The 57,671-nt window shown below is 59.5% G+C and carries 37 protein-coding genes and 2 pseudogenes (1 of these 39 running past the window's edge); 10 read left to right on the plus strand and 29 right to left on the minus strand.

The window, feature by feature from the left end:
- Positions 1 to 443 precede the first annotated feature (443 nt).
- The 4 genes from ACW9IR_RS12105 to ACW9IR_RS12120 all read right to left on the minus strand — a co-directional run bounded on the left by ACW9IR_RS12105 (position 444) and on the right by ACW9IR_RS12120 (position 6,952).
- Positions 444 to 980: a hypothetical protein gene (locus ACW9IR_RS12105; RefSeq protein ID WP_016983364.1), complete on the minus strand. Its 537-nt coding sequence runs from the start codon at positions 978 to 980 to the stop codon at positions 444 to 446.
- A 79-nt stretch (positions 981 to 1,059) separates the two neighbouring features.
- Positions 1,060 to 2,979: a PAS domain S-box protein gene (locus ACW9IR_RS12110; RefSeq protein ID WP_457463368.1), complete on the minus strand. Its 1,920-nt coding sequence runs from the start codon at positions 2,977 to 2,979 to the stop codon at positions 1,060 to 1,062.
- A gap of 5 nt (positions 2,980 to 2,984) precedes the next feature.
- Positions 2,985 to 5,303: a helicase C-terminal domain-containing protein gene (locus ACW9IR_RS12115; RefSeq protein WP_457463370.1), complete on the minus strand. Its 2,319-nt coding sequence runs from the start codon at positions 5,301 to 5,303 to the stop codon at positions 2,985 to 2,987.
- Positions 5,300 to 6,952: a VRR-NUC domain-containing protein gene (locus ACW9IR_RS12120; protein WP_457463372.1), complete on the minus strand. Its 1,653-nt coding sequence runs from the start codon at positions 6,950 to 6,952 to the stop codon at positions 5,300 to 5,302. Before ACW9IR_RS12120 ends, ACW9IR_RS12115 begins: the two co-directional genes overlap by 4 nt.
- A gap of 195 nt (positions 6,953 to 7,147) precedes the next feature.
- Between ACW9IR_RS12120 and ACW9IR_RS12125 the strand changes: the two genes are divergently transcribed.
- Positions 7,148 to 7,372: a YgdI/YgdR family lipoprotein gene (locus ACW9IR_RS12125; protein WP_095120841.1), complete on the plus strand. Its 225-nt coding sequence runs from the start codon at positions 7,148 to 7,150 to the stop codon at positions 7,370 to 7,372.
- 127 nt (positions 7,373 to 7,499) lie between these two features.
- Here the strand turns inward: ACW9IR_RS12125 and ACW9IR_RS12130 are convergent, their stop codons facing one another.
- From ACW9IR_RS12130 to ACW9IR_RS12195, 14 genes are all read right to left on the minus strand, one after another.
- Complete coding sequence (locus ACW9IR_RS12130) at positions 7,500 to 7,874, minus strand: hypothetical protein (RefSeq protein WP_457463375.1); 375 nt, start codon at positions 7,872 to 7,874, stop codon at positions 7,500 to 7,502.
- A gap of 241 nt (positions 7,875 to 8,115) precedes the next feature.
- On the minus strand, positions 8,116 to 9,969 hold the full coding sequence (locus tag ACW9IR_RS12135; protein WP_110719286.1) for a polyurethane esterase: 1,854 nt from the start codon (positions 9,967 to 9,969) through the stop codon (positions 8,116 to 8,118).
- A gap of 196 nt (positions 9,970 to 10,165) precedes the next feature.
- On the minus strand, positions 10,166 to 11,854 hold the full coding sequence (locus tag ACW9IR_RS12140) for a polyurethane esterase (RefSeq protein ID WP_457463377.1): 1,689 nt from the start codon (positions 11,852 to 11,854) through the stop codon (positions 10,166 to 10,168).
- Positions 11,855 to 11,911: 57 nt separating this feature from the next.
- A complete protein-coding gene (locus ACW9IR_RS12145; protein ID WP_457463379.1) occupies positions 11,912 to 14,989 on the minus strand; it encodes an autotransporter domain-containing protein in 3,078 nt (1,025 codons plus the stop codon).
- Between the two features lie 178 nt (positions 14,990 to 15,167).
- Complete coding sequence (gene eprS / locus ACW9IR_RS12150) at positions 15,168 to 18,119, minus strand: autotransporter serine peptidase EprS (RefSeq protein ID WP_457463381.1); 2,952 nt, start codon at positions 18,117 to 18,119, stop codon at positions 15,168 to 15,170.
- Positions 18,120 to 18,427: 308 nt separating this feature from the next.
- Entirely contained in the window at positions 18,428 to 19,798 is a 1,371-nt protein-coding gene (locus tag ACW9IR_RS12155) for a TolC family outer membrane protein (RefSeq protein ID WP_102901797.1), read from the minus strand.
- A gap of 2 nt (positions 19,799 to 19,800) precedes the next feature.
- Positions 19,801 to 21,150 carry an HlyD family type I secretion periplasmic adaptor subunit gene (locus tag ACW9IR_RS12160; protein WP_034154169.1) on the minus strand — a complete coding sequence of 450 codons (1,350 nt, stop codon included), beginning with the start codon at positions 21,148 to 21,150 and terminating at the stop codon, positions 19,801 to 19,803.
- Positions 21,147 to 22,922: a type I secretion system permease/ATPase gene (locus tag ACW9IR_RS12165; protein WP_110719259.1), complete on the minus strand. Its 1,776-nt coding sequence runs from the start codon at positions 22,920 to 22,922 to the stop codon at positions 21,147 to 21,149. Before ACW9IR_RS12165 ends, ACW9IR_RS12160 begins: the two co-directional genes overlap by 4 nt.
- 208 nt (positions 22,923 to 23,130) lie before the next feature.
- Complete coding sequence (locus ACW9IR_RS12170) at positions 23,131 to 23,553, minus strand: AprI/Inh family metalloprotease inhibitor (RefSeq protein ID WP_180988155.1); 423 nt, start codon at positions 23,551 to 23,553, stop codon at positions 23,131 to 23,133.
- A gap of 93 nt (positions 23,554 to 23,646) precedes the next feature.
- Positions 23,647 to 25,092: a serralysin family metalloprotease gene (locus tag ACW9IR_RS12175; protein ID WP_102901800.1), complete on the minus strand. Its 1,446-nt coding sequence runs from the start codon at positions 25,090 to 25,092 to the stop codon at positions 23,647 to 23,649.
- Positions 25,093 to 25,558: 466 nt separating this feature from the next.
- Positions 25,559 to 26,644, minus strand: coding sequence for a polyamine ABC transporter substrate-binding protein (locus tag ACW9IR_RS12180; protein WP_095120851.1), 1,086 nt, complete (start codon positions 26,642 to 26,644; stop codon positions 25,559 to 25,561).
- A 59-nt stretch (positions 26,645 to 26,703) separates the two neighbouring features.
- On the minus strand, positions 26,704 to 27,048 hold the full coding sequence (locus tag ACW9IR_RS12185) for a cupin domain-containing protein (RefSeq protein ID WP_102901801.1): 345 nt from the start codon (positions 27,046 to 27,048) through the stop codon (positions 26,704 to 26,706).
- A 30-nt stretch (positions 27,049 to 27,078) separates the two neighbouring features.
- Positions 27,079 to 28,485, minus strand: a complete 1,407-nt coding sequence (locus tag ACW9IR_RS12190) for an NAD(P)/FAD-dependent oxidoreductase (protein WP_457463384.1) — start codon at positions 28,483 to 28,485, stop codon at positions 27,079 to 27,081.
- A 52-nt stretch (positions 28,486 to 28,537) separates the two neighbouring features.
- The gene (locus ACW9IR_RS12195; protein WP_457463386.1) at positions 28,538 to 29,353 is read right to left on the minus strand and encodes a helix-turn-helix domain-containing protein; all 816 of its coding nucleotides are present in this window, start codon (positions 29,351 to 29,353) and stop codon (positions 28,538 to 28,540) included.
- A gap of 263 nt (positions 29,354 to 29,616) precedes the next feature.
- On the opposite strand from ACW9IR_RS12195, the gene ACW9IR_RS12200 reads away from it, so the two are divergent.
- Positions 29,617 to 29,889 carry a DUF1652 domain-containing protein gene (locus tag ACW9IR_RS12200; protein WP_025109621.1) on the plus strand — a complete coding sequence of 91 codons (273 nt, stop codon included), beginning with the start codon at positions 29,617 to 29,619 and terminating at the stop codon, positions 29,887 to 29,889.
- A 51-nt stretch (positions 29,890 to 29,940) separates the two neighbouring features.
- Here ACW9IR_RS12200 and ACW9IR_RS12205 read toward each other — a convergent pair whose 3' ends face one another.
- Entirely contained in the window at positions 29,941 to 32,415 is a 2,475-nt protein-coding gene (locus ACW9IR_RS12205; protein ID WP_457463389.1) for a UvrD-helicase domain-containing protein, read from the minus strand.
- Positions 32,416 to 32,692: 277 nt separating this feature from the next.
- Here ACW9IR_RS12205 and ACW9IR_RS12210 point away from each other — a divergent pair, with 277 nt between their 5' ends.
- Positions 32,693 to 33,388: a pirin family protein gene (locus ACW9IR_RS12210; RefSeq protein WP_457463391.1), complete on the plus strand. Its 696-nt coding sequence runs from the start codon at positions 32,693 to 32,695 to the stop codon at positions 33,386 to 33,388.
- 71 nt (positions 33,389 to 33,459) lie between these two features.
- Here the strand turns inward: ACW9IR_RS12210 and pgm are convergent, their stop codons facing one another.
- The 4 genes from pgm to ACW9IR_RS12230 all read right to left on the minus strand — a co-directional run bounded on the left by pgm (position 33,460) and on the right by ACW9IR_RS12230 (position 39,694).
- Entirely contained in the window at positions 33,460 to 35,106 is a 1,647-nt protein-coding gene (pgm, locus tag ACW9IR_RS12215) for a phosphoglucomutase (alpha-D-glucose-1,6-bisphosphate-dependent) (RefSeq protein ID WP_457463393.1), read from the minus strand.
- 105 nt (positions 35,107 to 35,211) lie between these two features.
- The gene (locus tag ACW9IR_RS12220; protein ID WP_457463395.1) at positions 35,212 to 36,609 is read right to left on the minus strand and encodes an aminotransferase-like domain-containing protein; all 1,398 of its coding nucleotides are present in this window, start codon (positions 36,607 to 36,609) and stop codon (positions 35,212 to 35,214) included.
- A 49-nt stretch (positions 36,610 to 36,658) separates the two neighbouring features.
- The gene (locus ACW9IR_RS12225; protein ID WP_095120860.1) at positions 36,659 to 38,125 is read right to left on the minus strand and encodes a hypothetical protein; all 1,467 of its coding nucleotides are present in this window, start codon (positions 38,123 to 38,125) and stop codon (positions 36,659 to 36,661) included.
- A gap of 546 nt (positions 38,126 to 38,671) precedes the next feature.
- On the minus strand, positions 38,672 to 39,694 hold the full coding sequence (locus ACW9IR_RS12230) for a zinc-dependent alcohol dehydrogenase family protein (protein WP_016983050.1): 1,023 nt from the start codon (positions 39,692 to 39,694) through the stop codon (positions 38,672 to 38,674).
- Between the two features lie 269 nt (positions 39,695 to 39,963).
- Between ACW9IR_RS12230 and ACW9IR_RS12235 the strand changes: the two genes are divergently transcribed.
- Complete coding sequence (locus ACW9IR_RS12235) at positions 39,964 to 40,878, plus strand: LysR family transcriptional regulator (RefSeq protein WP_007914920.1); 915 nt, start codon at positions 39,964 to 39,966, stop codon at positions 40,876 to 40,878.
- A 127-nt stretch (positions 40,879 to 41,005) separates the two neighbouring features.
- Here the strand turns inward: ACW9IR_RS12235 and ACW9IR_RS12240 are convergent.
- From ACW9IR_RS12240 to ACW9IR_RS12250, 3 genes and pseudogenes are all read right to left on the minus strand, one after another.
- Positions 41,006 to 41,521 (minus strand): annotated as a pseudogene (locus ACW9IR_RS12240) (methyl-accepting chemotaxis protein); the annotation flags it as partial.
- A gap of 348 nt (positions 41,522 to 41,869) precedes the next feature.
- Positions 41,870 to 42,949: pseudogene (locus ACW9IR_RS12245) on the minus strand (HAMP domain-containing protein); the annotation flags it as partial.
- Positions 42,950 to 43,365: 416 nt separating this feature from the next.
- Positions 43,366 to 44,616, minus strand: a complete 1,251-nt coding sequence (locus ACW9IR_RS12250) for an MFS transporter (RefSeq protein ID WP_457463398.1) — start codon at positions 44,614 to 44,616, stop codon at positions 43,366 to 43,368.
- Positions 44,617 to 44,718: 102 nt separating this feature from the next.
- Between ACW9IR_RS12250 and ACW9IR_RS12255 the strand changes: the two genes are divergently transcribed.
- From ACW9IR_RS12255 to ACW9IR_RS12280, 6 genes are all read left to right on the plus strand, one after another.
- The gene (locus ACW9IR_RS12255) at positions 44,719 to 45,687 is read left to right on the plus strand and encodes an AraC family transcriptional regulator (protein WP_457463410.1); all 969 of its coding nucleotides are present in this window, start codon (positions 44,719 to 44,721) and stop codon (positions 45,685 to 45,687) included.
- An 82-nt stretch (positions 45,688 to 45,769) separates the two neighbouring features.
- On the plus strand, positions 45,770 to 46,285 hold the full coding sequence (locus ACW9IR_RS12260) for a hypothetical protein (protein ID WP_457463400.1): 516 nt from the start codon (positions 45,770 to 45,772) through the stop codon (positions 46,283 to 46,285).
- Positions 46,286 to 46,529: 244 nt separating this feature from the next.
- Positions 46,530 to 48,269: a dipeptidase gene (locus ACW9IR_RS12265; protein ID WP_457463402.1), complete on the plus strand. Its 1,740-nt coding sequence runs from the start codon at positions 46,530 to 46,532 to the stop codon at positions 48,267 to 48,269.
- 272 nt (positions 48,270 to 48,541) lie between these two features.
- Positions 48,542 to 49,795 carry a multidrug efflux RND transporter periplasmic adaptor subunit MexE gene (mexE, locus tag ACW9IR_RS12270; protein ID WP_095120869.1) on the plus strand — a complete coding sequence of 418 codons (1,254 nt, stop codon included), beginning with the start codon at positions 48,542 to 48,544 and terminating at the stop codon, positions 49,793 to 49,795.
- 15 nt (positions 49,796 to 49,810) lie between these two features.
- Positions 49,811 to 52,990: an efflux RND transporter permease subunit gene (locus ACW9IR_RS12275; RefSeq protein WP_077573019.1), complete on the plus strand. Its 3,180-nt coding sequence runs from the start codon at positions 49,811 to 49,813 to the stop codon at positions 52,988 to 52,990.
- Complete coding sequence (locus tag ACW9IR_RS12280) at positions 52,987 to 54,408, plus strand: efflux transporter outer membrane subunit (RefSeq protein WP_102901819.1); 1,422 nt, start codon at positions 52,987 to 52,989, stop codon at positions 54,406 to 54,408. Before ACW9IR_RS12275 ends, ACW9IR_RS12280 begins: the two co-directional genes overlap by 4 nt.
- A 197-nt stretch (positions 54,409 to 54,605) precedes the next feature.
- Here ACW9IR_RS12280 and ACW9IR_RS12285 read toward each other — a convergent pair whose 3' ends face one another.
- The 3 genes in view from ACW9IR_RS12285 to ACW9IR_RS12295 are tightly spaced (at most 4 nt apart) and all read right to left on the minus strand, a layout consistent with a single transcriptional unit that may run on beyond the window.
- Positions 54,606 to 55,571, minus strand: a complete 966-nt coding sequence (locus tag ACW9IR_RS12285) for a biotin/lipoyl-binding protein (protein WP_150729862.1) — start codon at positions 55,569 to 55,571, stop codon at positions 54,606 to 54,608.
- A gap of 4 nt (positions 55,572 to 55,575) precedes the next feature.
- Positions 55,576 to 55,776, minus strand: a complete 201-nt coding sequence (locus tag ACW9IR_RS12290) for a DUF1656 domain-containing protein (RefSeq protein ID WP_095120872.1) — start codon at positions 55,774 to 55,776, stop codon at positions 55,576 to 55,578.
- On the minus strand, positions 55,766 to 57,671 hold the 3' portion of the coding sequence (locus ACW9IR_RS12295; RefSeq protein ID WP_457463405.1) for an FUSC family protein. The gene runs 230 nt beyond the window's last position; 1,906 of the gene's 2,136 nt are visible here — the last part of the coding sequence; its start codon lies off the right edge, out of view; the stop codon is at positions 55,766 to 55,768. Before ACW9IR_RS12295 ends, ACW9IR_RS12290 begins: the two co-directional genes overlap by 11 nt.

Raw genomic sequence — 57,671 nt, forward strand, 5'->3', positions numbered from 1 at the left:
CCCGGTCTCAAACGTAAAGGATGTACCCGGTCTTTACCCACCCTAGCCCTCTCCCGGAGGGAGAGGGAACCGACCGCGGTGAATGGTTGAGGTACGCCGACCTGAGATGCCGGGTTGAACGCAGATTTTGACCAGCGCAAAGATCGGCTATCTTCCGAGTGAACCCTGACAGCCCCTCACCCTAGCCCTCTCCCGGAGGGAGAGGGAACTGACCGAGTTGAATGGTCGGGATACGCCGACCTGAGATACCGAGTCGATCGCAGACTTTGACTGAGATACCGAGTCGAACGCAGATTTTGAACTGCACGAAGATCTGCTCCCTTCCCCCTCGCCCCCCTTGGGGGAGAGGGCTGGGGTGAGGGGGATCGATCTGAATGGCAACACAAAATCCACGCGAATGAAAAAGCCCGGCTAAAAGAACCGGGCTTTTGCGTGAAGACCAATCACCCCCCCGGATTGGTCACCTGAATAAACACCGCATAACTCCCCAACAACACCCAGAACGTCGCAAAGATCCACGGCGTGCGTACCGAAAACAGCAGCGACTTTCTATACCCCTTGTGGCTCGACTCCATCTCACTGAACAACGGCGATTCGTCATACGCCAAGCCCATCAGCGGCTCGCTGTGCAGCAAGTGGCTCTGCTTGAAATGCCAGTGATCGATGATGTCGTACGCCGCGCGAATCCCCGGCCAGGCATTCAGCGAGCTGAGCAACCCGAGCAGCGCCAGAAACGGCGGCACCACCAGCGTGAACAACTTGCCCCACTCCGGGTTGAGATTGGCCATGCACGAGGCAAAGGCAATCACCAGAAACGACTGCGCCGCCAGATAGGCATCGGTGCGGTTGGCGAGGATGCTGGTTTCGTACTGGATCTCCCGGCGATAGAAATCCAGCCGTTCCTTGGGTGAGCCGAACATCTTGGCGTCATGTTCGGTCAGGGTTTCTTCAGCGGTGGGCTCAGTCAGTATGCGAGACAAAAGATGCACGCTCCAGGAGTGGGGGGAAACGTTTAGAAGTCCCCGTTGGCGCGCAAGTTCAGCCGGATTGACCGGCGCCTCACTTCATCGATTGAGCAATGATTGCCACCAGATTCATCTGCGTGAACGGCTTGGGCAGCCGTGGCAGTTGCGCGGCAAAACCCTCCAGACGTTCGGCGTAACCGGTGGCCAGGATAATCGGCAGATCCGGTTTCAGCACACGCACCGCATGGGCCAGTTGCGCGCCACTCATCTGCGGCATGGCCATGTCGGTAATCATCAGGTCGATGACCTCGCCCTGATCAAACAACGCCAGCGCCTGCGCACCGGACGTCGCACTGACCACGCGATGGCCAAGGTCTTCAAGCAGCAGGCTGGTGCTGGTCAACACCAGCGAGTCGTCATCCACCACCAGTACGCTGAGTCGTGGCACCGTCACTGGCTCGGCGGGCGGATGCAGCGGCTTGCTGGTCGTGCCCTCGACGGCCACCGGAATCCACAGTTCAGCCGTGGTGCCTTGGGCCTTTTCGCTCTTGAGGACGAAACGCCCGCCCAGTTGCTCCATGAAGCCGTGGACCATCGACAAGCCCAGCCCGGTGCCCTTGCCCAACCCTTTGGTGGTGAAAAACGGATCTCTGGCCGACGCCAGCGTGTGCTCATCCATGCCCTCCCCGGTATCGATCACACTGAGGCAGACGTAACGCCCCGCCGGCAGATCAGAATGCCCCAGTTCGAGCACCACTTGCGGTTCAGCGGTGATGCTCACCGCGCCACCGTCGGGCATGGCGTCGCGGGCGTTGGTTGCCAGGTTGAGCAAGGCCAGTTCCAGCTGATTGGTGTCCGCCAGCACCGGCTCCAGATCTGCAGGAAACCGCGTATCGATGCGAATGCCCGGCCCCAGCGAACTGCGCAGCAACCCGGTGATGCCCTGAACCAGTTGCGCAATATCCACCGACTCGGTTTTCAATTCCTGACGGCGGGCAAAGGCCAGCATGCGCTGGGTCAGTGACACACCACGCAATGCACCTTGGGTGGCGTTTTCCAGCAGGCGGCTGACTTTCGCATCGTCGCCCATGCGTTTTTGCACGATCTCCAGATTGCCGAGAATCACCGTCAAAAGGTTATTGAAGTCATGGGCGATGCCGCCGCTGAGTTGCCCGATGGCCTGCATCTTCTGCGCCTGGAACAGCGCTTCCCGGGTTTTCTCCAGCGCTTGCTGTGCCTGGTGGGTCTCGGTGATATCGCGGGTGATCTTGGCAAAACCGAGCAACGTGCCGGTGTCGCCACGAATCGCATCGACTACCACGTGAGCGAGAAACCGCGTGCCGTCCTTGCGCATGCGCCAGCTCTTGTTTTCGAAGCGGCCCTCGCGGGTGGCGATTTCCAGCGCCCGTTGCGGTTCGCCGAGTTCGCGGTCTTCGGGGGTATAGAAGATCGAAAAATGCTGACCGATGATTTCTTCCGGCAGATAACCCTTGATGCGCTGGGCGCCCTGGTTCCAGTTGCTGACCCGGCCTTCGGGGCTGAGCATGTAGATCGCATAGTCGGTGACGCCCTGCACCAGCAAACGGAATTGCTGTTCGCTTTGCTTGAGAGTTTCCTCGGCCATTTTGCGGTCGGTCAGGTCGCGGGTGATCTTGGCGAAACCGAGCAACTTGCCGCTGGGATCAATGATCGGATCGATCACCACGTGCGACCAGAAATTGGTGCCGTCCTTGCGCACCCGCCAGCCCTCGCCTTCGAAGCGCCCTTCACGGATCGCGGTATCGAGCGCCCGTTGCGGCAGGCCGGCGGCGCGGTCGTCAGCGGTATAGAAACGCGAGAAATGCTCGCCGAGGATTTCCGCTTCTTCGTAGCCCTTGAAGCGTTTGGCGCCGGAGTTCCAACTGGTGATGATGCCGTCGGGATCGATCATGTAGATCGCATAGTCGACCACCGCATCGATCAGCAGACGAAAACGCATCTCTTCGATCGCCGCGGTCTTGTTTTTCTCGCTCATCACACTCACCAGCCATTGTCATGATCGGAAGTATGCGGCAATCCGGCGAATTGGGAAGCGGCCGACTCATGATTGATTGCCCACCAACGCGGCAGCAGCTGTTTGATCCGGCTCTCGGCAAAGCGATCGTCAATCAGCATCACTACGCCGCGATCCTCGCGGGTACGGATGACTCGCCCGGCGGCCTGCACCACTTTCTGCACGCCGGGGTACAGATAGGTGTAGTCGTAACCGGCACCGAAGATCGCCGCCATGCGGTGTTTGAGCTGTTCGTTGACCGGATTGAACTGCGCCAGCCCCAGCGTCGCAATGAACGCGCCGATCAGCCGCGCACCGGGCAAATCGATGCCTTCGCCGAACGCACCGCCCAACACGGCAAAGCCGATGCCTTGGCTGTGCGCGGTGAACTGATCGAGGAAAGCCTGCCGTGCGCCTTCGAGCATCCCCCGCGATTGCTGCCAGAGGGTGATGTGCGGATGGCGCTCGGCGAGTAACGACGCCACTTGTTGCAGGTAATCGAAGCTGCTGAAAAACGCCAGATAGTTGCCCGGACGCTCGCTGAACTGCCGCGCGATCAATTCGACGATCGGCTCCAGCGAAGCCTGACGATGATTGAAGCGTGTCGAAATGCGGCTGACGATCTGCACCTGCAACTGCTCGGCGCAAAATGGCGATTCGACGTCGATCCACACGGTGTCGGCGGGCGTGCCGAGCAAATCGGCGTAATAGTGGCGCGGGCTGAGGGTGGCAGAGAACAGCACGCTGCTGCGCGCCGCTTTCAGACGCGGGCCGATGAACGCGGCCGGCACCACATTGCGCAGGCACAATTGCGACAGCGGCTTTTTGCGGTCGAGGTCGCGCTTGCTGATGTCGAACAGGTAATGCTCATCATACAGCTCCGCCACCCGGGCGAACTGCAGCAAGTCGAAGTAGAAATTCTGCAAGGCGCTGTCGAGGCATTGCGGATGGTCATTGAGGTAATCGCCAATCGCGGCGCAACACAGCGAAATCGCTTGCAGGAGTTTTTCCGGCGCCTTGTCGTACGCCTGATAGGCCGCCAGTTGCGGCGCATGCAGCGCGTTCCATTCACGGTTGATCCGTTGCAGGGAGTTTTTCAGCGCGGCGGGCGCGGTTTTGCGCACGCTGCCCAGAGTGAACTGATCAAGACTGGCGCTGTACATCTGCCGGCCCCGTTCGACGAGGTTATGCGCCTCGTCCGCCAACACTGCGACTTTCCATTGGTTGAGCTGGGCGAGACCGAAGAGCATGGCGCTGAAGTCGAAGTAATAGTTGTAGTCGGCGATCACCACGTCGACCCAACGGGCCATCTCCTGACTGAGGTAATACGGGCACACCGCGTGTTGCGCGGCGACCTCGCGAATGGCCGCTTGATCGAGCAGGCGGATTCGACTGGCCGCTTCCCGCGCGGCCGGCAGGCGATCATAAAAGCCCTGGGCCAACGGACAGGATTCGCCGTGGCAGGCTTTGTCCGGGTGTTCGCAGGCCTTGTCGCGGGCAACCATTTCCAACACCCGCAGGGGCAAGGCTGGCGATTGGTCGAACAACACCTGACTGGCATCCAGCGCCAGTTTGCGCCCCGGTGTCTTGGCGGTGAGGAAGAACACCTTGTCCAGTTGCTGCGGCGCAAGAGCCTTGAGCATCGGGAACAGCGTGCCAAGGGTTTTGCCGATGCCGGTCGGCGCCTGGGCCATCAGGCAGCGGCCGGTGCTGACAGCCTTGAACACCGACTCGGCCAAATGCCGCTGACCGGGACGAAAATCGGCATGGGGAAACGCCAGTTGTTGCGCCGCCAGATTGCGCGCCTCGCGATGGGCCATCTCCTGTTCGGCCCATTGCAGGAACAGCGTGCATTGCTGTTCGAAAAACGCTTGCAACGCATCAGCACTGAACGCCTCGACCAGACACGTCTCTTTCTCGCTGACGATATCGAAATACACCAGCGCCAGATTGATCTGTTCCAGTTCGAGTTTGCAGCACATCAACCAGCCGTAGATCTTCGCCTGCGCCCAGTGCAACTGGCGGTGGTTGGCCGGTTGCTTGCTCAGGTCGCCCCGGTAGGTTTTGACTTCTTCCAGACAGGTTTGCGCCGGGTCGTAGCCGTCCGCCCTGCCCTTGACCTTCAATTGCCGGAACTCGCCTTCCAGCGCCACTTCGCTTTGGTATTTTTCGCTGCGTCGCGAAGCCACGGTGCGGTGGCCGGCGATGCCTTCCAGCGCCGTCGGTGACGGGGTGAAGCGCAGATCGAGGTCGCCGGTCTTGGCGGTGAACTCGCACAGTGCGCGCACGGCAATGTTGTAGCTCAAGCGCTCTGCTCCGCCCATTGCACGTAACACACCGCCACCGGCATCTGGTGTTGATGGCAGAACTCCAGCCAGCGCAGTTGATTGTCCTGCAGGCGATCGCCGGGGCCTTTCACTTCAATCATTCGGTAGGTTTTGTGCTGCGGCCAGAACTGGATCAGGTCAGGCATGCCAGCACGGTTGGCCTTGATGTCGAGCAGCAAACGGTTGAACCAGTGTTTGAGGTGTTCGGCCGGCAGACAGGCCAATGCCTGTTCCAGCAGTTGCTCATTCAAGGCGCCCCAGAACACGAACGGCGACTGTATGCCCCACTTGGCGAAGAAGCGTTCGCGGATCGTCGCCGCATAGCGACCGTCGTCGAGTTCGCTCAGGCACGTTTGAAACAGCTCGGCGCGGCGTTGCTGAAAGTCTTCGTTGAGCAGATCCACCGGGCCACGCTGGAACGGGTGAAAGAACGCCCCGGGCAACGGCGCGAAGATCGCCGGCCAGCACAACAGGCCGAACAACGAGTTGATCAGGCTGTTTTCCACGTAATGCACCGGGCCATCGTCATCGTGCAGATGCGCCTGCACGTAAAACTCCACGGACAACGCAGGATCGCTGCGCAGTAACTGCAGATCCAGACGCTCGACCGGTTTCGCCGTTGCGCGCTTGAGCGGCGGGCCACCGAGTTTGCGCCGCACCCTTGGCAATATCCGTTGCAGGCCCTGCTGCTCGGCGGCGCTTTCCGGCGCCTGCTCCGCCAGCGTCGCGAGCTCCAGCGCCAACGGGTATTCGCCGCTGCGCTCCAGCACGCGAATCATGCGCAAGCGGGCGCCGGGATAGGCGCAGTCGCGGTAAATGCTCAGGGCCAGGGCAAACTCGCCGATGCGCTCGCAATACTGGCCGATCTGGAACAACACCTTGCCACGCCGGCGTTGCAGCCACGGGTTGTCGAAGTGCAACGCACTCACCTGCTCGACAATGGTTTGCAGCGGCTCGCCGGCCTCGAAACGCATTTGGCAGTGGTGCAGGAACAGACAGGCGTCGACGTCTTCGCGGCTGCGCAGGCCCCGCGAGTCGGCGCAGAACTCGACTTTTTCATAGGTGAAGATGCCCAGATCGGCGAGGACGAATTCCGACCAGTCCTGATACAGGTTGCCGAAGAACATCAGCCGCAAGCGGTCGCACAGGTCCATGATGGTCAGGCTGAACAGCCGGTCATCGAGCAGTGGCGCCCAGTCGCGCAGGCAGCGCAATTCGCTGAACTGCTCGGCCAGCAGCGGCAGCCAGTCATCCTTGCGCCCCTTGGGCTGTTCGATGGTGGCGCCGAAGGCCTGCACAAGCTCGGCTTTGAGCAACACGTCAAACAACTCGGCGAGGGCCAGCGGCGCGTGTTCATCGATCCAGCCACGCTCCAGCAAGGGTTGCGCGGCCGCAGCGATGTCACCGATTTCAGCGTAATTGAGTTTGCCGGCGCGAAAATGCACGCCCTTGCGCATGACCATCCGCACCAGCAAACCCTGAGTCGCGCGCGGCAAGGCCTTGAAGTCGCGGATGAACGCGTGCTCCGTTTCGTTCATCACATCGGCATAGCGAAGCTCAAGCCAATCAAGCACTTGCCGGAAGTTGTTAAGGTAATAGAACGGGTCGTCGAGGGGATTGGCAGTCACGGGAATTCTGGGGCCATGGCGAGCGAGTACTGGTTATGCGTACAGATAACAGCTGTGCCCCGCCCGGTGCAAACGGAAAATGATCAATGGCATTTTTTCGCCGGGCTATCGAACTTTTCTCACGGAGATAGCACCAACCGCGTTAGAAGGCCGACAATGCTCGGCATCACATCGAATGAGGATTTAGAGGTGGGTATGAAAATCAAGTCACTGGGCATCCCTTTCGCCGTCGTTGCCGCGCTGGCACTGGCCGGTTGCTCGACCCCGACGGTGGTCACTCTGCAGAACGGCACCCAGTATCTGACCAAGGACATGCCGAAAACCAAAACCAAGGATGGCTTCTATGAGTTCGAAGATATTTCCGGGTCCAAGGTGAAGGTTCGTGCTGACGAGGTCGCCACGGTTCGCGAAGAAGACTAGATTCGCTCGTTCCCACGCTCTGCGTGGGAATGCAGCCAGGGACGCTCCGCGTCCCATCCAGAGCCGAACGCGGAGCGTCCGTTGAGGCATTCCCACGCAGAGCGTGGGAACGATCATAAGCTGAGTATTATTCGAAGGTCGGCATGCCCGGAATGCTGCCGTCGCAAGGCATGTACGTGCCCCCGCGCTTGACCACTTCACCCTGCAAACGCCGGCAGCGGTCCAGATCCTGCTGCGCCATGCGGTCAATGCTCAGATTGCCGGTGGTTTGCGGCTGCTTGCCGTCACCCAGGCGCAGGGTCACGAACGGTTGTTCGGGCTGAATCTGAAAGCGGCTTTTCTCTTCAACCGGCTCGACCGCCTCGGTTTTCGGCGGACTCGGCAGTTGGTCGGTGGTGATGCCGTAACGGCTCAGAATCGAACTTTGAGGCAGATCGGCCCAGACATTGGCCGAACACAGCGCCAGTGCGATGAACCCGATATACCCCTTGAAACCTTTCACGTTTGAATCTCCTGTACTCAATGGCGGCTAGCTATAGAACGTGTGTGCACGTGCTGGCTTTAGGCCGCATTTCCTGTTTTCGCAGGGGTTTGAGTCAGGTCGTGGCCATCGAGTCACTTTTGAAACCGAGTTATCGTTCTTCGCGAGCAAGCTCGCTCCCACAGGGGATTTGCAAACGACACAGATCCAGTGTGGGAGCGAGCTTGCTCGCGAAAGGGCCCTTACCGGCACCCCATCAACCTCAGGCGATCACAACACCGTCAGCACTCAGGCTGTTCAGCGATACTCCCACCAACGTCACCGAATCGTTACCAAACGTCAGCACCGTATCCTGTCCGACAGTGGCTGCATGGGCACGGAAGTCCTCGGTCGGCAACACACCTTGCACGCCAAGAAACACCAGTTTGTCATTCGACGTGTAACCGACCACTCGATCCTGCCCAAACGCACCGTTGAACAAGAACGTATCCGCCCCGCCCCCCGACTCCATCAGGTCATTACCAGCACCGCCAACAAACACGTCATTGCCTGTGCCACCGATCAGGTGATCGTTACCGTCCAGCCCGAACAACCAATCGCCACCCGAATGCGCCTTCAGCGTGTCGGCGCCAGCGGTGCCTTTGACGCTGGATTCGTACGCAGTGACATTGTTGCCGACCTTCAAACCGCTGGCCGTAACGCTGTGGGTCACATCGTCCTTGAACAGGCCCCAGAGAAACCCCGGTTCCTTGGTGACAATGCTGCCGATGTCGCGGGTGATGCTGATCCCGCCGTTGGCGTCGCGCACGTAGAGATTGCCGGCACCGTCATTGGCGAAGTCGAAGTTCTTCACCGCGCTTTGCAGATCGAGGGTGTTGCTGCCCTGCCCGCCCAGGATGACGTTGTAGCCACCGCCGTCGCGGAAGGTGTCGTTGCCGGCGCGACCCTCCAGATAATCGTTGCCGCTGCCGCCCTGGATCAGGTCATTGGCGTCGCTACCGATGATGAACGTGCTGCCCTTGTGGGTTTCGGCGTTGCGGTTGAGGTCCTGCACCCAGGTGTTGGCCCGCGCTGGGTCGGACAGGTTGGCGACGATGATCGTCGAGTCGCGGCTGGTGAGGTCGTAGAATTTTGAGTCGATCACCCGGTTCATGCCGTCGCCATACGCGGTCGGCAAGTGCGAGATCCAGGTGGGAATGTTGAGGATCGAGTACGGCAGCAGATTCCACGCGGTCGAGGCGTAATGATCGTTGAAACTGACGATGTTGTCGGTGGCCGACTCTTTCGGCGCATCGTGCACGCCGACCGACGCGACGGTGAAAGTCGAGCCGTCGAGGGCGCGGAACACCGGGTCGTTTTCGTAGCCGACGTTGAGCACTTTGTCCGTGCTGCTCTGGGTGGGCGAGGCGTAGGCGATGTAGTTGGAATCGGCAAAGAAACCGCCCCACTTGGCGCCACTCAAATCGGCCATGCTGTTGACCGCCAGGCCGCCGAGGCTGTGGCCGCTGACCAGCACGTCCTTGCCGCTGAGGCCGTTGGCCTTGGCGAATGCCACCACATCATTGAGCAGATTGCCGAAGGCTTCGCCGACGTAGTTCTTGGCGTAATCCTTGGGGCCGAAGGCGGCGAGCAGGTCGTTGATCACGTCGCCAATCGAGTCGAGGATCAGGTTTTCCCGCGGACCACTGGTGCCGCGAAAGGCAATGCCGAGTTCGGTGAGATGGCCCTGGGCGTCGTACTTGCCGAGGATTTCCACTTGGGCGGTGGTGTAACCGGCCTTCTCGCCGAAGAAGGTTCCCCGCGCGTCGGTCTTGCCGTCGTAGCCCAGTTGCGAGGCCGTGATCGGCGTCCAGCCGGCCTGTTTCACGGCGTCGAGGGCGAGTTTTTCCGAGTCGGGGTTCCACGGAATGCCAGGAATCACCCCTTGGGAATCGGTGCCACCGAGCAGTGCCGTGACCAGCGTGGCGGGCAGGCCGAGGCCGAAACCGTTGTGCTGATAACCGGCGGCAAAGCCGTTATCGAGGTTGTGATAGGAATACAGCGTGATCGCCATGGCATCGCTGAACAACGCCTTGGAATCGGCTGTGCCGAAGTTCTTGTAGTCATACACACCCATTGCCATTGCCTCTCTCTTGTTGGAATTGTTAGAGATAGCTCACAGCCAGGGCGCCCCTCGGGGACGCCCCGGAGCATTTCAGAAACTACGAATAGCTTTTAATGTAGGCCTTCGCCTGCTCGCGATAGCGGTGTGTCAGTTTGCATTTCTTCGTCTGACACACCGCTATCGCGAGCAGGCTCACTCCTACAGGTTTTTAGGCGAACACGAACGCCGAGTCCGACAGGTTAGCCACTCCCACCCCGATCAGGGTCACGGCATAGTCGCCAATCTTCAGCACGGTATCGCTGCCGGTCTGCGACGCGTGCTGCTTGTAGTCGTAGCCCTGCCCCGCGCCTTCAACGCCCATGAACACCAGTTTGTCGCTGCCCTGATAACCGTTAATGGCATCGAAACCGAACGCGCCGCTGAACAGGAAGGTGTTGTTGCCACCCACTGCGCTCATCACGTCGTTACCGGCGCCACCGACGAAGGTCACATGGCCCTTGTCGCTGATCAACTTGTCATCGCCACCGAGGCCGAACAGCCAGTCACCGTCGGCCGTGGCGTGCAGCGCATTGCCGTAGCCATCGCCGCTGAGCGAGTGGTTGTACTGGGTCAGCTCGTTGCCATTGGTCAAACCCTTAGCCGTGACGCCCCAGGTGATTTCCTTGCTGCCCCACCACGAACCCGACTCCTTGCTCACCAGCGCGCCGATGTCGCGGGTCATGCTGATGCCACCGTAAGCGTCGCGCACGTAAAGCGTGCCGTCACCGTCGTTGGCGAAGCTGAAGTTCTGCAGCGGTTTCTGCAGTTCAAAGGTGTTGTGGCCCTGGCCACCGAGCAGGATGTTGTAGCCGCCGTCATCACGAAAACGGTCATCGCCGCCCAGGCCTTCGAGGAAGTCGTTACCCGCGCCACCCTTGAGCCAGTCGTTGCTCTGCGTGCCGATGATGAAGGTGCTGCCGGTGTGCGGCTCGCCACTGCGGCCGAGATCCTCGACCCAAGTCTTGCCCCGGGATGCTTCTTCCAGATTGGAGACGATGACCGTCGAGTCTTTATGCGTCAGGTTGTAGAACGTCGAATCGATGACCCGATTCAAGCCATCGGCATAGCCCAGCGAGCTGTGGGCCGACCAGTTCAGCGGATTGACGATGCTGAACGGCACCAGGTTCTGCGCGGTGGACGCGTAGTTGTCGTTGAAGTTGACGATGTTGTCGGTGGTCGAATCGTGCGGTTTGTCGTGCTTGCCCATTGAGGCGCTGCTGAACGTGGTGCCATCGAGCACGCGGAACACCGGGTCGTTTTCAAAACCGATGTTCAGCACATTATTGCCAGTGCTGCTCTGGGTTGGCGAGGCGAAGGTGATGTAGTTGGCGTCCTTGAAGAAGCCGCCCCAGTTGCTCGCGCTCAACTCGGCCACGCTGTTGACGCCGAGCCCGCCGAGGCTGTGGCCGCTGAGCAGCACGTCCTTGGCGGCGATGCCGTTGGCAATGGCGAACGCGGCGACAGCCTTGAGCAGATTGTCGAAGGCGTTTTTCGCGTAGTTGCTCGCGTAATCCGACGGCCCGATGGCGGCCAGCAGGTTGTTTTTCAAGTCGCCGAAGGTGTCGCTGTAACCGAGCCCGCCAGTACCACGAAAGGCGACGCCGATGCCGATCAGTTTGCCGGCGGCGTCGTACTTGCCGAGCACTTCGGCCTCGGCGCTGGTGAAGCCGTCCTTCTCGCCGAAGAACGTGCCTTGCGACCCGACCTTGCCCTGATAGCCCAGCGCCGTCGCCGTGAGCGGCGTCCAAGCGGTGGCCGGAAGCGGCTTGCCGGTCGGCGTATAGGCATACAGCGTCAGTGCGATGGCGTCGCTGTACAACGCTTTGCCATCGGCATTCTTGTAATCGAACAGTCCCATGTTGTGCTCTCTCTTCCTTCAAAAACCGGCAGCTCTGTGCAGAGCTGCCGGTACGCTTTAGAACTGCCAGTCGAGGGTGAGGCCCACACCGTGGTCCTTCTCGTTCGAGCCGATCAGTCCGTTGTAATCCAGGTTCACCCGCACATCGCGGTTGAGCGCCAGACCTGCCCGCACGCCGACCACCGCCGCATCGCGATCCATCGACACGCCCTGCACGGTGAACGCGCTGTTGCCGTTGGCAAACGCCAGATGGCTGTCGGCATCGACGTTGTTCAGGTTGTGCTGCCAGCCCAGGCTTGCGCCCAGCTCAAGTTGATGCTGATCCGACAAGGCAAACGAACGCTTGGCGCGCACGCCGAGGGTCGACAGCACCACATCACGATTGTCCTCACCACCCTTCAACGCTGCCGCGTCACCCTTTTCGGTGAAGCTTTCAGTGTTCAGGTGCACGTAAGCCAGATTGGCGAACGGCTCCAGGTTCATCGGTTGCAGGCCCAGATCATAAGCGGCCTCGGTGAACACTTGAGTGGTTGCGGCATCGTGCTTGGTCTTTTGTTTACTGCTGACGTCCCCGAACTGCAGGTCACGTTTGACGTCGACACGGTGCCAGCTGTAAGCCCCACCGACGGTCAGCCGCAGTGCATCGATCTGATGCCCCAGGTACGCACCCAAGTGGTAGCTGTCGACCGACGCCGACGAATGCGTGCCGCTGCCCATGCTCAACGAGCTGTCGCTATAACCGGTAACGAAACCGAGACGGGTATCTTCAGCGATCAAGCCGTCGACACCGGCCAGCAGGCCGCCGATGGAGCTGTTGGAGTCGGCATTGTCATGCCCGCCATCGCTCTTGCCCCACGAACCCAAGACCTTGACCCAGGCGTTGCTGCGATCATCAGTCGGTGCGCCGGCATTGAACAGATCACGCTCACGCAGACGCTCGCCCACGGCTTCACGCAGGTAACGGCTGTCGTTGATCAGCATCGTGCCAATGGCCGGATGGATCTCGCCGGACAACTGTTGGAAGGCTTGCTGCGCCGACGCCGCATTCGGCGACAGCAACAGGGTTTCGAACAGCGCATTGCCAGCGCCCAAACGCTCAGCTGCCGCACCGACCGCACGCTGGTTCGGCGTTAGGCCAACACTGGCGAACGAGGCCTCGTTACGCCCGACTGCCAACTGAATGCCATCGGCCGAGTACGCCAGCGTGCCGCCAAGGAAGGCGTAATCCGGCAACACCTGACCGAAGCGCCCTTCAATGCCGCCCGCCGCTTGCAGGATGTTGTACTGAGTGCCGAGCAGGCTTTGCACTTCGTTGGTGCTCAGCAGCGTCGGGCTGTTTTCCAGCGACATGCTCACTGTGGCGCCTTCAATCACGGCTTTGCCGGTAGCGATAATCTGATCGCTGCTGGTCGGCGACAGCTCTACCGCGTAAGTCGAACCCGGTGCAAAGGTCACGTCACCGGCCACGTTCAGGGTGCCGATGGAATTACCCGGCGCGACCGTACCGCCGCTGTTCACCGACAGCGCGCCGATGTGGCCATTGCCGCCGAGGATACCGCCGTCATTCACCGTCACCGCCGATTGCAGCGAACCGTTGATGGCCAGGCGTCCCTGATTGACCAGGGTCGGGCCGCTGTAAGTGTTGTTGCCGGTCAGTACCAGCGTGCCGAGACCTTGCTTGGTCAAACCGCCGTGACCGGAAATGTCGTTGCGCCAGGTATCGAGGCCGCAAGTGATGTCGGTGCACACGCGCTCGGTCGGTTTGCCTTGATCGATGATCGCGCCGATGCCCGGCAGATCCGCGACAAACTGGCCGGAGCCGTAAGCGCCGTCGATGCGGAATTCCGCCGGAATGTCCTGCTCGGTAACGAACATCGACGGGCCGTCGATGCCCTTGCGCAGGTTGATCATGCCCCAGCCGTACAAGGCGTCGATGCCCGGCGCGCCGAGGTCGGTGGCGGTGGTGCGCAAGACCGTGGCGACTTGATCGCCGGTCATGTACGGGAAGCGCTCCATCAGCACCGCCATGGAGCCGGCCACGTGTGGCGCGGCCATCGAGGTGCCGTTGTAGTTTTTGTAGCCGGTGGTCAGGTTGTCGGCGTTGGTACCTTCGATGATCGAGCTGAAGATTTTCGTGCCCGGCGCCGAGACGCAGAAACTCGCGGTGTAGCCGCAGCGCGAAGAGAACGTACTCATGATGTACGGGTTGGCGCTGGCCAGATCCGGGTTCTTCTGCAGCGCGGCAACGGTGATCCAGTTCGGCGCGATGTCCGGGACGAAGTAGCCGAGACCGGCGATGGCGTCCGGATTGTTGAGGTTGTAGTCGTTGCCAGCGGCGAAGATCGTCACGATGCCGCTGCGTGCGGCGGCAATCGCGCCGTCGTAGGCGCCGCCGGGTTTTGTGCCGAGCAGTGTGCGGATCTCGTTGAACTGCAACTGCGCGTCATTGACGGTGAAATGCGGGTACGCCGGATCGCGGCCACCGAGGTCGAAACGGTCGGTGATGCCGATGCCCCAACTGTTGTTGATGATCCGCGCGCCACTGGCGATCAGTGCATCCCAACCGGCCTTGTACACCGCGCCGTCGTTACCGCGAACGATGCCGTCTTCCGGGCCCGGGTCACCGTTGTCGGCGCTGATGATCTGCGCACCGAACGCCACGCCGTGCATCGGCCCGCCGTCGCGACTGCCTGCGGCGATACCGCCGACGTGGGTGCCGTGGGCGCCAAGTTTTCCGTCGGAGCCGACCGAGGGCGAACCGTCGTAGCGGAACGCATCGCCGGCTTTGACCGGGATGTACGGGTCGGTGTATTCGCGGATCCCGCTGGTGACCAGGGTGACGACTTTATTGCTGCCGGAAAACTCCGGGTGCGCGGCGTACACCGGCTGGTCGAAGATCCCCAGTTTCACGCCTTTGCCGGTATAGCCGGCGGCGTAGGCGTGATCGGCACCGATCGCGCCCAGGCCCCAATCGGCCTGAAACTCGGCACTGCGCCAACTCGACGGATCGCCCGTGCGACCGCTCTCCACGTAGGGTGCGGCATGGGCTGTGCCAATGGCACAAAGCACGGCGAGCGTGAGGGTTTTCAGGGCAAAGCGGCCACCCGTTTGCGCGGGGGTATTGTTGTTATTCATCCAGCGACCTTCCTTAGTGATGTTGCGAAAAATCCTGATCGTTCCCACACAGAGCAACTGATCGTTCCCACGCTCCGCGTGGGAATGCAGCCCGTGACGCTCCGCGTCACTGGACGCAGAGCGTCCCTAGAGGCATTCCCACGCAGAGCGTGGGAACGATCGGACGCAGAGCGTGGGGTTAGAACTGCCAGTTCAGGCTCAAGCCAACGCCATGAAGCTTTTCGCGATTGGCCAATTGTCCGTTGTAATCCAGGTTGACCCGTACATCGCGGCTCAGCGCGAGGCTGGCCTGTACGCCGACCAGCGCGGCATCACGCACCAGCGCTGAACTCTCCACCGCGTACGGTGTGCCGCCGCTGGCAAAGCGCAAATGCTGTTCGGAGTCAATGTCGCTCAGGCTGTGCTGCCAGCCGAGGTGGCCGCTGACGTCGAGTGATTGCGCAGGCGAAAGATTGAAGGTCTTGATCGCCCGCACGCCAAGGGTGCTCAGCACCGCGTCACGTTGATCGCCGGAGCTTTTCAACGCGGCCGCGTCGCCCTTCTCGGTCAAGCCTTCAGTGTCCAGATGCACGTAGGCGAGGTTGGCGAACGGTTCCAGCGCCAGTGGTTGCAGGTGCAAGCGGTAAGCCGCCTCACCGAACACTTGCGTGGTTGCCGCATCGACTTTGGCTTTCTGTTTGCCACTGACGTCGCCGTATTGCAGGTCGCGCTTCACATCGGCGCGATGCCAGCTGTAGGCCGCGCCGGTGCTCAAGCGCCAGGCGCCGATTTCACGACCGGCGTATGCGCCCAAGTGATAGCTGTCGACCTTGGCCGAGGAATGCGTGCCCGAGCCCATGCTCAATGAGCTATCGCTGTAACCGGTGACCAGGCCGATGCGGGTCTGCTCGTCCAGCGCGCCGTCGACACCGGCCAGCAGACCGCCGATCGAAGTGTTGTAGCCTGCCGTGTCATGGCTCGAATCGGTCTTGCCCCACGCGCCGAGGGCTTTGATCCAGCCGTTGCTTTGTGCGGCGTTGGTGTCGTGCAGACGCTCGCCCACCGCATCGCGCAACTGGCGACTGTCATTGACCAGCATCGAACTCAACGCCGGGTAGATCTCGCCGCTCAACTGCTGGAACGCTTGTTGCGCCGAAGCGGCGTCTGGTGAACGCAACAGGCTTTCGTAGACCGAATTGCCGGCGCCCAGGCCTTCGACGGCAACGGCCACCGAACGCTGGTTTGGCGTTTGCCCGACGCTGCTGAAGGTAGTCGCATTACGTACGATATCGAGCTGAATGCCGGTGGCGGCGTAGTCGAGGCTACCGCCAATAAACACATAATTCGGCAGCACCGCGCCGAACCGGCCCTGAATGCCGCCGGCCGCTTGCAGGATGTCGTACTGGCGACCGAGCAGGCTCTGCGCTTCGGTGGTGCTGAGCAGCGTCGGGCTGTTTTCCAGCGACAGGCCGACGGTGGCGCCGCTGATGTTGGCGGTGCCGCCGGCAACGATGCGGTCGCTGCTGGTCGGCGACAATTCAACGGCGTAGGTCGAACCCGGTGCGAAGGTCACGTCACCGGCCACGTTCAAGGTACCGATGGAGTTGCCCGGTGCCACGCGAGCACCGCTGTTGGCGGTCAGCGCGGCGATCCGCCCGGAACCGCCGAGGGTGCCGCTGTCATTCACCGTCACAGCGGAAGTCAGCGAACCGTTGACCGTGAGCAAACCGCCATTGACCGTGGTTGCACCGCGATAGGTGTTGGCGCCGGTGAGAATCAGCTGCCCGCCGCCGGACTTGATCAGGCTGCCTTGATACACCCGACTCGCCGCCGCTGCATCACGGGCAGTGCCAACGGCGTAATCGGTCTGATCCTGTTGGCTGGCGCCTGCGGGAACGCCGTTCTGCCAGCCCTTGTCCTGCAGGGTTTGCTGCCAGGCACTGTGCTCGGCGAGGTCTTCACTCTGCCGCTGAATCAGCGCCTTGTCAGAGATGTCATTACTCCAGACATCGCGCTGCCCTGCCCCCAGGCTGGCATCAAACGCACCGAGCAATTGCCCCGGCCCGCGCATTGCCCGGTTCAGATTGGCCACGCCCCAACCGACTCGCTCAGTCGGAGCATCGGTGACCGAGCCATCCAGTTGCGTGGCGGTGGTCAGCAGCACTTCGAGGGCCTGCTGATTGTTCATGTACGGGTAGCGTTCCATCACCAGCGCCAGCGCGCCGGTCGCATGCGGCGCCGACATTGAGGTGCCGGATTTGATCGCGTAACCGCCACCGGGAATGGTGCTGTCAATCTTCGCTCCCGGCGTGGTGATGCACCAGTATTTGGCGAGGCCGCACTGGTTGTACTTTTGCTGATTGCTCTGATCGAGGCCGGAAACCGCCAGCCAGTGACCTTCCAGATCCGGCTGAAAATACGGCAACGCGGAACGCACGCTGGCGTTTGGATAGCCGCTGTTGCCGGCGCTGAACACGTTGATCACACCGCGTCGGGAGACATCGGCGGCGGCATCGAGCCAGGTGCCTTTGTTCCAGTGCTGGGCGTACGCGGCGTGCAGATCGGCAAGAGTGCGGTAGCTGACATCCGGCGGCTGGCTGCCCCAGCTGTTGTTGATCGCGCGCACGCCGGCATCGGCCAAGGCGTCGTATACCGCTTTGAAATAGCGTGGATCGGGATTGGGGCCAAACAGGAAGCTGTCGTTCTTGTTGGTGTTACCGACGTAGATCTGCGCGTTGTACGCGACGCCGTGCATGCCGCTGCCATCGCGTGAGGCGCCCATGGTGCCGACGACGTGAGTACCGTGGGAGTCGTTGTTGGGGTTGAGGGTGCCGTCGACGTTGAACAGCGAGCCGTCGATGTAGCTGCCGCTGGCCTGTACCGGGTGATAGCGGGCTGAAGCGAATTCCGGGTGGGCGGCATCGAAACCGGAGTCTAGGGCGCCGATTTTCACGCCTTGGCCGGTGATGCCGGCGGCGTAGGCTTGCTCGGCCTGCATGCGGCTCAAGCCCCAGTCGCGGAGGAATTCAGCGCTGCGCCAACTGGCGGGATCGCCGGGTTGGCCGGTTTCGAGGTACTGGGCCTGAGCCTGGGTTGCAGAAATCACAAGCAGCAGGGTGCCGACCGAAATCGGCTTGATGCGTACGTCCATGTTCACCACTCACTTTTATTGTTTTATGCAGGTTGTTTTGCGGTGTTGCCTGTTCCCCTCACCCCAGCCCTCTCCCCCAGGAGAGGGAGCTGACCGCGGGGTCTTGCGTCATTCATCGACCTGAAAAACCGCGTCGATTATGGATTCGGTGAAGCAGATCCTTCCCAAAGAACAGGAAGCTGACCGAGGTGTCTTGCGTCATGCATCGACCTGAAAAACCTGGTCGATTATGGATTCGGTGCCGCTCGATCAGGTCGGCGTACTTCTAAAATATCCCCCGATCGGTCCCCTCTCCCTCTGGGAGAGGGTTAGGGTGAGGGCTGGTGAGCGACCACAAAAGCCTCATCCACCCGCGCCAGATCCTGCTCGTTCAAGGTCCCGGCGTAGTAATGCAATTTGGTCCAGGCCATCAGATAGTCGTACCGCGCCTGCGCCAGATCGCGGCGGGTGGTAAACAGTTGCTGCTCGGCGTTCAACGCGTCGAGGTTGGTACGCTCACCACCGAGAATGCTCTGCTTGGTCGAAACCACCAGCGCTTCCGCCGAGCTCAGCGCTTTCTGATAAGCGCGCAGTTTGCTCACCCCGGACAGGCAAGCGCTGAACTGCCGCCGCAGTTCAATCAGCGTTTCACGCGTCTTGCCGTCAAGTTCATACTCGGCCTGTTCCATGGTGCGACTGGCCTGACGCGTCGAAGCCGACACCCCGCCACCGGCATACAACGGCACGCTGACTTCAAAACCGATGGTGTTGGTTTCGTAGCGCTGGTTGTAAGTGTTGCCGCTTTCCGATTCGTTCTGGCGCATCGAGGCGTAGGCATTGATTTTCGGCAGATGCCCGGCGCGATTGCGCTCCACTTCGTAACGCGCGACTTCCACGGCCTGACGCTGCGAGGCCAGATTCGGGTTATTGCTGACCGCCATTTCGTGCCAGGTGTCGTAATTGGCCGGCATCAGCGCGAAGGTCTGGAAGTTCTGATCCAGCGGCGCCAGATCACCAATGTCCACCGCTGGCGTGCCCACCAGCGCACCCAGTTCCCGCAGCGCCGCGTCTTGTTCATTGCGCGCCTCGATCTCCTCGGCGGTCGCCAGTTCATAGCGCGACTCCGCCTCGAGAATGTCGGTACGCGTGCCCTCGCCCTGCTTGAACATGTGTTCGTTCTGCTGGAACTGCTGCTCGTACGCCTTCTTCTTCGCCTGAGCGATGTCGATCTGATCCTGCGCGAACAGTGCCTTGGTGTAGTTATCCAGCACGCGAACCAACAGCTCCTGGCTCTTGCCGCGAAAGTTCTCATCGGCAAACAGAGACTGCGCGACGCCTTTGCGATAGGCGGCATAGGCCTCGTAGTCGAGCAGCGGTTGCTGCAACGTCAGCGCCGAGCCGTAACTGCTGTAATTGCGGTCGTCAGTACGGTTGCGCGCGCGCTCGTCGAGGGAGGTGGCTTTCGACGAGTTGCGCCCCTTGTTGTAGGTGTAGCCGATGCGCGGCAACAGGCCGGCGCGGCCAATGGCGCGATTTTCCAGGCCGGCGTCACGCTCCTTGATCGCGCCGAGGAACACCGGGTCATTGCGCAACGCCTGTTCGTAGATCTCGAACGGCCCCATGGCCGCCACTGCCGAGTGACTCGCGAGCAGCAAGAATGCTGCTGCGAGCGTGGAAAGCTTATTCATACAGCCGAACATCCTTATTCTTCGGTCAGCGCAGAGCCGGCCCGGTCAAGCAGCGGTTTGAACAGATAGTTGAGCAGTGAACGCTCACCCGTACGCACGAACATTTCTGCCGGCATGCCGGGCTTGATCACCAGACCGTTGAGTTTTTCCATGGCCTGATCGCTGACGCTGCTGCGCAACACGTAATAAGGCACGCCGGTTTTCTCATCGACCATCTGGTCGGCGGAAATCAGGCTGACTTCACCCGGTACACGCGGGGTTTTGCTCTGATTGAACGCGGTAAACAGGATGTCCACCGGCAAGTGCGCGCCAACCTTGTCGATCAGGTTGATCGGCAAGTGCCCTTCCACTTCCAGCGTGGTGCCTTGCGGAACGATCTCCAGCAACGTTTCACCCTGACGCACCACGGCGCCCTCGGTGTGCACGCCGAGGTTGACCGCGACGCCGTCGGCAGTGGCGATGATTTCGCTGTGTTGCAGGTCGAAACCGGCCGAAGTCAGTTGCTCCGACAGGGTCACGCTTTTCAGCTGCGCGTCGGCCAGTTGCGTGCGGACTTCCTTCTGGTATTCCTCGGCGTGCTGTTGCAGCTTCAGCCGCGATTCGAGGATGCCCTGCTCGACCCGGCCGCTTTCACCGGTGTTTTCTGCCAGTTGCTGCTGCACCTGCGACAGTTGACGCTGGTATTCCATCAAGCGGTTGCGCGGGATGTAGCCGTTGTCGGCGAGCGGTTGCAGATTGCTCAACTGCTGTTGCAGCGAGTCGGCCTGAGCATTGAGATCGGTGCGGGCGCGACGCATGCCGGCCAGTTGCGCGGTGGCGCCTTCGATGCTTGCGCGCAGTCCGGCCTGCTCGCGGTAGTACGCCTCGCGACGGCTGCTGAACAATTGCCGCTGACCTTCCAGTACCAGTGCCAGACGCGGGTCCGGATCATTGCTCAGCTCAGCCGGAAAGGTCACTTGCTTGAGGTTGTCGCGCTCGGCCTGCCAACGCGCGAGGCTGGCCCAAGCCATGCGGTATTGCGCTTGCAGCGACTGCACGTCAGCGGCGACTTGCGTCTGATCGAGGCGGAACAGCGGCTGGCCCTGCTTGACGATCTCGCCTTCGCGCACCAGGATCCGGCTGACCACGCCACTGCTCATCGACTGCACGGCTTTGCGTTTGCCCGACACGACGACCGTGCCCTGCACCGGGATGCCTTGATCCAGCGGCGCCAGTGCCGCCCAAGTGAAGAAACTGCCGGCGCCAACGATCGCCAGAATCCAGCCCATACGTGCGAAGAACTTCGCATCGCGTTCCGGGCGCTCGGTGATGTAGGCGTGTTCCATGCTCGCTTCGTTTTCAGTGTTCATGCTGGCGCTGCTCATACACCCGTATTCCTTGTCGAGGGCTGATACTGTCGGCTCATGCTGAGCCCGCCCGGTGCCTGCGCAGCTTTTTCCCGTTGTTGTTCTTGCTGGCCTGAGAGTGCCTTGAGCACATCCTGACTTGGGCCAAATGCCTGCAAACGACCGTCATTGAGCACCAGCAATTTGTCAGCCTGGGCCAACACCGAAGAACGGTGCGTCACCAGCACCACCGTGGTGCCCTGGGCTTTCAGCGCAGCGATGGCGCTGGCCAATGCCGCTTCACCGACGGTGTCGAGGTTGGAGTTCGGTTCATCCAGCACCACCAGACTCGGCGTGCCATACATTGACCGCGCCAGTGCCACACGCTGTTTCTGGCCGCCGGACAAACCGCTGCCGTCCTCGCCCAGTTGGGTGTCGTAGCCTTGCGGCAGACGCAGGATCATTTCGTGCACACCCGCCTGCTGCGCAGCCGCCACGACTTTCTGCGGATCGGCTTCGCTGAAACGGGCGATGTTCTCGGCGATGCTGCCGCTGAACAGTTCGATGTCTTGCGGCAGATAGCCGATGTACGGGCCAAGGTCATCGCGGTTCCAACGATGAATATCCGCGCCATCGAGGCGCACGGTGCCGCCCAGGGTTGGCCAGACACCGACCAGCACACGGGCCAGCGTCGATTTGCCGGAACCGGATGCACCGAGCACGCCGAGCACTTCACCGGCATTCAGATTGAAATTGACCATTTGCAGGGTCGCCGTGCGTTGCCCCGGTGGGCCGGCGCTGACCTGTTCGAAAGTAATCTGGCCTTTCGGCGCCGGCAGCGCCATGGCGTCGTCACTCGGCGGGAACGCTTGCAGCAAGGCATCGAGACGGCGGTAGGCCAGTTTCGCCCCGCTCCACTGCTTCCATACGGCGATCAACTGGTCGATCGGGCTGAGCACGCGGCCCATCAGGATGGAACCAGCGATCATCATCCCGGCGGTCATGTCGCCCTTGATCACCAGCAAAGCGCCCAGGCCCAGCACCAACGATTGCAGGCACAGGCGCAGGGTTTTGCTCAGCGAACTGATCACCGCACCGGTGTCACTGGCCTGATTCTGCAGACCGAGGAACCGCGAGTGCACCTGGAACCAGCGCTTGCGCAGGGAACCGAGCATGCCCATCGCCTGAATGGTTTCGGCGTTATGCAAATGGCTGGTGGCCAACTGGCTGGACTTTTGCGAATAACCGGCGGCTTCGCCCAGCGGCTTTTTGGTCATGTATTCGTTGAGGCAGGCCAGGCCGATCAGCAGCAACGCCCCCGCCGTGGCGAGCACGCCGAGCCAGACGTTGAACAGGTAAATCACGAACAGATAGACCGGGAACCACGGCGCATCGAAAAACGCGAACAGCGCAGGACCGGTGACAAATTGGCGAATGTGCGTCAGATCGCCCAGCGACTGCCCGGCGTTGCCCTCGCCCTGGAACAGGTTGCGCTCAAACGCGGCTTGGTAAACGCGCAGGTTGAAGCGGCGCTCCAACTGGCTGCCGATGCGGATCACGATAAAGCTGCGCACCACTTCCAGCAGGCCGATAAAGGCGAAGAAACCGACGACCATCAGCGACAGCATTGCCAGGGTGGTCTCGTTCTGCGAGGACAGCACCCGGTCATAGACCTGCAGCATATAGATGGAGGGCACCAGCATCAGCACGTTAATCAGCGCAGTAAAGCAACCGACGCTGATCAGGATACTTTTATAGTCACCCAATGCCTTGAATAAGGGCGCGGTGGCTGGGGCCTTCGCCATCTTCATTGATTATTCCTGGAAAATATCTCCCGCCACTCGTTGGCGAGACTCGAATTAATTAACCGCACAACGTCGGAACTTGATTTTTTGTCTACCGCTTACACTTTCATAACAACTCAAGCAATTAAATGCGGCGCAGTTGCCACTCAGCGTTACTTATAACCATAGCGTGGCGCTTTATATTAAAACTTTGTCGCGGTCTGGATAGTCAAGGCTATTGCGCTGCGCGCTCAAGCGTAATCACCAGACCTGACTTCAAAGTAGCCAGATAAAGCCCATCACGTTGTCGGCTGAAGAACTGGATTCTTGAGCCTTCCTTGCCGGTAATCGACAGGCCGTCCGGATCGGGAAACCAACCGATCGGCGTTTGCTCAAGCCAAGCACCGAGACAGTCGACCCCTTTGCCCAAGGTCTGATTGGATTCAAGGTCGATCAGGCAAGTATTCGAAGGCTTGTCCTGCTGCTTTTGCGCTTCTCGATCATCATCCCGGGTAGATAATGTCGCTTGCCATTGCCCCGCAAATACCGAGGGTTCTTCGAGTCTGAGGCTGCTTGCCATACTGGTTTCTCCTGAAATCATCATGAGCGCCGCCGAAAACCACGCCGCCACCTTGTAGGTAAAAGCTTTACTGATCATGGGAATATTCGCTCCAGCGTGTAGCGTTGCTTACCATCCAACCCGATGCAAGCAAAGAAAGCGGCGCATCACACGCCGCTTTCCACTGCTACATCACGCCACGATGTCGCTGGTGGCTGCCTGGCCAACGGTGCTGACCTGGAAATCAGCCACGCCGTGCCCGGAGAAGTCCACCGACAGCAGGCTGTTGCCGCCCGACGACGTCAGAATCGCGTCACCGGCGGAACCGGTGAAGCTGCTGACGAAGTGCAGGCCGGCGCCGTTGGTGATGCCGGTCAGGTCGATTTTGTCCAGACCGCTGACGAAATCGAGGATCTGATCGATGGCACCTGGCTTGGAGTCGGAGCTGGCAGCGAACACAAACGTGTCTGAACCGGCACCGCCCCACAGCTTGTCAGCACCACCGCCACCCCAGAGGATGTCGTTACCGGCACCGCCCTTGAGTTCGTTGGCCACGCTGTTGCCGATCAGCAGATCGCTGCCGGAACCGCCAATGGCGTTCTCGATGATCGCGCCCTTGGCGATGGACACGTTGCCCACCAGGCCGCCAACGTCGGAGAACGAGGCGTCATTGAGGTTGATTTTCTGGTTCTGGGTGAAACCCGAGAAGTCCAGAGTGTCCTTGCCGCCCGCGTCCCACACCGAGAACACCACTTTGTCACTCGACGACGAAGCGCTGAGGAAATCGCGACCGGTGTTGGAGTTGAAGCCGTAGGTGGTGTCACCGGTACGAGTGGTGGTGTTGGCACCGTAGAGCTTCTGGATAGCAGCGATATCGTCCATCAGCGGGCCGGACGAATACGCTTCGACACCGCCCTTGCTGAAGTTCTGATTGGTGTTGCTTTCGCTCCAGTAGCTCATGACGCTGTAGCCGCGGGTGTCTTGCCCGTAGGAAGCGTCGTTGTAGGTCGGGTTGCCATTACCGGCGTTGTAGTCGCCAGGGTGAGCGAGACCCAGGCTGTGGCCGATTTCGTGAGTCAGGGTCTGACGACCGTAGTTGTTCAGATCCGGATTCTTGTTCTGCGTGTAGCCACTGTTGATCAGGTACCACGAGGTGCCGTCATAACCGGCGCCAGTGCCTGGCAGATAAGCAAACGCTGCAGCGCCATCCTGGCCACCGCTGTAGTTACCGAAGGTCATGTGGCCGTCACCGCCCGAGGCTTTCTCGGTGAAGGTCACATTGGCCACGTCAGCCCAGGATTGCATGGCGAGCTTGGCCTGGGCTTGTTGCTGCGCACTGAACTGACTGAACCCAGTGATCCCGTGCTTGTACATCGTGCTGGACGATGCCGAAGTCAGGAACGTATAGGTGAGTTCGATCTTGCCGCTGCCATCCTTGTCCTGGTAGGCAGCACCGTCGCGCAGCAACTGGGTTGCGGCCTGGTCGACGGAGTAGGAGGGCTTGCCATTGACCGTGAGGTTGCCGCCACGATCGTACTGATGGCTGAAGCTATTGATCTGGTTATACGCCGAGCTGAAGGCAGACAGCTGAAAAGCCTGTTCGGCGGTATCAATAGCATTCGCTTTTACTTTCGACATAAACACACTTCCTTGTTTAGCAATGGAACAGTTTTTGTCCGATAGGACTCTCTCTGGCGAGATCGTCCTATCACTCGCCCAATGAAGGCGTAAGAAACCTGACACAATTTGAAATCTGCCGTAAAGGATTTTTTTGAAATCAAATCGGGCTGTTTCGCAAAACTGCCGTAAACAAAGCGTGCGGGGATGAAAGAATGTTTTAGTTGCGCGGCTTTCGCCTAATTGTCTGACGATTTTCTATTTAAATATTAAATATGAGTAAGTTGTTTTTTGTTAGGCGCGTCTCACTTTTCCGCACTTTATTAGTGCGATGCCAGTGTATTGATATCAACCAGTTAAACGCTGAAAGACATTGTGGGAGCGAGCCTGCTCGCGAAGGCGTCGGGCCAGACAACGTTGATGTTGAATGACCGACCGCTTTCGCGAGCAGGCTCGCTCCCACAGGGAGTTATGTATGCCTGGGTGATTAGCTACCAGTCCGAATCTTGTTCCACACCCGCGTGCGGATCCGGTCAATGTTCAACGGCATCGCCTCCAGCGCAAACAGCTTGCCCATCATCTCCGGGCTCGGATAAACCTTGGTGTCGTTCTTGATCGCCGGGTCGATCAGGCTGTCGGCCTGCTCGTTACCATTGGCGTAGTGCACATAGTTACTGATGCCGGCCATCACGTCCGGGCGCAGCAGGTAGTTCATGAACGCATAACCGGCCTTCTCGTCCGGCGCATCGGCCGGCATGGCGACCATGTCGAACCAGATCGCCGCGCCTTCCTTGGGAATCGCGTAGCCGATGTCGACGCCATTCTTCGCCTCTTTGGCACGGTTCTCGGCCTGCAGGATGTCGCCAGAGAAGCCGACCGCCACGCAGATGTCGCCGTTGGCCAGGTCACTGGTGTATTTCGACGAGTGGAAGTAGCTGACGTACGGCCGCACCTTCAGCAACAGCGCTTCGGCTTTTTTATAGTCCTCGGGATTTTTGCTGTGGTGCGGCAAGCCTAGGTAATTGAGCGCCGCCGGCAGCAATTCCGGACCGTTGTCTAGGATCGCTACGCCACACTTCTGCAGCTTTTCCATGTACTCGGGCTTGAAGATCAGGTCCCAGGAGTCCACCGGCGCATTGTCGCCAAGCACGGCTTTGACTTTGGCGATGTTGTAGCCGATGCCGGTGCTGCCCCACAGGTACGGGAAGCCGTGCTCGTTGTTCGGGTCGTTGGTCTGCAGCGCTTTGAGCAGCACCGGATTGAGGTTTTTCCAGTTCGGTAACTGGCTCTTGTCGAGTTTCTTCAGTGCCCCGCCCTGAATCTGCCGGGCCATGAAGTGGTTGGACGGGAACACCACGTCGTACCCGGATTTACCGGTCATCAACTTGCCGTCGAGGGTTTCGTTGCTGTCGTAGACGTCATAGGTGACACCCACGCCCGTCTCTTTCTCGAAGTTCTTGGTGGTGTCCGGCGCGATGTAGTCGGACCAGTTGTAAACCTTGACCGTTTCCGCTGCCTGAGCAAGGGAAACAGCGAGCATCAGCGGTGCCAGAGCGAGGGTCTTGCGGATCATGGATCGATTCCTGTGTGGGTTTTCTTTTTTGTTGGCAGGCAATCAAAGGATCAAAACAATCAGAAAATCAGCACGTAGCTCTTGCGCACGGTTTCCTGGATATCCCAGATACCGAGCGTGTTGGCCGGCAACATCAGTGCGTCGCCACCTTGTATCTGCAGGGTTTCGCCGCCACCGTCGGGGGTGAACGTGCAGCGCCCGGAAATGAAGTGACAGAACTCCTGCGCGGTGATCTGCCGGCGCCAGCGGCCCGGAGTGCATTCCCAGACGCCGGTTTCGACGCCGTCGTCGCGCTCGACGCTGGTGGTTGAAGCGATCGCCACCGGCTCGCCGAGGGGTACGGCTACCGGACTGGATTCATCGAGTAGCAGGGTTGCGGTGTTTTTGAACTGGGTAATGCTCATGGTCTGACCTGTCTTTTAAATTAACGGCTTTTAGTGCATGAAACCTTCCATGAACCCCGCGACCTGGCTGGCGAGCTTGCGCCGCCATGGCGCAGTCGCCGGATTGGCCAAGGTCTGGTCTTCGTGGACGAAGCTTTTGATGATCGCGTTGTAGCCGAGCCAACGGCACGGCTCCGGTTCCCACGCACGCAGCGCATGAATGCCACCGTCCGGCAGCACCCATGGCTGGCGAACCAGTTCCGTATCGCGCTCGAGAATCAGATCCGCCAAGGTGCGGCCGCCGAGATTGCTCGCGCCGACGCCCTCCCCGCCATAACCGCCGGACAGCGCGATGCCATTGGCGCGATCACAGAGCATGTGCGGTTTGAAGTGCCGGGACATGCCGAGATTGCCGCCCCAGGCGTGGGTGATCTGCACGTTTTTCAGCTGCGGGAACAATTCGCTGAACAGATAGCGGCGCAGCTCGACTTCATCGCGGGTCAGATCAAAGTTGTGGCGTAGCTTGCCGGCGAACTGATACCCGCCCCGAGCGCCGAAGATCAGGCGGTTGTCGGCGCTGCGCTGGCCGTAGGTGACCTGACGACTGAACTCGCTGAATGCCTGACCACGGCTGAGACCGATTTCGTCCCAGGTCGCGGCAGACAAGGGTTCGGTGGCGACGATCAGGCTCTGCACCGGCAATTGATAGCGGCCCAGCGGCGGCAAAGTCACCGAATAACCTTCGACGGCCGGCACGATCCAGCGGCTGCGCACACTGGCTTTGGCGGTGCGCAAGCTGCCCGACTGCCATTGCGTGACCGGGCTGTTTTCGTAGATCTTCACGCCCATGTTCTGCACGGTGCGCGCCAGACCGCGCACCAGTTTCGCCGGATGGATGGTCGCCACGTGTGGCGCGTAAATCCCGCCATAGGGCTTGGCCACACGGATCTGCTGCGCCAGTTGTTCAGGGCTGAGCCAGCGGTAGTCGTCGTCGGTGAGGCCCTGGGCGTGCAGTTTGCCCAGATATTCACGCAGCGAGGCTTCCTGTTCCGGGTAACGCGCCGCGCAATACAGCACACCGCCCTTGCGATAATCGCAGTTGATACCTTCGCGTTCGAGGACGATTTCGACTTCATCAGGAATGCTGTGCAGCAGATCGAATGAGGCGCGGCGTTGCTCTGGCGACAACCCGGCCAGCAGACGATCCTCGCCGAGCAGGTTGCCCATCAGCCATCCGCCATTACGCCCAGAGGCGCCAAATCCGGCGGTCTGCGCTTCGACAATCGCAATGTCGAGACCCGGCGCGAGTTTCTTCAGGTAGTACGCCGTCCACAATCCGGTGTAACCGGCGCCGATGATCGCCACGTCGACGTCCAGATCTCGCTCAAGCTCGGGCCGCGCGGTCAGCGGCTCATCGAGTTGATCCATCCACAAACTGATAGTGCGCCACGCCGGCATGCAAGACTCCGCCACTGAAAACCTTCGATGGCGTCGATCCTAGTGGCTGTGTTCAGTCGATGTCTTGCGCGCGTGCCCGCAAAGAAATTTGTTTCGCGTAGGCCTTGGGCGACTGGCCGGTGTGCTGGCGAAAACAGCTGTAGAACGCCGACAACGAATTGAAACCGGCAGCGAAGGCCAGCTCATCAATGCGCAGCGGTGGCGTGGCGTGATCCAGCGAGCGCAGCAGATGTTGCAGGCGCGCCTGATTGACATAGCGATAGAAGCTTTGCCCGAGCACCTGATTGAGCAGATAGGAAATCTGATTGCGGCTGTACCCGCACTCTTTCGCCACCCGCTGCAAGTCGAGTTCTGGATCGAGGTACGGCTGCTGTTTTTCGAAATACTGCTGCAGGTCTTCGGCCATGAAGCTCAACTGGCGCGGCGACAGGCCCAGGCGACTGGCCGCTGGACGCTGACTGGGTACCTTTGTGCTGGCGGACTGCGCACGCACCAATGAAGCGTATTCATTGACGCGCCAGATCAGCCCGTCTTTGACCGTGATCGCTTCACTGGAGCGGAACGACACCAGCCCTTCACCACCGCGCAGCGTCACTTCATATTGGATGAACGCGGTGTTGCCATCGACGCGAATGCGGTCGCAATGCTCAAGCGCTTCGTCGGATTCACGCGGCATGCTCACGCGCACGTACTCGCGCAACTCGTCGAGACCGAGCACGCGGTTCTGGAAGAAATCGTTGTACTGGATGTCCGGGTGGTACAGCGCCATGACACTGTCGAGGTCGCGGCGCTTCCAGCTCAGGTGATAGCGCATGACCGTGGCCGCCGTGGCTTGGGTCTGTTCTGGGCCGTCGTCGTCGGCGTGCATAAGAGGCTCAGCGAAAAAGAACCGAGCTTGCCGAAGTTCGGCGCGGGCTTCAATGGCTAATCAGTAGTGGCACTTTGGCGACGATTGCGTAGGCCGTGACTTACATCAAAAAATGCGAAGCAATCGCAAAATGAACTGAAAAATCTCACAGGAATTTCACATGCAGATGCTACTTTTAATGTCAGTCACCGGTTGAGCCAATGAAGGCTCTTCCCACCTAACATGAGCAAACGGAAGCGCTCGATGAAGAAGGCGGGCAACACATGAATAAAGGGTCAAGCAAAGTCACGTTCCCCAACGCATGCCAGTTGATGCGTTGGCATTTTCATCCGATGGGGTTTGAAGCAACGATGGACGCGCCGGGCAGTATGATCGCCCGACTGTTCGATCGTGCCAGCGGCGAAACCATGATCGCCATCGCCGGGATCCCGTGCGCGACGGTGATGAATGCAGCGGATGTCGAGCGAATCATCGAGGCTGTGGAGGATGAGCTGGAAGCGTTCATTCCTCCAGAGTCTCTCAAGAGTTACGCATAAGCTTATGATTTAAAACGAAAAAGCCCGCAGTAATGCGGGCTTTTTGTTGGCTTATGCAGTTTGCCTGACCGTCCGGTGATCAACGAAGAACGGCTTGCCTTTGGCCACCCGGTCGGACGCCCTAGGCATGTTCACCGCTTGCGCCTCCTGCGGTTCGACATACCAGTAGCAATGGCTGACTGCCCGGGTGATACCGACGTAGGCCAGGCGCAAGATCTCGTCCTTTTGCGCACTGTCATACGGCTCGCTGTCGCCCGACTTGCCCAAACCTGCCATGCGGTAGACCTGGTTCTTGTAGGGCGAACTGGTCAGGTGCTGACAGTCACCGAGCAGAAACACCGCATCCGCCTGCAGACCTTTGGCGCTGTGGAAGGTCAGTTGTTTCAGCCGTCGCGCTTCGTAAGGCAATCTCGAATCCACATTAACTACAGGCTGAATATGCTCTTCAATCAATGACTTATCGCTGCTTTTTCGATAAAGCATCAAGATTGAATGGCCCTGACGATAGTGTTCGGCGAGACGCTGCCCCAAGGCCTGATCATCGCGTTCCATTACATTGACCGGTTGCAGTGGCTGGGCTGCGCCGCTGGCTTTGGCTTTTTTGCCCGGGATCGCCGGTGCGGCGCGGACAATGTGCTCAGCGGCGTCTATGATGTGCTGGTGGCTGCGGTAGTTGTCACTGAGCATCACCCGCGTGGTGCTCGGCGACGGGAACTCCTTGTCGAACGCCATGAAGTAACTCGGCGAACTGCCACGCCAACCGTAAATCGACTGCCAGTCATCGCCGACACATAGCAACGATGAACGCTGTGCGCCCCGCCCGACGTGCATGGCCGGACCTCGGCTGCGTATTTCGCTGAGGCTGGCGCGTATCCACGAAACAATCTGCGGCGAGACGTCCTGAAACTCATCGATCATCAGGTGCGACAACGGCCGGAGCAACTCATCGCTCAACAGCTTGAGGTTCTCCGGCGAGTGCTCGCTGAACAGCGCGAACATACGGTTGTAGGTCATGATTGGCGGTTTCTGATCCAGCAGATGATCTTCAAAGGCGCGCCAGAACAGACTCAGGGCCTCAAAGAAGAAACGGTCAGGATCATCTTTGGCAAAGCTCATGCGGCCGACGGCGTCTGGCACATCCAGGCCGAGGTTCTCGATGAAGCCTGCCGCTGCCACGAAGCAGTCGAGCAACGGCGCGGAGGCCAGCTCACCCTTGACCTTGTAATCGAAGCCCGGCCCGGCGCTGGCATCGCCTGCCAGCGTTGCCAGAACGCGCTTCGACGCCTCGTAGCTATCAAGCCAAATCAATGGCTTACGACAGAAAGCTTGAAACAGGGTGCGCTTGACTGCCCACTCTGCGCGCACGCTGAGCTTGGCGTTTGGCCGGCTCAGCTGCGGATTTTCCCGCGGATCGAAGCCGAGCACCACCCAGGCATCAAGGCTCGGAATATAGCCATGGCAATGAAATTTTGCCCCGTTGATATCGAAACTCTGCCGGTTCGGCTCAATGCCCTTGATTGGCCAGGCGCCAGCGCGGAACCACAAGTCTTCGATGGCATCGCACAGCTCTTCGTCGCGACGGGAAGCCAATTCCGTCACCGCGACGCGCTTCTGCACGTCCGGGTGGTCACGCTCCAGTTCCTTGAGCTGCAAACCAGCGCGCGACAGCGGCTGAATCAACTGACGGAAACGCTCGTCGTCATTGAACAAGCGGTGATAACAGGCGTTGAGTTGCTGACGTTGTGCATCGTTGATACGCAGGTCGAACGGATTACTGTCGACCTCCTGCTCATCACCTTGTGCGCGGTGACTGAGGTTTTCAAAGGCCTGCAGACGTTCGAAACCCGGCAAGCTGCGCACCATCGGCAAAATGCGCGAGTGGAAGGTGCGCACCAAGTCGCGTGCCTGGCGCAGATTCAGCGTCTGGCCCCAGAGTGCGAACAGTTCGATCAGCTTGTTTATGAAATCCTTGCGCGACTCGCGGGTAAACGTCACCACGGTCATCGAATCCAGTTCAAAGCCCAGATAGTGGTGGAGCAATAGAATGCGCAGTACCAGCGTGGTGGATTTGCCCGCGCCTGCGCCAGCAACCACTGAGGTTGACGGGGTTTCGCTGAAAATCATCTTCCACTGCGCGGCGCTTGGCTGAGCGTGCTCAGGCAACAAACGGGCGACATCGGCCTTCATGCGCTTTTTCAGCTCGCCCGTCAGCGGCAGGCGCCAATCGTCAAACAGGTGATTATCGACACTGGGCGGGCGATGCTCGGTGTTGCGACTGTCACGGATCAGCAGCACCTGACGGCCCTCTTCCAGCCCCTCAAGCTTGCCCTCGTTAAAGCCATATTCGACACCAGCGGTATGGCCGCTGCGAAAGCCGTCGGCCTGACCGTGCAACCACGATGCACGGTGTTGCGCGCGCAAACGGGTCAAACCGTGACCAAAGAAGCGTGCAGCCAGGCGTTTGAACCATGGCATCTCGGCCAAGGGGCGAAGTTCGGGAGGAAGATCGGGGGTGTGTTGCGCCACGCTGACGGGCTCCAGTGTGTGAGGCTGTGGCGGCTATGGTGTCTGTATTTGCCGCTCAGTTCTAGCGAAATGCTTACAGGTCATTGGTTTAGGCGATGAACTGAAGGTTGGATGAGATCCTTTCGAGCCTTTTCTTATCAGTCATTTCGATGGTAATGCCGCACTTTTTACGCTTTTTATCGATAGTTGACTGATAGATGATCGCCGTCATAAACCACCGGTATCGCGTCGGGTGCAACTCATCACGCCCCATAACGAACCTTTTCAGGAGACGATCATGCTTGAACTCAGACCCTTCAGCTCGCTGGGCGGCGCCCATCACGGCTGGTTGGATGCCCATCACCACTTTTCGTTCGCCGAATACTACAACCCGCAGCGCATGAGCTGGGGCAACTTGCGGGTGTGGAACGATGACGTGATCGCGGCGGGCACTGGCTTCCCGCAGCACCCACACCGTGACATGGAAATCATCACCTATGTCCGGGAAGGCGCGATTACTCACCAGGACAATCTGGGCAACAAGGGCCGCACCGAGGCTGGCGACGTCCAGGTAATGAGCGCCGGCACCGGCATTGCTCACAGCGAATACAACTTGGAAGCGAAAGACACCAAGATCTTCCAGATCTGGATTCTGCCGACGGAAACCGGCGCCCCGCCATCGTGGGGTGCGAAACCATTTCCGAAAGGCCTGCGTGAAGGCTTTGTTACCTTGGCCAGCGGCAAGGATGGCGATGACCAGAGCCTGCGGATTCGTGCCGATGCAAGGTTGGTCGCGGCCAATCTCAAGGCGGGTGAAACCGCGGAATATCATCTGGATGAAGGCCGTCGTGCGTACTTGGTGCCGGCCACCGGCGCGATTGAAGTCAACGGCTTGCGCGCACAAGCTCGAGACGGTGTCGCGGTAGCGCACGAGCGTGTGCTGACCGTCACGGCCGTTGAGGACAGTGAAATCGTCTTGGTGGATTTGGCTTAATCGTCTGAAGGGCAGGACAAAAAAAAGGGGCAACCATCTCGGTTGCCCCTTTTTTCATGCGCTTGCGAGCATCACTTGCTGGAGATGGCGCCATCCACCAACGTCTGCGCTTCGACGACCAGTTGCTTGAGGTGGTCGTCACTGATAAAGCTTTCGGCGTAGATCTTGTAGATGTCTTCGGTGCCCGACGGACGCGCGGCGAACCAGCCGTTTTCCGTCATCACCTTAAGACCGCCAATCGCCTGATCATTGCCCGGTGCATGGCTAAGAATGCTCTGGATTTTCTCGCCGGCCAGTTCGGTCGAAGTGACCTGGGCAGGCGACAACTTGCTCAGCAGGGCTTTCTGCTCCGGATTGGCCTTGGCATCGACGCGTACCGAGAACGGTTCGCCCAGCTCATCGGTCAATGCCTTGTAGGCCTGGCTCGGATCACGACCGGTGCGCGCGGTCATTTCGGCGGCGAGCAAGGCCGGGATCAAACCGTCCTTGTCAGTGCTCCACACGCCACCGTCCTTACGCAGGAAAGATGCGCCAGCACTCTCTTCACCGCCGAAACCCAACGAACCATCGAACAGGCCGTCAGCGAACCATTTGAAACCGACCGGGACTTCGTACAGACGACGACCCAGACGCTTGGCGACGCGATCGATCAAACCACTGCTGACCACGGTTTTACCCACGCCAGCATCCGCGCGCCACTGCGGGCGGTTCTGGAACAGGTAATCGATCGACACCGCCAGATAGTTGTTCGGCGCGAGCAAACCACCGGACGGCGTCACGATGCCGTGGCGGTCGTGATCGGGGTCGCAGGCGAAAGCGACATCGAAGCGCTCTTTCAGGCCGATCAGACCCTGCATCGCGTGGCTCGACGACGGGTCCATACGAATCTGGCCATCCCAGTCGACGGTCATGAAACGGAAGGTCGAATCGACCTCCTTGTTCACCACGTCCAGGTCCAGACGGTAATGCTCGGCAATTGCCGACCAGTAGCGCACCCCTGCTCCACCCAGCGGATCAACGCCCAGACGCAGTTTGGCGTCACGAATGGCGTCGAAGTCGATCACGTTGATCAGGTCGGCCACGTAGGTGTTTACGTAGTCGTGACGATGGGTGGTGCTGGCCTTGAGGGCTTGCTCGTAGCTGATGCGTTTAACCCCTGCCAGCTTATTGGCCAGCAGTTCGTTGGCCTTGGCTTCGATCCACTTGGTGATGTGGGTGTCGGCCGGGCCGCCGTTGGTTGGGTTGTATTTGTAGCCACCGCTTTGCGGCGGGTTGTGCGACGGCGTGATGACAACGCCATCGGCCAAGCCCGAAGTACGGCCACGGTTGTAGCACAGAATGGCGTGGGAAATAGCGGGCGTTGGCGTGTATTCATCCCCTTCGGCGATCATTACGGTCACACCGTTGGCCGCCAATACTTCCAGCGCGCTGGCCCCGGCCGGGGTCGACAGTGCGTGTGTGTCGATGCCGACAAACAGCGGTCCGGTGATCCCTTGGGCTTCACGGTACAGACAGATCGCCTGACTGATGGCCAGAACATGCCATTCATTGAAACTCAAGTCGAAGGAACTGCCCCGATGCCCGGAAGTACCGAACGCCACACGTTGCGTGGAAATGGAAGCGTCAGGCTGACCGGTGTAATAAGCCGTTACCAGTCGCGGGATATCGACCAACAATTCTGCCGGTGCCGGTTTGCCCGCAAAAGGACTGAGTGTCATGCAAAACCTCTGAAATAGAGTGGTTCAGGAATAGAGCGCAGTTTACTGGCAGTTTGACCGCAGCGCGATGGTATCTATCCGCGGCACTTCCGATGTTTTTTAACGTTAGTCTGACGGCGCCAGCCGCAACGCTTCGCCCAGCAACCCGGCGACGCTGACCAAGTCATGGTCACCATTGAACAGCGGGCTCAAACGCAAATGGTGCGTATGCAACCCTTGCAGACTGAACAACTCACCAGGCGCAATAATGATCTGTTGCTTGAGCAGGCGATGAAAAACGTTCCCCATATCCACCGGACGTAGTGAGCGCGCCCAGATTGTCGCCCCTCCCTGCGGCTCGACAACCTGCAATACATCGCCCAGACGCTCGCGCAGTAGCTGAATCAGGGGCGTGCGGCGCTCTCTGAGCATACGTCTGAGTACGGACAAATGCTGATCCAGGCGACCGCCAGCCAACAGCCTGGCAATTGCCTTCTGGCGAATAGGCGACAAGCGAAATGCTCGCAGCAGAAAGTGGCGCTGCAGCTCACTTCGCCAATGGTGTGACAGGACATAACCAAAAGGAGCCTCCGCACCGATGAATTTCTCGAACGTTGAAAATATCAACAAACGATCAGGGTCCAGCCAGTCGCGCAAGCGATCGGTGCCGACTGCTTCGTCGAGTTCGCTGTAGCAGTCGTTTTCCAGCACCCAGGTGCCATGACACCCGAGCAAATGTGCAACCGTTTGCCGATTGGCCTGAGACAGCAGGCTACCGTGAGGCATGCTCAATATCGAGGACAGAAGAATCAATCGCACCGGCTCGCTTTTAAGCAATGACTCCAGCCGTTGCGGATCGATCACTCCCCCCTCCAGTAGCGGCAACTCGATAACCCGCACCCCGGCAGTTTCCAGCAGACGCAGGATTATCCAGTCACAGGGCGATTCAACCACTACCGTGGCCCCGCGCAACTCAAGCACGGAGATGAGTATCTCCAGCACACCGCGTAGATCGGCACCGACATAGACATCGTCCGCATGCCAGCAATTCGTCGTTGACGAGGTGTAGCGCGCCGCAAGCACTGTGCGCAGTTCCAGATCACCGCAAGGTTGCAACAGCAATTGTGGCTGGCGGGGATATTGCCGCAGCAGTTCCCGCTCAAGCATCAACAGCGGACTGTCCAGCGGTTGCAAGGTCGCCGGATCGTCGGTGCTCAACACACACATGCCCGGGCGGCGGGCGTTGACGTAGACCGTCTCAAGCAAATCATTGCCACTACCGGGCAACTCGATCGTGGGTAGCGCCTGCGCGTAATACCCGGACTTGGCGATCGAATAGACCCTGTTTTCCTTTTCCAGCAGTGCGTAGGCGTACTGAACGGTCGAAATGGACACATTCAGTCGGTCAGCCAACTGCCGCAACGAAGGCAGGCGCACTGCCGAACTGCTCCCCGCTTCGTCGATCAGTTGCGTCAGGTAGCGATAAACCGCCTGATAAACGAAGTCGGTTTCCTGAGCCTTCACGACCCCGCAGCCATTGGCTGTGATACGAAAACTGGCAGATGGCTCACGTTCAGCCTTCCGCCGACCGATCGACTGTCGCCCCGCGACCCGCCTCGTTCAGATTTGCGTCATCCGCAGCGCCTTCGCTGGTTGCCGGCATGCGAATGGGCCCCGTTGCGTAAAGACGAACAATCATCGCGACCGGCAAACCGCTGACATCGGTCATCCACTTCAGGACCTGTTCCGGCGCATTGAGGCCCTGCATGGCCCGATGCAGATCAGGCATCGCCACCAACATCCCGGGATGACAATTGCGCAGGAACCTTTCGAGCCCGGCACCGCTATCTATAAACGGTGCAAACAACAGACACGTCAACTGCGCTTCGTTCAGATCGAAACTCGCCAACAAACTGGCCTCTGCCTGCATACGCAAGTGCTTGGGATCTTCAAGGTCACCAAAACTGCTGAGCAACTGTTCGCACAGCGGTTCGGGCACCTGCTTGCGCCGCATCTCCATCAAGCGGTTCTGCAGGTATTTGCCGATTCCATCCTCATACGTGCGACCTTCGATGAACTGCGCCTGCAAACCACGCAAATGCGCCGCGACCAGGGGCTCTGCGTATTCGTCGTCATTTTGATAAAGGCTCTGGTCATTTGCCTGGAATCCCAGAAAGTCGCTGAGCAAAGGCCAGCGCTCTTCCAGTTTGCCGACGATCATGTCGTTGATATTGATGAAACCGGTACGCCGACAGGCCTCGAACTGCCCTTCGGGCCGCCACGTCACGCGATCTTCGTCGGTGTAGAACTCGCGATAATAATCACCTCCCAGGCCATCGAGCACAGGGAACAGCATTTCAAAGCCCGAGGTATTGAGCAGTGGTCCGGAGATTGCCGCTTTCTGTACTGCTCGACTCAATCCGTCGAGGAAGTGCTTCTGGCGCTGTGGGGGCTCGCTACCGATCATTGCATCAACACCACTGTTCCAGCGAGCGATCTGACCGTAGAACTCAGCGGTAGCCAGATAGGCGTCATCCCACAATTCGAGCGGTTCGTTGAACGTTCGGCGATGACCAAGCACCAGCAGATTCACGCGATGGGCTTCACGCCCCTCGTCGCTGAGTGGTGCCTGATGGTCGAACGGCAAAACCTGGCGATGATCGACCATCATCAGCTCGACCCGAGGATCGTCATAAAGGAACAGCGCACTGAAGCTGCGATGCATGTTCTGCAGTGCCGTTTGAGTGTTGCCGTTCCAACGCAGGGTCGCTACACGCAATTGAAAGGTTGCGGGGGCCCGTCCGGCGATAGTCAGCTGCGCAGCCCGCAACAAAGCCAGCGTATAACAGCTGTCACGCGCCCCGGACTGGTTCACCAGCACTTTGAAATGACCGATGTTCTCCATGCCGCCCGCAGCGACGGCCAGCCGCTGGATCAGCAACTGCAATGCCGTACGCTCTGCGCGAGAGAAGAAACTCAGCAGACGCTGCAAGACTTGCTGGTAGACGTAATTCATTGCCTGATCATGGATAGTGCTCATCGGTATTTACCCGGTATCAAAAGTTTCATGGCATGCAGACAAAACATTAGCCGCACGACAATTCATCAATAAGTAATAGACGCTCAAATGCTAACACTTACAAAATTGTAGTTATTTGAAACACTTGAGTTCAAGAAAGCCAGCCCACCACCGAAAGGCAGTGTCAACCCTCTGTAATTGCTAGGGATTTTCTAGAATTAAATCTTCCTAGGAAACTTCCCACAACATCCCACGACAAGTGAGTACAAGAAAAAGAGAAGCGGTTTCGGAATAGCCCTACAACAATTAAACAGAAGTTGGTGCGATCAACAGTTTTAGCCGTTTGATAATGTGAGGGACGAATTGAATGCACAGTCATGGCTCATTCCTTGAGATGAAAGTAATCATTCAATTATCAGGGCTTATGTTGTGATTAGAAGATACAGATCGAGAGCAAAAACCAGTTCAGTTGCTGAACGGTGTCGGGTGCAGCTCTCGGGGTCTCTGTTTTAAACGGTAGGATAAACGCACAAGAGTCCGTGGGGCCACGGACTCTGATTACAAGGCTTACGCCGGTTCGACTTGCAGAGCAACCCGTTCGCGACAAGGGCATTCGTCCATGTAGCGATGCGCTTCGACGAACTCGTTGAACGGAAATACACGGGTCTTGAGGGGCAGAAGCACGCGGTCAGCGGTCAACTGGTTTATGTCACGCAGGGCCCGTTGCAAAGCGACGTGATCCTGAGTGATGCCCAGTTCCGGCTTGCCGGTGAAGTTGCCGATGCAGTGCACGAAGAACTGGATGTTCTTCTGGAACGCTGCACAGGCCGGGAACGGCGTCTGATTGCCGCCCTGCAAGCCATACAGCACCAGGCTGCCACGCGGCGCCAGCACATCGCCAAGCAGCGACATCTGCGGCCCGCCGAGGCCGTCGAACACCACGTCGACACCACGGTTGTCGGTGATCTTGTTGATTCGCATCAACAGATCTTCCTCTTCGGTGACGATGACCTTTTCTGCACCAAGGGACAGCAGGTACTCGCGCTCCTCGGCTTCTTTGGTCGCGGCAATCACCCGCACACCCATTGCCTTGCCCAACTGGACAAACGAAGGACCGGCGCAATGGCTGGCGTCAGTGACCAGCGCAAACTGCCCCGGTTTGACCCGTGCCAGATCGGCGTAGGCAAAGTAGGCGATCAGCAACGGCGTGTAATGCACGCTGGCTTCAATCGGGCTGAGCACATCCGGATAACGGGTCAGCGCAGTACGCGGCAGCACGATCGATTCGCCGTAGACCGGGTAGTCGTTCGCACTCTCGGCCGGAAAACTGGCGACCTTGTCACCCACTGCCAGATCATCAACACCGTCGCCGACAGCGGTGATCACACCGGCCATCTCGTGACCAAGACCCGCAGGCAGTCGCGCCTGAGACGAGGCCAGATTCTGACGCCAGAGGGTGTCATACCAGCTGATGCCGATCGCCTCGACACGCACCTGCACTTCGCCAGGACCTGGCTGAGCGGCCGCATGCTCTTCGCATTTGAGCACCTCGGCCGGACCAAACTTGTGAAAACGGATCGTGCGGGACATCGCAAACCTCGTCAAAGTAACCTCTAATGCCCTGAACTCTATCTGGGCTTTTGACCCAAGACTATCAGTGGCTATTAATAGTCGACATGCCTGTCATTGATTCCGCAGTATGGGCGGCATTGGCAAAATCCGTGAAAAACTGCTGCCACCGTCTCAGTTAGGCTGAATTTTCCGGTGCAGAGTACCAGTCTTTCCCCGTAAGATTCATGCCGGCCATTGTTCTCATATGGCCGCTCTCGTCAAGCTTGATGACTCTGCCAGGACTCCAGATGAATCGTAATGACCTGCGTCGTGTCGACCTGAACCTGTTGATCGTATTCGAAACATTGATGCACGAACGCAGTGTGACCCGGGCGGCAGAAAAACTGTTTCTCGGTCAACCGGCAATCAGTGCGGCGCTCTCGCGCCTGCGCAGCCTGTTCGACGACCCGCTATTCGTGCGCACCGGGCGCAGTATGGAACCGTCCGCCCGCGCGGTGGAAATCTTCGCCCTGCTCTCGCCGGCCCTCGATTCCATTTCGACCGCCGTCAGCCGCGCGGCCGAATTCGACCCGGCCACCAGCACCTCGGTATTCCGTATCGGTTTATCGGATGACGTCGAATTTGCCCTGCTGCCGATGCTGCTCAAACGCCTGCGCGCCGAATCGCCTGGCATCGTGTTGGTGATTCGTCGCGTCAACTACATATTGATGCCGGGCCTTTTGGCCTCCGGCGAGATATCCATTGGCGTCAGCTACACCACCGACCTGCCGGCCAACGCCAAGCGCAAGGTCCTGCGTCGCAGCGCACCAAAACTGCTGCGCGCCGATACCGTACCGGGGCCGTTGAGCCTGGACGACTACTGCGCACGTCCGCATGCGCTGGTGTCGTTTGCCGGTGATCTCAGTGGGTTTATTGATGAAGAGCTGGAGAAACTCGGGCGTAAACGCCATGTGGTGCTGGCCGTGCCGCAGTTCAATGGCTTGAGTACGTTGCTGGCGGGCACTGACATCGTGGCGACCGTGCCGGATTACACCGCGGAGGCGTTGACGGCGGCTGGCGGCGTTCGCGCGGAAGATCCGCCGTTGCCGACGCGTACGTTTGAGCTGCATATGGCTTGGCGTGGGTCCCAGGATAATGATCCGGGTGAGCGTTGGCTGCGGTCGCGGATCCAGATGTTTTTTGGCGATCCGGATAGTCTCTAGGGCTAGGACTCTCTGCTATTCGATAGACCGGCCTGAGGCTTTCAGCGCAACGGTAGAAGCAATAAAACCGCGTATGTCGGCCGAGTAAAAACGGTGAGTGCTCACCGTTTTCATTCGGGTCGGGATACTAATATTTGAAACGACCCACCAGGCCTTTGAGCTGACCGGAAATGTCTATCAATCGACCCGAGCCAGCCTGTGACGACTGAGCAAAGCCTTCGACCAGTTGGGCATCGGCATGGATCTGGGCGATGTGGCGATTGATCTCTTCGGCCACCTGGTGCTGCTCCTCAGCGGCTGTGGCGATCTGGGTATTCTGGTCGCGGATCGAGTCCACCGAGCCACGGATCTTGTCGAAGCTGTCACGCGCCTGCTGAATGCGTTCCACACTGGCGTGGGACACTTGCAGGCTGCCTTGCATCTGCTGCGTGACTTCTTGGGTGCGGCGGGCGAGATTGCCCAGCAAGCTGTCGATCTCGCCGGTGGAGTCGGCTGTCCTGCGAGCCAGAGCGCGGACTTCGTCGGCGACCACGGCGAAGCCTCGGCCTTGGTCACCGGCGCGCGCGGCTTCAATCGCCGCATTGAGCGCTAGCAAGTTGGTCTGCTCGGCAATCGAGCGGATGGTATCGAGAATGGTGTTGATGTTCTGGCTGTCCTGCTCCAGCAACTGCATGGTCTGGGTCGACTTTTGCAGGTCTTCGCTGAGCTTGAGCACGCTGCCTGTGGCTTCGCCGATGTGCTGCTGGCCGTCATGTACGTCGCGGTAGCCTTCGTCGGCACTCGACGCGGCAGCACTGCACGAACGTGCAACTTCGTTGGCAGTAGCGACCATTTCGTTGAACGCGGTGCTCACCAACTCCACGGCCTCACGCTGACGACCTGCAGCCTGGTTCATGTTGTTGGCCACTTCGCTAGTGTCGGCGGCCGCGGTCTGCAGGTCAGATGAGGCGTTGCCTATGCGTTGCACCAATTGTGCAATCATGCTCAGGAACTGGTTGAACCAGCCCGCCAGGCTGGCGGTTTCGTCCTTGCCCTGCACCTGGAGTTGGCGCGTCAGGTCGCCTTCTCCTTCGGCGATTTCTTGCAGGCCGTCGGCCACGCCGCGAATCGGACGCACGATGACGCTCGCAAAGCTGGCGCCTACTATCGCGAACACCAACGCCAATGCCGCTGCAATGGCGGCGATCAACCAAGTCAGCCGGCTGACGTCGGCCATCACTTCATCACGCTTGATCAGGCCGATAAAGCGCCAGCCCAGGTCTTTGGAACTGACCACGTTGGCCATGTAGGCCACACCATCAATCTCGATTTGGGTCACGCCGTCGCCTCCCTTGGCTAGTTCGGCGTAGTTGGGACCCAGGTCGGCCAGAGGTTTGAAGTTGTGCTTCGCGTCGCTGGCGTCTACCAGCACGTTACCGTTGTCTTCCACCAGCATCAGGTAGCCGCTATCGCCCAGCTTGATGTTGCGCACCAGTTCAGTGAGCTGTTTAAGCGATACATCAAGGCCAACCACTCCCAGGATATTCCCGGCGGCGTCGGCGACAGTACGCACAGTGCCGATCAGCGTCACATCGTCCGGCGCCCAGTAGTAGGCACCCGTGCGCACAGTGGCGCCTGGCGTGGCGATGGCCGCTTTATACCAGGGACGGACGCGCGGATCGTAGTTGTTCAGCTTGGTGTCGTCCGGCCAACTGGCGTATCCGCCGTCGCTCAGACCCAGGGACAGGTAAGCAGTACTCGGATGACTTTTGGCGAACTGGTCAAATATCGCCAGCAGCTCTTTGTTGGCCTGAGTAAGTGGAATTTGCGCAGCTTCGGCACCCGCGTAGCTCTTGAGGTCTTTGGCCGCGACAACGCGCGGGTCCTTGGCTATATAGTCGACGTTTTGGCTTATGCCGTCGAAAAACTGCTGCATGCCATTGTCAATCTGGCGGATCTCACGACCGCTGCTGTCGAGAAAATTGGCCAGGGCCCCCTCTCGCAAATTCAGCACTACCAAAACGGCGACCAAGATGACCGGGACGCACGCGATAGCTGCGAACGCCCAGGTCAGCTTCTGCTTGATATTCATGACTTCACCTGCGGATATTTATAGTTTTGGCAAGGGGAAACGCTAGCACTGAACGTCGCATGTGTTGTTATGAGGAGATAAGCCCATGCGTACTCTGAGTTATCGACCGCGACGGTGCGCACTTTAGAACGGCGAACATCGGCAAACTCAGCGCAATCTATCTGCGATTAAAGAAAGGCTTCCCTGCCTTGGAAAACCTTCCAGAACGTCGCATCGATTTTCCTGGCCGCTGCTTCACTGACCCAACCCTGCCAGATATCGAAATCCGGCTTCTGCGCCAGTTAGACCCAATCCGATTGGCCCATTAGCGGCGTGGGAGTTCAGTAGCAGAACAGGATCGGTTCGCCCCGCTTGCAGCTCGATAACACGGCTACGTCCCTGGTTACGGAAGGATAGAGGCGGTTTGGCAAACCGGATCAAAGGTGCAACGCGGGCTTGGACTGGCGAACGCCATGGCCAGAAGGGACGCGGACACGCAGAGCAATCAGCAACGCCGCCAGCAGCATCAGCACGGCTGCCGCTACGAATACGCCTGCGCTGCCACCGAGGCTGAACATTGCACCGCCAGCGGCGGCGCCCGTGGCGATGGCTGACTGCACAGAGGCCACTACCATGCCTCCGGCGCTTTCCGCCTGATCAGGTACCGCGCTGGCGACCCAGTTCGACCACGCCACCGGCACACCACCAAAGGCCATGCCCCAGACCGCCAGCAGTAGCGCCTGCCCCGGCACCGAGGCCGGCAACAGCACCAACGCCAGTGCTGCAACGCCGACCAGCGCGGGCATCAGCACCAGAGTGGCCAGCGGGTGGCGCTCCAGCAGCCTGCCGGCCACCAGCGTGCCGACGAAGTTCGCCACACCGAACCCCAGCAGCATCAGTGACAGCCCTTGCGCGCCGATGCCGGTAGTCCCTTCAAGGAATGGCCGAACATAGGTAAACATCGCGAAGTGCCCGCTGTGCACCAGCACACAACCGAACATCCCCATGGCGATGCCTGGGCGCTGCAACACCTCGAGCACAGTGCGCAGGCGTGCCGGCCGGCGCGGCGCAAGACGCGGCAGAGTGAACGCCTGGAAAGCCAGGGTCACCATGCCTACCGCCGCCGCGGCGAAGAACGCGCTGCGCCAGCCATACAGCCCACCCAGATAGCTGCCCAGCGGCACCGCAACGACCGTGCCGATGGCGATGCCGCTGAAAATGATCGACAGCGCCCGGGGCAACAGCGCACTCGGCACCAAGCGCATCGCTACCGCCGCCGCCATGCTCCAGAACCCGCCAAGGGCAATGCCCAGCAAGATACGCATCACTAACAGCACCGCGAAGCTGGAGGAAACGGCGACCAACAGATTGGAGGCGACCATCAACATGGAAAAACCCAGCAACACCCAACGTCGGTCGATGCCGCGGGTCAGGCCTGGCACCAACAAGCCAGCGAACAACGCCACCACGGCGGTTACCGTTACCGCCTGGCCAGCCAGCGCTTCAGACACTCCCAGGTCGGTAGCCATCAGCGTCAACAAACTGGCCGGAAGGTACTCGGCGGTCAGTAACCCGAACACACCCATTGCCAACGAAAATACTGCCATCCACGCGGGGGTTGCAGGTTCTACGTCCGCGCCGACGCCGCAATGGCGGTCGGACACGGTGTTACATACACAGCCAGTCATTGCACGGATCTCCCAATTTTCATTAGGAGCCGAAGTCTAGGCGCCGAAATCCGGATGATCTATGATCCAAAGTCTCCACTTTTTGATCAAAACACCTGAATGATGCCTGTAGATCAGTTTGCTCTTTCCTCGGACCTCATCAACGAGCTGTTGCGCGGCATGCGCCTGCGTGGTGTTGAATACCGGCGCATCCAAACGGGTCCAACTTTCGGTTTGGGCTTTGCTGAAAAACCTGGGCACGCCTGGTTCCACTTCATGGCCGTCGGCAATGCGGTGTTGCGGATGGAGGACGGGACCACGTACGCGCTGTCTGCCGGCAACGCCGTGTTTATTTCCCATGGCGCAGCCCATCAACTGTTTTCCCATCAGGGCGCGCCTGTCCAGGACATCGATCATCTAGACGGTGCGCCCTTGGGTGAAACCGTCAGCGCAGTGAATACCGGAACCGATGCCAGCGCCACTCCGAGCACTATTCTGTTCAGTGCTTGTATGGAGTTTGAACTGGGCAGTATCCATGGCCTTGGCCGGCTGATGCCGGGACTGATGCTGATTGATGCCGGCGGCCAGCGTTACCCCGGACTAGTGCCGATCCTGACCACCATGGAGCGCGAGGTAAGCGCCGCTCGTGTCGGCTTCGCCGGTATCCTCGCGCGGTTGGCCGACGTGGTGGCGGCCATGGTCGTTCGTGGCTGGGTGGAGTGCGCCTGCGGCAATGCTTCTGGCCTGGTCGCCGCCTTGCGCGATCCCCGTTTGGCCGGTGCACTGCTTGCGCTTCATCAACAACCCGGCCGCGACTGGACTGTTGCGCAGTTGGCAGAGCACTGCAACACCTCACGCTCGGTCTTCGCGGACCGTTTCCAGGCGACGATTGGCATGGCCCCGCTACGCTATGTCACCGAACTGCGCATGCGGCTTGCAAGCCAGTGGCTGACCCTCGAAAGGCTACCGATTGAAGAAGTAGCACAACGTTTGGGTTATACCTCCCAGGCCGCTTTCAGTCGCGCATTCAAGCGCGTTACGGGCAAGACGCCTGGATTGAGTCGTAAGGTGAGGCAAGCCGAACGCAGCTAGTCGATGATCCCTGCCACTGAATCATTTACCTCCCGTTACATCGAGATCTGATTTTTGATTCAATCAACGGTATCTTTGGCCAATGAACAGCTTCCGCGCGGTCATTTACCTGGGCGTTATTCTCTGCACTGGCTGCGTAAAAACGGCCAGTATTCCACCCGCCGACCTCACGTTATCGTCGTTTGAGCTCGGCCCCGCCAACCTGTTCACGGCACACTTCAACTCCACTGTGGATTTGCAGAACACTTTCAATGATTACGAAAGTTCCAACCAGCTCAGCCCTACCCTGATCTGCTCTCTGAACCGAGACATGGAGTTCTCATCCGAGCATCCAATCGCGGTAAAAGCCGAAGGGCGAGTGAACGCAAGCAGTCAAGCCAGGCCCAATTACAAGTTTTCCTCCAATCTGATCTTTTACTACACCAATGCGGATGGAACGCAACGCGACTTGAATGACTACGACGCCATCAAACCGTTGCTGGCGTCGCAAGCTTCAATCCCGTGCAAAGTTCGCATAACTGCCTATGGGTATGAGGCCTATTACACGAATACGTTGCTGATCCCATCCAGGCTGATGATGGAGCAGATTTTCAGGTAGCCGCCCTTTGCTGAACTTGGTGTAAGGATTCGCCGAGACTCTGGTCGGCGACTTATCTCACTCATAAACAAGCCCGGGAACCGTCCCCGGGCTTTTTCATTTGTGCGCCTCTTTTGCATTTTTGTGCGACACATCCCCTTTCAGGACTCCCGCAAGGCTCTGGCACGGTGTTAGTTTGTAAGTGTATGTGTCTCAGCGTTGAGGCACGCCTAACTCACTGCCCTGCAAAGGAATGCCCTTCGTAATGAATGTCCCCTTCAAAAAACTGGCTGCCACCACCTTGATGCTGGCCGGTCTTGCCGTGTTCACTGCGCCCGCGCAAGCCAATATCACCCCGCAGCAGAGCGCTGAAATCCTCAAGACCTACAGCGCCGACAAAGCCACAGACTTCCGCCAGTTCCTCGGCAGCCTGGGCAAGAGCGATCTGGCGAAAACCGCCGACATCGGCCCGGCTATTGGCGCTTACCTCGATAACAAGAGCCTGACGGCCGAGCAGCAGAACGAAATCTATCGTCTGTTGGGTATCTACACGCGCGCGAAATACAGCGATGCCGCCACCGAAACCCTGCGCGAACTGGTCGAGATCCCGACGTATCGCAAGGACGGTGTCGAACAGCATGACAACCCGGAATTCATCAAGATCGCCGCGAAGATCAAAAGTCTTGCCGAGTCATTCAATCTGAAATTCCGCAACATCGACAACCGTGTGTACGAGATTTCCCTCGACGGCAGTGGCGATGAAGTCGTCGGCATTCATGCGCACGCCGACGTGGTGCCGGTGACGCCGGAAAACTGGGTGCTCAAGGATGGCACCCGCCTCGACCCTTTCAAGATCACCCTGATCGGCGACCGCATGTATGGTCGCGGCACCGAAGATGACAAGAACGGCATCGTGGTCACGCTGTATGCCATGAAAGTCATCAAGGAAGAAAAGCTGCCGCTGGTGCGCAACTTCAAGCTGTTGGTCGACACCACCGAAGAAACCACGGGCGACGCGATTCCCTACTATTTCGAACGCAATCCGACGCCGAACTACAACCTCGCGCTGGATGGCGGCTACCCGGTGGTGATTGCCGAGAAAGGCTATGGCACCGTTATGGCCAACTTTGCCAAGCGCAAAGGTGAAGGCAAAGGTGCGGAGATCACCTCGATGACCGGTGGCCTGGCGAACAACCAGATTCCGTCGGCATCGGTCGCCACCCTGGTCACCGACAAGCCTGCGGAGCTGGCTGCCAGCCTGCAGAAGGCCGGTGACGAGTTTGCCAAGCGCAATGGCGGCGATTTCCAGGTGAGCGCTAAAGTCGACGGCAAAGACGTCAAACTGACCGTGACTGGCGTATCTGCGCACTCCTCCGAGCCCGAATCCGGAGTCAACCCGGTCGCGCGGATGCTGGTCTTTATCAATAGCCTTGATGGCAGAGTCGCGTTCAAGCACAACCACATCACCGATGCCGCACGTTACGCTGCCGACAATTGGGGGCTGGATTATCTCGGTAACAAGCTGGGAGTCGGATTCTCCGATGCCTTCATGGGGCCGCTGACAACATCGCTGACCTACGTCGGCATGGATGACAAAGCCTTCAAACTCGCGGTCAACCTGCGCGTTCCGAAGGGCAAGTCGCCGGAGAAGCTCAAAGCAGAAATCGCTGAGAAACTGGCAGCGTGGAGCAATAAGAGCCACGTAGCCGTTGCTTTTGACTATTCGATCGACGAGCCGATGTACCGCAATCCTGAGGGTGAGTGGGTCAAGACACTGTTGGCTGTTTCAACAGAAAATCTCGGCATGAAACACGAGTTCGGCACCTCCGCCGGCGCCACCTCGGTGCATGAATTGCCGAACGGCGTGCAATTCGGTCTGGCCATGCCAAATGTGAAATACACCGGTCACACCGATGGCGAGTTCAAGACCGTGGAGCAATTCCAGCTGGATCTGCAAATCGTCACGGAAATGATCGGCCGCATCGGTCAGTTGCCGAAACTCTGATCGCATTGTCGAACCCGCCGCCATGGCGGGTTCGACATTTTTAATCCCCGCGTAATCCCCGCCGCGCAGCCTCGCTCCTGACTTTTGCACACCGGGCAACACAGAATTGCCCTCAAAGAGATTGATAGCCCCCTAACGAAAGGTGCATGCTAGAGGGCTCGTTCGGCTCTTATATCATTCCGAATGATAGTTACCTTTGCTTCATTCGATTCGTGCCATCACACCTCGCCGAGCATCATCCGCCCATCTTCAATACATTGGCGGATGCATCCATGGAACAGTCACTCAAACATTTGCGCTTCCCGTTGGCCATGCTGGCCGTACTGGTGATGAGCGCCTGCGGCAAGACTCCGGAGACTGCCGCCACCGCGCCTGCTGCCAAAGTCAGCGTGGCCAAGGTGATCGAACAACCGGTCAACGAGTGGGACGAATTCACCGGGCGCCTCGAAGCGCCGGAAACCGTTGAAATCCGTCCACGGGTCTCCGGCCAGATCGACGACGTCGCGTTCACTGAGGGCGCACTGGTCAAGAAAGGCGACCTGCTGTTCCAGATCGACCCGCGTCCGTTCCAGGCTGAGGTGCGCCGCCTCGAAGCACTCGTAGCCCAGTCCCGCGCCAACGCCACTCGCAGTGAAAACGAAGCCGGTCGCGGTGAACGCCTGCGCGCCAGCAACGCCATTTCCGCCGAACTGGCTGACTCGCGCACCAGCGCTGCCCAAGAAGCCCGCGCCGCCGTCGGTGCCCTGCAAGCGCAACTGGACCTGGCCAAACTGAACCTCAGCTTCACCCGCGTGACCGCGCCGATCAGTGGCCGCGTCAGCCGTGCCGAGATCACCGCCGGTAACCTGGTGACCGCCGACACCACCCCGCTGACCAGCGTGGTTTCCACCGATCGCGTTTACGCCTACTTCGACGCCGACGAGCGTGTGTTCCTCAAGTACACCCAGCTCGCCCGCAACGGTCAACGCGGCGCCACGACCCCGGTGTACATGGGCCTGTCCAATGAAGACGGCAACCCGCACCTCGGCCAGATGAACTTCGTCGACAACCAAGTCAACCCGAAAACCGGCACCATCCGTGGTCGCGCGGTGTTCGATAACAGCGACGGCACCTACACCCCGGGCCTGTACGCACGCTTGAAGTTGGTCGGCAGCGGCACCTACAACGCCATGCTGATCAACGACGAAGCGGTCGGTACCGACCTCGGCAAGAAGTTCGTACTGGTGATGGATGCGGACAACAAAACCGCCTACCGCGCCGTCGAACTGGGTCCGAAAATCGAAGGCCTGCGCATCGTCCGTACCGGCCTGAACAAGGACGACACGATCATCGTCAAGGGTCTGCAACGGGTTCGTCCTGGCTCACCGGTCACGCCTGAAGTGGTGCCGATGGCCAGCGAACAGACCATCGCGGCACTCGCTCAACAACGTCAAGCGCTGGAAGCCAGCAACCTGCCGAAAGTCGCCCCTGCCAAAGGCGCGTCCGGTTCGGTTGTGAAGCTGGCTGCTACGACCCCACGCGGTTAAGGGACGACAACTCCGATGAATTTTTCCCAATTCTTCATTTCACGGCCGATCTTCGCAGCGGTGCTTTCGCTGCTGATCCTGATCGCCGGTGCGATCTCGCTGTTCCAGCTACCGATCAGCGAATACCCGGAAGTCGTGCCGCCAACCGTGGTGGTACGTGCCAACTTCCCGGGCGCCAACCCTAAAGTCATCGGTGAAACCGTGGCCGCTCCGCTGGAGCAGGCCATCACCGGCGTCGAGAACATGCTGTACATGTCCTCGCAGTCGACCGCTGACGGCAAGATCACCCTGACCATCACCTTCGCCCTGGGCACTGACCTGGACAACGCGCAGGTGCAGGTGCAAAACCGGGTGACCCGAACCGAGCCGAAGCTTCCCGAGGAAGTGACGCGCATCGGTATCACCGTCGACAAGGCTTCGCCCGACCTGACCATGGTTGTGCACTTGACCTCGCCGGACAAGCGCTACGACATGCTCTACCTGTCCAACTACGCAATCCTCAACATCAAGGATGAGCTCGCTCGTCTGAACGGTGTTGGTGATGTGCAGTTGTTTGGTATGGGCGATTACTCGCTGCGGGTCTGGCTCGATCCGAACAAGACCGCTTCGCGCAATCTGACCGCGACCGATGTGGTCACCGCGATTCGTGAGCAAAACCGCCAGGTGGCTGCCGGTCAATTGGGTGCGCCCCCTGCCCCGAATGCCCAGAGCTTCCAGCTGTCGGTCAACACACAGGGTCGTCTGGTCTCCGAGGAAGAGTTCGAGAACATCATCATTCGTGCAGGCGACGACGGTGAAATCACTCGCCTCAAGGACATCGCTCGCGTTGAACTGGGCTCCAGCCAATACGCGCTGCGTTCGTTGCTGGACAACCAGCCGGCAGTGGCCATTCCGATCTTTCAGCGTCCAGGCTCCAATGCCATCGACATCTCGAACGACGTTCGGGCGAAAATGGACGAGTTGAAGAAAGGCTTCCCGCAAGGCATGGATTACAGCATCGTCTATGACCCGACGATCTTCGTGCGCGGTTCGATCGAGGCGGTGGTTCACACCCTCTTCGAAGCACTGATCCTCGTGGTACTGGTGGTGATCCTGTTCCTGCAAACCTGGCGCGCCTCGATCATTCCGTTGGTGGCGGTGCCGGTATCGTTGATCGGTACGTTTGCGGTGATGCACCTGTTCGGCTTCTCGCTCAACGCGCTGTCGCTGTTCGGCCTGGTACTGGCCATCGGTATCGTGGTCGACGACGCCATCGTGGTGGTGGAAAACGTCGAACGGAACATTGAACTCGGACTGACACCGGTCGAAGCAACCAAACGGGCCATGCGTGAAGTAACCGGTCCGATCGTTGCCACGGCGCTGGTGCTGTGTGCGGTGTTCATTCCGGCGGCGTTCATCTCCGGCCTCACCGGGCAGTTCTATAAGCAATTCGCACTGACCATCGCCATCTCGACCGTGATCTCGGCGTTCAACTCGCTGACCCTGTCGCCAGCATTGGCCGCAGTATTGCTGAAAGGCCATGACGCACCGAAAGACCGCTTCTCCAAGGTGCTCGACAAGATCTTCGGTGGCTGGCTGTTCCGTCCGTTCAACCGTTTCTTCGACCGTGCCAGCCATGGCTACGTCGGTACGGTTGGCCGGGTTATCCGCAGCAGCGGCATCGCCCTTCTGCTCTACGCAGGCCTGATGGTGCTGACCTTCTTCGGTTTCTCCAGCACGCCGACCGGTTTTGTACCGGGCCAGGACAAGCAATACCTGGTGGCCTTCGCACAACTGCCGGATGCCTCGAGCCTGGATCGCACCGAAGAAGTCATCAAGCGCATGTCCGACATGGCGCTGAAACAGCCAGGCGTGGAAAGCGCCGTAGCGTTCCCGGGGCTGTCGATCAACGGCTTCACCAACAGTCCGAACGCCGGCATCGTCTTCGTGACCCTGAAACCGTTCGACGAACGTAAAGACCCGAGCATGTCCGCCGGTGCGATTGCTGGTGCCTTGAACGGCCAGTACGCGAACATTCAAGAGGCGTACATGGCGATCTTCCCGCCACCGCCGGTACAAGGTCTGGGCACCATTGGTGGTTTCCGCCTGCAAATCGAAGACCGGGGCAACCTGGGCTACGACGAGCTGTACAAAGAAACCATGAACATCATCAACAAGAGCCACAGCGTGCCGGAACTGGCCGGGCTGTTCACCAGTTACACGGTGAACGTGCCACAAGTCGATGCCGCCATCGACCGTGAAAAAGCCAAGACCCACGGCGTGGCCGTCAGCGACATCTTCGACACCCTGCAGATCTACCTGGGTTCGTTGTATGCCAACGACTTCAACCGCTTCGGGCGCACCTATCAGGTCAACGTTCAGGCCGAGCAGCAGTTCCGCCTCGAATCCGATCAGATCGGTCAACTGAAAGTACGCAACAACAAAGGCGAAATGATCCCGCTGGCGACATTCATCAAGGTCAGCGACACCTCGGGCCCGGATCGCGTGATGCACTACAACGGCTTCATCACTGCAGAAATCAACGGCGCGGCTGCCCCGGGCTACAGCTCCGGCCAGGCGGAAAAAGCCATCGAGAAACTGCTGAAAGATGAACTGCCGAACGGCATGACCTACGAGTGGACCGACCTGACCTACCAGCAGATTCTGTCCGGCAACACCGCGCTGTTCGTGTTCCCGCTCTGCGTATTGCTGGCGTTCCTGGTACTGGCCGCTCAATACGAAAGCTGGAGCCTGCCACTGGCGGTGATCCTGATCGTACCGATGACCCTGCTGTCGGCCATCACCGGCGTGATTATCTCGGGCGGTGACAACAACATCTTCACCCAGATCGGCTTGATCGTATTGGTGGGACTTGCCTGTAAGAACGCGATTCTGATCGTCGAATTCGCCAAGGACAAACAGGAAGAAGGCCTCGACCCGCTCGCTGCGGTACTGGAAGCCTGCCGTCTGCGTCTACGGCCGATTCTGATGACCTCCTTCGCGTTCATCATGGGCGTGGTGCCACTGGTGTTCTCCAGCGGTGCCGGTGCCGAGATGCGTCACGCCATGGGTGTGGCGGTGTTCTCCGGGATGCTCGGGGTGACCTTCTTCGGTCTGTTGCTGACGCCAGTGTTCTACGTACTGATCCGTAATTTTGTCGAACGCGGCGAAGCCCGCAAAGCGGCCAAAGCTCTGAAACTGGAGGCGCAACAATGAGTCTGAAAGTCTTCCTGCCGAGTCTGCTGGTGCTGGCCCTCAGCGCCTGCGCTGTCGGCCCCGACTACAAGACCCCAGCCACGGAGGCGGCCAATATCACGGCCGTCACCGACGGCGCCGCCGGACAAAAGAACTTCGACCGTTCGAAATTCGAAGGCATCTGGTGGCAGCAATTCGACGATCCGACCCTCAATCAGTTGGTGACCCAATCGCTGCAAGGCAACCGTGAACTGCGCGTGGCGTTCGCCCGCTGGAAAGCCGCCCGGGCGATCCGCGACGACGCCAGCAACGATGCGATGCCGACCATCACCAGCCGCGCCAGCAGTGATCTGGCCAAGGGACAAATCCCTGGCCAGACCACCGACCGGGTCAATAGCGAACGCTATGACCTGGGGCTGGACATGGCCTGGGAACTGGATCTGTTCGGGCGTATCCAGCGCAATCTGGAAGCCAGCGACGCCGACCAGCAAGCGGCCGAAGCCGATCTGTACCAACTGCAAGTCACCATGATTGCCGAACTGGTCGACGCTTACGGTCAACTGCGCGGCGCGCAACTGCGCGAAAAGATCGCCGTGGCCAACCTCAACAATCAGGTGGAATCGCGCAAGATCACCATCAGCCTGCGAGACGCCGGTGTCGGTGATCAGCTTGATGTCGAGCGCGCCGATGCGCGTCTGGCCAACGTTGAAGCCACCGTGCCGCAGTTGCAGGCGGAACAGGTTCGGCAGAAAAACCGTATCGCCACCCTGCTAGGTGAGCGTCCGGACAAACTGACCGTCGATCTGAGTCCAAAAGACCTGCCAGCGATTGCCAAGGCTCTGCCAATCGGTGATCCGGGCGAACTGTTGCAGCGTCGTCCGGACATTCTCAGCGCTGAACGCAATCTGGCTTCGGCCACGGCGCGCATCGGTGTCGCGAAAGCCGATCTGTTCCCACGGGTCAGCCTCAGCGGCTTCCTCGGCTGGACGGCCGGGCGTGGTTCGCAGATCGGTTCCTCGGCGGCCAACGCCTGGGCACTCGGCCCGAGCATCACGTGGGCGGCGTTCGACCTTGGCAGCGTACGCGCCCGTTTGCGTGGCGCCGATGCTGAAGCCGAAGGCGCACTGGCGACTTACGAGCAACAAGTGCTGCTGGCCCTGGAAGAGTCGGAAAACGCCTTCAGCGATTACGGCAAACGTCAGCAACGCCTGATCTCGCTTATCCGTCAAAGCGAATCGAGCCGCAAGGCTGCCGACCTCGCTGAAATCCGTTATCGCGAAGGCACGACAGACTTCCTCGTGCTGCTCGACGCGCAGCGTGAACGGCTGAATGCCGAAGACAGTCAGGCCCAGGCTGAAGTCGACCTGTATCGCGGCATTGTCGCGATCTACAAGGCCCTTGGCGGCGGCTGGCAACCGGAGACTGTTGCCAGCAAGTAATCGATTGTTAAAGAGCTCCTTTGGTTGGCCGCAACCAACCAAATTTTTTGCCCCGCGTATCATTCGGTCGCGGGGCTTTTTTTTGATTTTTGATCAATGAAATCTTGTAGGAGCGAGCCTGCTCGCGAATGCGGTGTGTCAGGCGATACCATCGGGGCTGATCCAATGCTTTCACGAGCAGGCTCGCTCCCACGGGGTTAACGGTGTTCTTCAGATCGGGTGTTTTCCAGCACTGTGACGGTGGCTGTGGTGCCCGCTCGCAGGCGGTTTTTACCGGCGTAGTCGCCATCGATATCGATCCGCACCGGCACCCGCTGTGCCAGTTTTACCCAGGTGTAACTCGGGTTGATATTGGCCAGTAACCGACTGCCCGGCGCGTTCTCACGGTCGGCAATGGCGAAGGCAATGCTTTGCACGGTGCCGCCGAAAGTCTCCCCGCTCATCAATTGCACCCGCACCCGATCGCCCTCGCCGATACGCGGCAGTTTGGTTTCTTCGAAGTAACCACTGATGTAGAACGAGTCACTGTCGACCAGCGCCAACAACGCGCCGCCACTCACCGCGTAGTCACCCTCACGGGTCAGGAGGTTGGTCACGTAACCGCTGACTGGCGACTCGACGCGGGTGCGCTGCAAGTCCAGTTCTGCCTGGGTCAATGCGGCAATCGCCAACTGCACATTGGCCTCGGCAAGACCGAGATTGGCCTGATTGCGCAACACGTCCGCCTGGGCCACGGCCACATCGGTACTGGATTTTTCCCACTCTTCCCCAGAGATCGCGAACCCCTGCTTGAGCGTACGTCGTCGGCGTTCTTCACTCTGCCGCTGCTTGAGCAAGGCTTCACTGGCAACAATGGAGGCTTGAGACTGGCCCAGCGTTGCCTTCGCGACCTCCACCGACCGTCGCGCGTGCTCCACCGCCAGGCTATAGCGCGCCGGATCGATTTCCAGCAGCAGTTGCCCCTTGGCGACATGTTGGTTGTCCTGCACCGCAAGCCTGACAATCCGCCCCGAAACGTCGGCAGACAAGGTCACGACATCCGCCCTCACCCGTGCATCCCGGGTCCACGGCGCACGGGTGTAATGCTCCCAGGCAAACCAGCCGAGTACGATCGCCAGCAGCACCACCGCCAATGTGATCAATCGCGTGAATAGCACTTTCAAGGCATCAGGCTCCCATCAGCAAAATCAGCGTGGCACACACGCAGGCATACAAGGCACCTTCGAACAGCGCCTCATGCCAGACCAGACGCAGCACGCCCAGACGCCGCAATCCCCAGTCCAGCATCATGAATATCGGGATGGCCAGCAGTAACGCCTGGGCAATGGGCGGCAGATAGACACCGCCGATTTCGAAATCAATGGGCAAGGGCTGCTTCTCCTTCCGGGACGGTACGCTGAATGTCGTCACCGTGGCGCTGCAGGAATGACACGACGATCAACAGGGCCACACGCATACGAAACAGCGACCAGACATGCTCATGACTGGCGACGTGCAGCTCATCCAGTTCATCGCCCAATGTATGCAGCGTGGTCAACAACGGCGCCAGTTGCACATCCTGCCGCCCGGCGACAAAGCGCCCGGTTTTGCGCACGGCCGATGCCAGACCCTGAGTAAAGGCATCTGTCAGCAGCGCATTATTGTGTGCCTGCTGTCGCAACTGATGCATCGCCACGCCGAGTGCCACGCAAGCCAGACTGATTTCATACAGTTGCTGCATGGGCCGGCTGTTCGCCGCTGGCAGCAGGCCGAGCATGCTGGTCAGGCGATCGACCATACGGCTTTCGAAGGCAAACTGTTGTTCATCGGTCGCGGGGGTTTTGGTCAGCGCATACACCTGCTCGCGCGCTTCGTTATACAGACGGCGAAGGCGCCACGCCGGGCGAAACGGGAAAATCCACGCATAGACAATCAGGGCAAGCATGGCCGCGCTGACGTAGGCGCCGGCGAATTCGAACCATTGAATCGCGGTGTTCTGCCCGGTGCCGACATTTTGCGGGCCGAGCAGCAGGAAACTCGACAATCCCAACCCCATGCCGATCCCCGCTGTTGCCGGACTCGCCAAGCCCACAGCGATCACATACAGCAGCGGTACCAAAAGTAATGCCAACAGCTCGAAATCACTGATCGCCGGTACCAGCATGAATTGATAAAAGGCTGATACCACCAGCGCCAGCCCCAAGCCTCGGGCGTAACTCTGTGCGGCCAGCAGCGGCCGCGGAAACGTCGCCATCAGCGAACAAAGAATGCCCACCAGAATCATCCCGCCTCGTGCGCCATCCCAGGCGGTTTCGATCCAGATCAACCCGGCAACCAGTAATGCGGTAAAGGCGCGGACGGCGTTCATCGAGGCCAGAGTGAAATCCAGGTGCAAGGGGCTGGCCTGACCACGATAAAGGCAACTGGCCTCCCGCCCTTCCTGAATGGCATCGCTCAACTCCAGAATCTGTTCCAGTTGCTGTAACAGCCGCGCCTGTTCCCAACGCAACGCCCATGCCAGCGAACGCAGAGTAGCGCTCATGTCTTCGGTCAGTTGCTCGGCCTTATAGGCCAACACCTCGAACTGTTGCTGCAAAGTGACGATGTGATGGCGTCTATCCGGGGGCAGTGACCGCCCCTGCTCCGCCAATTGGTCGAGAAGTGCCAGTTCATCGGCACGAAGGCGTTGGATATCGAGGGGCAGATCACCCTCCCAGCGCTCGGTCAGCAGTTCGCGCTGATGCCGTAAAGCGGTCAACCGCGAGGTCAGCAGCATCAGTTGATTGCCCAGCAATAGCACCAGGTTATTGGCGCTGCGCAAACGTGGCGCATCGAAATACAAATGGCGACGCAACCCTTCCAGGGCGCTGATCTCCCCAAGCAAACGCATTTGTCGGTGTTGAAAATCGGTTTCGCTTTCCTCCGTGCGCAACACTGCCGCGGCATGGCTCGCTGCCAGCTTGATCACCTGATCAACCTTGGCGAAGTAACCTTTGGCCACGGTTTGCGGGCGCGCCGTGAGCAGGCTGACCACACAGACACAGGCCACAGCCAGCAAGGTTTCGGTGACGCGGGTAATGGCAAGGAGGAAGGTGCCATCCTGATCAGGAATAGCCAGCAACGCCACCACCACAGCGGTATAACCGCTGAGTACAAACGCCTGGGAACTGGTGTAACGCAGCAACGTGCCGCCCGCGGTACAGAGCGCCAGCCACAGAGCCAGCGTGGTAATGAACGGCAGCGGCGCCTGCGGGAAGACCGCCATGATCAATACTGCAACCGTC

The sequence above is a fragment of the Pseudomonas sp. SDT291_1_S447 genome, assembly GCF_054070155.1.

Excerpts from the sequence above, each read along its gene's own strand:
- ACW9IR_RS12110 (WP_457463368.1), bottom strand. The coding sequence starts at position 2,979 with ATGAGCGAGAAAAACAAGACCGCGGCGATCGAAGAGATGCGTTTTCGT.
- ACW9IR_RS12125 (WP_095120841.1), top strand. The coding sequence starts at position 7,148 with ATGAAAATCAAGTCACTGGGCATCCCTTTCGCCGTCGTTGCCGCGCTG.
- ACW9IR_RS12135 (WP_110719286.1), bottom strand. The coding sequence starts at position 9,969 with ATGGGTGTGTATGACTACAAGAACTTCGGCACAGCCGATTCCAAGGCG.
- ACW9IR_RS12140 (WP_457463377.1), bottom strand. The coding sequence starts at position 11,854 with ATGGGACTGTTCGATTACAAGAATGCCGATGGCAAAGCGTTGTACAGC.
- ACW9IR_RS12145 (WP_457463379.1), bottom strand. The coding sequence starts at position 14,989 with ATGAATAACAACAATACCCCCGCGCAAACGGGTGGCCGCTTTGCCCTG.
- eprS (WP_457463381.1), bottom strand. The coding sequence starts at position 18,119 with ATGGACGTACGCATCAAGCCGATTTCGGTCGGCACCCTGCTGCTTGTG.
- ACW9IR_RS12155 (WP_102901797.1), bottom strand. The coding sequence starts at position 19,798 with ATGTTCGGCTGTATGAATAAGCTTTCCACGCTCGCAGCAGCATTCTTG.
- ACW9IR_RS12160 (WP_034154169.1), bottom strand. The coding sequence starts at position 21,150 with ATGAGCAGCGCCAGCATGAACACTGAAAACGAAGCGAGCATGGAACAC.
- ACW9IR_RS12165 (WP_110719259.1), bottom strand. The coding sequence starts at position 22,922 with ATGAAGATGGCGAAGGCCCCAGCCACCGCGCCCTTATTCAAGGCATTG.
- ACW9IR_RS12170 (WP_180988155.1), bottom strand. The coding sequence starts at position 23,553 with ATGATCAGTAAAGCTTTTACCTACAAGGTGGCGGCGTGGTTTTCGGCG.
- ACW9IR_RS12175 (WP_102901800.1), bottom strand. The coding sequence starts at position 25,092 with ATGTCGAAAGTAAAAGCGAATGCTATTGATACCGCCGAACAGGCTTTT.
- ACW9IR_RS12180 (WP_095120851.1), bottom strand. The coding sequence starts at position 26,644 with ATGATCCGCAAGACCCTCGCTCTGGCACCGCTGATGCTCGCTGTTTCC.
- ACW9IR_RS12185 (WP_102901801.1), bottom strand. The coding sequence starts at position 27,048 with ATGAGCATTACCCAGTTCAAAAACACCGCAACCCTGCTACTCGATGAA.
- ACW9IR_RS12190 (WP_457463384.1), bottom strand. The coding sequence starts at position 28,485 with ATGCCGGCGTGGCGCACTATCAGTTTGTGGATGGATCAACTCGATGAG.
- ACW9IR_RS12195 (WP_457463386.1), bottom strand. The coding sequence starts at position 29,353 with ATGCACGCCGACGACGACGGCCCAGAACAGACCCAAGCCACGGCGGCC.
- ACW9IR_RS12200 (WP_025109621.1), top strand. The coding sequence starts at position 29,617 with ATGAATAAAGGGTCAAGCAAAGTCACGTTCCCCAACGCATGCCAGTTG.
- ACW9IR_RS12210 (WP_457463391.1), top strand. The coding sequence starts at position 32,693 with ATGCTTGAACTCAGACCCTTCAGCTCGCTGGGCGGCGCCCATCACGGC.
- pgm (WP_457463393.1), bottom strand. The coding sequence starts at position 35,106 with ATGACACTCAGTCCTTTTGCGGGCAAACCGGCACCGGCAGAATTGTTG.
- ACW9IR_RS12225 (WP_095120860.1), bottom strand. The coding sequence starts at position 38,125 with ATGAGCACTATCCATGATCAGGCAATGAATTACGTCTACCAGCAAGTC.
- ACW9IR_RS12230 (WP_016983050.1), bottom strand. The coding sequence starts at position 39,694 with ATGTCCCGCACGATCCGTTTTCACAAGTTTGGTCCGGCCGAGGTGCTC.
- ACW9IR_RS12235 (WP_007914920.1), top strand. The coding sequence starts at position 39,964 with ATGAATCGTAATGACCTGCGTCGTGTCGACCTGAACCTGTTGATCGTA.
- ACW9IR_RS12250 (WP_457463398.1), bottom strand. The coding sequence starts at position 44,616 with ATGACTGGCTGTGTATGTAACACCGTGTCCGACCGCCATTGCGGCGTC.
- ACW9IR_RS12255 (WP_457463410.1), top strand. The coding sequence starts at position 44,719 with ATGCCTGTAGATCAGTTTGCTCTTTCCTCGGACCTCATCAACGAGCTG.
- ACW9IR_RS12260 (WP_457463400.1), top strand. The coding sequence starts at position 45,770 with ATGAACAGCTTCCGCGCGGTCATTTACCTGGGCGTTATTCTCTGCACT.
- ACW9IR_RS12265 (WP_457463402.1), top strand. The coding sequence starts at position 46,530 with ATGAATGTCCCCTTCAAAAAACTGGCTGCCACCACCTTGATGCTGGCC.
- mexE (WP_095120869.1), top strand. The coding sequence starts at position 48,542 with ATGGAACAGTCACTCAAACATTTGCGCTTCCCGTTGGCCATGCTGGCC.
- ACW9IR_RS12275 (WP_077573019.1), top strand. The coding sequence starts at position 49,811 with ATGAATTTTTCCCAATTCTTCATTTCACGGCCGATCTTCGCAGCGGTG.
- ACW9IR_RS12280 (WP_102901819.1), top strand. The coding sequence starts at position 52,987 with ATGAGTCTGAAAGTCTTCCTGCCGAGTCTGCTGGTGCTGGCCCTCAGC.